General features: G+C 42.7%; 56 protein-coding genes, 18 tRNA genes, 1 riboswitch and 1 other annotated feature (1 of these 76 running past the window's edge). Of the genes, 28 read left to right on the top strand and 46 right to left on the bottom strand.

Going from position 1 to position 56921, the window contains the following annotated elements:
• A protein-coding gene (gltB, locus tag AC1DVK_RS07990; RefSeq protein WP_477626199.1) for a glutamate synthase large subunit crosses the window boundary here: on the bottom strand, nucleotides 1-1173 show its beginning. The gene continues 3378 nt to the left of window position 1, outside the view; 1173 of the gene's 4551 nt are visible here — the first part of the coding sequence; it begins with the start codon at nucleotides 1171-1173; its stop codon lies off the left edge, out of view.
• A gap of 134 nt (nucleotides 1174-1307) precedes the next feature.
• Here gltB and gltC point away from each other — a divergent pair, with 134 nt between their 5' ends.
• From gltC to AC1DVK_RS07965, 5 genes are all read left to right on the top strand, one after another.
• A complete protein-coding gene (gene gltC / locus AC1DVK_RS07985; RefSeq protein WP_061465298.1) occupies nucleotides 1308-2210 on the top strand; it encodes a glutamate biosynthesis transcriptional regulator GltC in 903 nt (300 codons plus the stop codon).
• Between the two features lie 230 nt (nucleotides 2211-2440).
• Nucleotides 2441-2716, top strand: coding sequence for a spore coat protein (locus AC1DVK_RS07980; protein WP_477626198.1), 276 nt, complete (start codon nucleotides 2441-2443; stop codon nucleotides 2714-2716).
• A gap of 116 nt (nucleotides 2717-2832) precedes the next feature.
• Nucleotides 2833-3432, top strand: coding sequence for a hypothetical protein (locus AC1DVK_RS07975; protein WP_477626197.1), 600 nt, complete (start codon nucleotides 2833-2835; stop codon nucleotides 3430-3432).
• Between the two features lie 464 nt (nucleotides 3433-3896).
• Nucleotides 3897-4079 carry a hypothetical protein gene (locus tag AC1DVK_RS07970; RefSeq protein ID WP_477626196.1) on the top strand — a complete coding sequence of 61 codons (183 nt, stop codon included), beginning with the start codon at nucleotides 3897-3899 and terminating at the stop codon, nucleotides 4077-4079.
• A gap of 318 nt (nucleotides 4080-4397) precedes the next feature.
• Nucleotides 4398-4655: a hypothetical protein gene (locus AC1DVK_RS07965; RefSeq protein ID WP_477626195.1), complete on the top strand. Its 258-nt coding sequence runs from the start codon at nucleotides 4398-4400 to the stop codon at nucleotides 4653-4655.
• A gap of 32 nt (nucleotides 4656-4687) precedes the next feature.
• Here the strand turns inward: AC1DVK_RS07965 and AC1DVK_RS07960 are convergent, their stop codons facing one another.
• The 4 genes from AC1DVK_RS07960 to AC1DVK_RS07945 all read right to left on the bottom strand — a co-directional run bounded on the left by AC1DVK_RS07960 (nucleotide 4688) and on the right by AC1DVK_RS07945 (nucleotide 11947).
• Nucleotides 4688-7855: a S8 family peptidase gene (locus AC1DVK_RS07960; RefSeq protein ID WP_477626194.1), complete on the bottom strand. Its 3168-nt coding sequence runs from the start codon at nucleotides 7853-7855 to the stop codon at nucleotides 4688-4690.
• A 338-nt stretch (nucleotides 7856-8193) separates the two neighbouring features.
• Nucleotides 8194-10608, bottom strand: a complete 2415-nt coding sequence (leuS, locus tag AC1DVK_RS07955; protein ID WP_289319484.1) for a leucine--tRNA ligase — start codon at nucleotides 10606-10608, stop codon at nucleotides 8194-8196.
• Nucleotides 10609-10662: 54 nt separating this feature from the next.
• Nucleotides 10663-10898, bottom strand: a binding site (T-box leader).
• Nucleotides 10899-11051: 153 nt separating this feature from the next.
• Nucleotides 11052-11315 (bottom strand): DUF2524 family protein, encoded by a 264-nt coding sequence (locus AC1DVK_RS07950; protein WP_061465304.1) that lies wholly within the window; start codon nucleotides 11313-11315, stop codon nucleotides 11052-11054.
• A 95-nt stretch (nucleotides 11316-11410) separates the two neighbouring features.
• On the bottom strand, nucleotides 11411-11947 hold the full coding sequence (locus AC1DVK_RS07945) for an SMI1/KNR4 family protein (RefSeq protein WP_081108933.1): 537 nt from the start codon (nucleotides 11945-11947) through the stop codon (nucleotides 11411-11413).
• Nucleotides 11948-12088: 141 nt separating this feature from the next.
• Here AC1DVK_RS07945 and mnmL point away from each other — a divergent pair, with 141 nt between their 5' ends.
• The 3 genes from mnmL to AC1DVK_RS07930 all read left to right on the top strand — a co-directional run bounded on the left by mnmL (nucleotide 12089) and on the right by AC1DVK_RS07930 (nucleotide 14171).
• Nucleotides 12089-13057, top strand: a complete 969-nt coding sequence (gene mnmL / locus AC1DVK_RS07940) for a tRNA modification radical SAM protein MnmL/YtqA (protein ID WP_410862831.1) — start codon at nucleotides 12089-12091, stop codon at nucleotides 13055-13057.
• A complete protein-coding gene (mnmM, locus tag AC1DVK_RS07935) occupies nucleotides 13047-13619 on the top strand; it encodes a tRNA 5-(aminomethyl)-2-thiouridylate-methyltransferase MnmM (protein ID WP_477626193.1) in 573 nt (190 codons plus the stop codon). The genes mnmL and mnmM overlap by 11 nt, the downstream gene beginning before the upstream one ends.
• Nucleotides 13620-13775: 156 nt before the next feature.
• On the top strand, nucleotides 13776-14171 hold the full coding sequence (locus tag AC1DVK_RS07930; protein WP_089362669.1) for a hypothetical protein: 396 nt from the start codon (nucleotides 13776-13778) through the stop codon (nucleotides 14169-14171).
• A 74-nt stretch (nucleotides 14172-14245) separates the two neighbouring features.
• Here AC1DVK_RS07930 and AC1DVK_RS07925 read toward each other — a convergent pair whose 3' ends face one another.
• Nucleotides 14246-15049, bottom strand: coding sequence for a lysophospholipase (locus AC1DVK_RS07925; RefSeq protein WP_477626192.1), 804 nt, complete (start codon nucleotides 15047-15049; stop codon nucleotides 14246-14248).
• A 210-nt stretch (nucleotides 15050-15259) separates the two neighbouring features.
• Between AC1DVK_RS07925 and AC1DVK_RS07920 the strand changes: the two genes are divergently transcribed.
• On the top strand, nucleotides 15260-15778 hold the full coding sequence (locus tag AC1DVK_RS07920; RefSeq protein WP_061466260.1) for a gamma carbonic anhydrase: 519 nt from the start codon (nucleotides 15260-15262) through the stop codon (nucleotides 15776-15778).
• Between the two features lie 295 nt (nucleotides 15779-16073).
• Here AC1DVK_RS07920 and AC1DVK_RS07915 read toward each other — a convergent pair whose 3' ends face one another.
• Together AC1DVK_RS07915 and metK are read right to left on the bottom strand one after the other, a co-directional pair.
• A complete protein-coding gene (locus AC1DVK_RS07915; RefSeq protein WP_477626191.1) occupies nucleotides 16074-16250 on the bottom strand; it encodes a hypothetical protein in 177 nt (58 codons plus the stop codon).
• A 46-nt stretch (nucleotides 16251-16296) separates the two neighbouring features.
• Entirely contained in the window at nucleotides 16297-17490 is a 1194-nt protein-coding gene (gene metK, locus AC1DVK_RS07910; RefSeq protein ID WP_061465310.1) for a methionine adenosyltransferase, read from the bottom strand.
• Nucleotides 17491-17654: 164 nt separating this feature from the next.
• Nucleotides 17655-17818: riboswitch (SAM riboswitch) on the bottom strand.
• 399 nt (nucleotides 17819-18217) lie between these two features.
• Between metK and pckA the strand changes: the two genes are divergently transcribed.
• Nucleotides 18218-19804 (top strand): phosphoenolpyruvate carboxykinase (ATP), encoded by a 1587-nt coding sequence (gene pckA, locus AC1DVK_RS07905; RefSeq protein WP_410862837.1) that lies wholly within the window; start codon nucleotides 18218-18220, stop codon nucleotides 19802-19804.
• Nucleotides 19805-20361: 557 nt separating this feature from the next.
• Here the strand turns inward: pckA and AC1DVK_RS07900 are convergent.
• The 3 genes from AC1DVK_RS07900 to AC1DVK_RS07890 are packed head-to-tail and all read right to left on the bottom strand — an operon-like array spanning nucleotide 20362 to nucleotide 24261.
• Nucleotides 20362-21663 carry a nucleotide sugar dehydrogenase gene (locus AC1DVK_RS07900; RefSeq protein WP_477626190.1) on the bottom strand — a complete coding sequence of 434 codons (1302 nt, stop codon included), beginning with the start codon at nucleotides 21661-21663 and terminating at the stop codon, nucleotides 20362-20364.
• A gap of 44 nt (nucleotides 21664-21707) precedes the next feature.
• Nucleotides 21708-23024 carry a glycosyltransferase gene (locus tag AC1DVK_RS07895; RefSeq protein WP_284469440.1) on the bottom strand — a complete coding sequence of 439 codons (1317 nt, stop codon included), beginning with the start codon at nucleotides 23022-23024 and terminating at the stop codon, nucleotides 21708-21710.
• A gap of 28 nt (nucleotides 23025-23052) precedes the next feature.
• Complete coding sequence (locus AC1DVK_RS07890) at nucleotides 23053-24261, bottom strand: glycosyltransferase family 4 protein (RefSeq protein ID WP_477626189.1); 1209 nt, start codon at nucleotides 24259-24261, stop codon at nucleotides 23053-23055.
• 191 nt (nucleotides 24262-24452) lie between these two features.
• Between AC1DVK_RS07890 and wecB the strand changes: the two genes are divergently transcribed.
• From wecB to AC1DVK_RS07875, 3 genes are all read left to right on the top strand, one after another.
• Nucleotides 24453-25589, top strand: coding sequence for a non-hydrolyzing UDP-N-acetylglucosamine 2-epimerase (wecB, locus tag AC1DVK_RS07885; RefSeq protein WP_477626188.1), 1137 nt, complete (start codon nucleotides 24453-24455; stop codon nucleotides 25587-25589).
• Nucleotides 25590-26004: 415 nt separating this feature from the next.
• The gene (locus AC1DVK_RS07880; RefSeq protein WP_284469438.1) at nucleotides 26005-26205 is read left to right on the top strand and encodes a hypothetical protein; all 201 of its coding nucleotides are present in this window, start codon (nucleotides 26005-26007) and stop codon (nucleotides 26203-26205) included.
• Between the two features lie 221 nt (nucleotides 26206-26426).
• Nucleotides 26427-26669, top strand: coding sequence for a hypothetical protein (locus tag AC1DVK_RS07875; protein WP_477626187.1), 243 nt, complete (start codon nucleotides 26427-26429; stop codon nucleotides 26667-26669).
• On the opposite strand, the gene AC1DVK_RS07870 is transcribed toward AC1DVK_RS07875, so the two are convergent.
• Nucleotides 26639-28000: an erythromycin esterase family protein gene (locus AC1DVK_RS07870; protein ID WP_477626186.1), complete on the bottom strand. Its 1362-nt coding sequence runs from the start codon at nucleotides 27998-28000 to the stop codon at nucleotides 26639-26641. The two genes, AC1DVK_RS07875 and AC1DVK_RS07870, sit on opposite strands and share 31 nt — an antisense overlap.
• Before the next feature lie 483 nt (nucleotides 28001-28483).
• Here AC1DVK_RS07870 and AC1DVK_RS07865 point away from each other — a divergent pair, with 483 nt between their 5' ends.
• The gene (locus AC1DVK_RS07865) at nucleotides 28484-29062 is read left to right on the top strand and encodes a sensor domain-containing protein (RefSeq protein ID WP_410863760.1); all 579 of its coding nucleotides are present in this window, start codon (nucleotides 28484-28486) and stop codon (nucleotides 29060-29062) included.
• Nucleotides 29063-29181: 119 nt separating this feature from the next.
• Nucleotides 29182-30975, top strand: coding sequence for a response regulator (locus AC1DVK_RS07860; RefSeq protein WP_477626185.1), 1794 nt, complete (start codon nucleotides 29182-29184; stop codon nucleotides 30973-30975).
• Between the two features lie 128 nt (nucleotides 30976-31103).
• Here the strand turns inward: AC1DVK_RS07860 and AC1DVK_RS07855 are convergent, their stop codons facing one another.
• From AC1DVK_RS07855 to AC1DVK_RS07840, 4 genes are all read right to left on the bottom strand, one after another.
• Nucleotides 31104-31877 carry a sulfite exporter TauE/SafE family protein gene (locus AC1DVK_RS07855; RefSeq protein ID WP_410863753.1) on the bottom strand — a complete coding sequence of 258 codons (774 nt, stop codon included), beginning with the start codon at nucleotides 31875-31877 and terminating at the stop codon, nucleotides 31104-31106.
• 42 nt (nucleotides 31878-31919) lie between these two features.
• Nucleotides 31920-32384, bottom strand: a complete 465-nt coding sequence (locus AC1DVK_RS07850) for a 2-thiouracil desulfurase family protein (protein WP_061466262.1) — start codon at nucleotides 32382-32384, stop codon at nucleotides 31920-31922.
• A gap of 210 nt (nucleotides 32385-32594) precedes the next feature.
• The gene (locus AC1DVK_RS07845) at nucleotides 32595-32837 is read right to left on the bottom strand and encodes a DUF2584 domain-containing protein (protein WP_089362659.1); all 243 of its coding nucleotides are present in this window, start codon (nucleotides 32835-32837) and stop codon (nucleotides 32595-32597) included.
• Between the two features lie 50 nt (nucleotides 32838-32887).
• Complete coding sequence (locus tag AC1DVK_RS07840; RefSeq protein ID WP_477626184.1) at nucleotides 32888-33676, bottom strand: alpha/beta hydrolase family protein; 789 nt, start codon at nucleotides 33674-33676, stop codon at nucleotides 32888-32890.
• 181 nt (nucleotides 33677-33857) lie between these two features.
• Between AC1DVK_RS07840 and AC1DVK_RS07835 the strand changes: the two genes are divergently transcribed.
• The 5 genes from AC1DVK_RS07835 to AC1DVK_RS07815 all read left to right on the top strand — a co-directional run bounded on the left by AC1DVK_RS07835 (nucleotide 33858) and on the right by AC1DVK_RS07815 (nucleotide 36878).
• Nucleotides 33858-34814, top strand: coding sequence for an ABC transporter substrate-binding protein (locus AC1DVK_RS07835; RefSeq protein ID WP_477626235.1), 957 nt, complete (start codon nucleotides 33858-33860; stop codon nucleotides 34812-34814).
• A gap of 27 nt (nucleotides 34815-34841) precedes the next feature.
• The gene (locus tag AC1DVK_RS07830) at nucleotides 34842-35612 is read left to right on the top strand and encodes an ABC transporter ATP-binding protein (RefSeq protein WP_477626183.1); all 771 of its coding nucleotides are present in this window, start codon (nucleotides 34842-34844) and stop codon (nucleotides 35610-35612) included.
• Complete coding sequence (locus tag AC1DVK_RS07825) at nucleotides 35602-36393, top strand: ABC transporter permease (protein ID WP_250211718.1); 792 nt, start codon at nucleotides 35602-35604, stop codon at nucleotides 36391-36393. Before AC1DVK_RS07830 ends, AC1DVK_RS07825 begins: the two co-directional genes overlap by 11 nt.
• Nucleotides 36394-36462: 69 nt before the next feature.
• The gene (locus AC1DVK_RS07820; protein WP_477626182.1) at nucleotides 36463-36588 is read left to right on the top strand and encodes a hypothetical protein; all 126 of its coding nucleotides are present in this window, start codon (nucleotides 36463-36465) and stop codon (nucleotides 36586-36588) included.
• A 23-nt stretch (nucleotides 36589-36611) separates the two neighbouring features.
• Nucleotides 36612-36878: a hypothetical protein gene (locus AC1DVK_RS07815; protein WP_477626181.1), complete on the top strand. Its 267-nt coding sequence runs from the start codon at nucleotides 36612-36614 to the stop codon at nucleotides 36876-36878.
• Between the two features lie 83 nt (nucleotides 36879-36961).
• Here AC1DVK_RS07815 and ytkD read toward each other — a convergent pair whose 3' ends face one another.
• Nucleotides 36962-37423, bottom strand: a complete 462-nt coding sequence (gene ytkD, locus AC1DVK_RS07810) for an RNA deprotection pyrophosphohydrolase (RefSeq protein WP_477626180.1) — start codon at nucleotides 37421-37423, stop codon at nucleotides 36962-36964.
• A 123-nt stretch (nucleotides 37424-37546) separates the two neighbouring features.
• Complete coding sequence (locus AC1DVK_RS07805) at nucleotides 37547-37897, bottom strand: hypothetical protein (protein WP_061465327.1); 351 nt, start codon at nucleotides 37895-37897, stop codon at nucleotides 37547-37549.
• Nucleotides 37898-38132: 235 nt separating this feature from the next.
• Between AC1DVK_RS07805 and AC1DVK_RS07800 the strand changes: the two genes are divergently transcribed.
• Nucleotides 38133-38390 carry a DUF6154 family protein gene (locus AC1DVK_RS07800; protein WP_061465328.1) on the top strand — a complete coding sequence of 86 codons (258 nt, stop codon included), beginning with the start codon at nucleotides 38133-38135 and terminating at the stop codon, nucleotides 38388-38390.
• Between the two features lie 105 nt (nucleotides 38391-38495).
• Here the strand turns inward: AC1DVK_RS07800 and AC1DVK_RS07795 are convergent, their stop codons facing one another.
• Nucleotides 38496-38936, bottom strand: coding sequence for a Dps family protein (locus AC1DVK_RS07795; protein ID WP_377386732.1), 441 nt, complete (start codon nucleotides 38934-38936; stop codon nucleotides 38496-38498).
• 124 nt (nucleotides 38937-39060) lie between these two features.
• Here AC1DVK_RS07795 and ytzI point away from each other — a divergent pair, with 124 nt between their 5' ends.
• Entirely contained in the window at nucleotides 39061-39216 is a 156-nt protein-coding gene (ytzI, locus tag AC1DVK_RS07790; protein ID WP_477626179.1) for a YtzI protein, read from the top strand.
• A gap of 39 nt (nucleotides 39217-39255) precedes the next feature.
• On the opposite strand, the gene AC1DVK_RS07785 is transcribed toward ytzI, so the two are convergent.
• The gene (locus AC1DVK_RS07785; protein WP_061465330.1) at nucleotides 39256-39729 is read right to left on the bottom strand and encodes an S-ribosylhomocysteine lyase; all 474 of its coding nucleotides are present in this window, start codon (nucleotides 39727-39729) and stop codon (nucleotides 39256-39258) included.
• Between the two features lie 208 nt (nucleotides 39730-39937).
• On the opposite strand from AC1DVK_RS07785, the gene yidD reads away from it, so the two are divergent.
• Both yidD and AC1DVK_RS07775 read left to right on the top strand, forming a co-directional pair.
• The gene (gene yidD, locus AC1DVK_RS07780; protein WP_477626234.1) at nucleotides 39938-40159 is read left to right on the top strand and encodes a membrane protein insertion efficiency factor YidD; all 222 of its coding nucleotides are present in this window, start codon (nucleotides 39938-39940) and stop codon (nucleotides 40157-40159) included.
• 114 nt (nucleotides 40160-40273) lie between these two features.
• Nucleotides 40274-41236, top strand: a complete 963-nt coding sequence (locus tag AC1DVK_RS07775) for a metal ABC transporter solute-binding protein, Zn/Mn family (protein WP_410863744.1) — start codon at nucleotides 40274-40276, stop codon at nucleotides 41234-41236.
• Nucleotides 41237-41325: 89 nt separating this feature from the next.
• Here the strand turns inward: AC1DVK_RS07775 and AC1DVK_RS07770 are convergent, their stop codons facing one another.
• Nucleotides 41326-42390: a DctP family TRAP transporter solute-binding subunit gene (locus AC1DVK_RS07770; RefSeq protein WP_477626178.1), complete on the bottom strand. Its 1065-nt coding sequence runs from the start codon at nucleotides 42388-42390 to the stop codon at nucleotides 41326-41328.
• A 142-nt stretch (nucleotides 42391-42532) separates the two neighbouring features.
• On the opposite strand from AC1DVK_RS07770, the gene AC1DVK_RS07765 reads away from it, so the two are divergent.
• Together AC1DVK_RS07765 and AC1DVK_RS07760 are read left to right on the top strand one after the other, a co-directional pair.
• A complete protein-coding gene (locus tag AC1DVK_RS07765) occupies nucleotides 42533-44143 on the top strand; it encodes an ATP-binding protein (protein ID WP_477626177.1) in 1611 nt (536 codons plus the stop codon).
• Complete coding sequence (locus tag AC1DVK_RS07760; RefSeq protein ID WP_089362649.1) at nucleotides 44136-44831, top strand: response regulator; 696 nt, start codon at nucleotides 44136-44138, stop codon at nucleotides 44829-44831. The genes AC1DVK_RS07765 and AC1DVK_RS07760 overlap by 8 nt, the downstream gene beginning before the upstream one ends.
• 53 nt (nucleotides 44832-44884) lie before the next feature.
• On the opposite strand, the gene AC1DVK_RS07755 is transcribed toward AC1DVK_RS07760, so the two are convergent.
• From AC1DVK_RS07755 to AC1DVK_RS07725, 7 genes are all read right to left on the bottom strand, one after another.
• Entirely contained in the window at nucleotides 44885-45031 is a 147-nt protein-coding gene (locus tag AC1DVK_RS07755) for a hypothetical protein (RefSeq protein WP_155727454.1), read from the bottom strand.
• A 569-nt stretch (nucleotides 45032-45600) separates the two neighbouring features.
• On the bottom strand, nucleotides 45601-46704 hold the full coding sequence (gene menC / locus AC1DVK_RS07750) for an o-succinylbenzoate synthase (protein ID WP_477626176.1): 1104 nt from the start codon (nucleotides 46702-46704) through the stop codon (nucleotides 45601-45603).
• Nucleotides 46701-48182 (bottom strand): o-succinylbenzoate--CoA ligase, encoded by a 1482-nt coding sequence (locus AC1DVK_RS07745; protein WP_477626175.1) that lies wholly within the window; start codon nucleotides 48180-48182, stop codon nucleotides 46701-46703. The genes menC and AC1DVK_RS07745 overlap by 4 nt, the downstream gene beginning before the upstream one ends.
• An 85-nt stretch (nucleotides 48183-48267) precedes the next feature.
• A complete protein-coding gene (menB, locus tag AC1DVK_RS07740; protein WP_061465337.1) occupies nucleotides 48268-49086 on the bottom strand; it encodes a 1,4-dihydroxy-2-naphthoyl-CoA synthase in 819 nt (272 codons plus the stop codon).
• 1 nt (nucleotide 49087) lies between these two features.
• Nucleotides 49088-49909 carry a 2-succinyl-6-hydroxy-2,4-cyclohexadiene-1-carboxylate synthase gene (menH, locus tag AC1DVK_RS07735; protein ID WP_477626174.1) on the bottom strand — a complete coding sequence of 274 codons (822 nt, stop codon included), beginning with the start codon at nucleotides 49907-49909 and terminating at the stop codon, nucleotides 49088-49090.
• Complete coding sequence (gene menD, locus AC1DVK_RS07730; RefSeq protein ID WP_089362645.1) at nucleotides 49906-51657, bottom strand: 2-succinyl-5-enolpyruvyl-6-hydroxy-3-cyclohexene-1-carboxylic-acid synthase; 1752 nt, start codon at nucleotides 51655-51657, stop codon at nucleotides 49906-49908. Before menD ends, menH begins: the two co-directional genes overlap by 4 nt.
• Nucleotides 51650-53059 (bottom strand): isochorismate synthase, encoded by a 1410-nt coding sequence (locus AC1DVK_RS07725; protein WP_284469425.1) that lies wholly within the window; start codon nucleotides 53057-53059, stop codon nucleotides 51650-51652. The genes menD and AC1DVK_RS07725 overlap by 8 nt, the downstream gene beginning before the upstream one ends.
• A gap of 298 nt (nucleotides 53060-53357) precedes the next feature.
• On the opposite strand from AC1DVK_RS07725, the gene AC1DVK_RS07720 reads away from it, so the two are divergent.
• Together AC1DVK_RS07720 and AC1DVK_RS07715 are read left to right on the top strand one after the other, a co-directional pair.
• Complete coding sequence (locus tag AC1DVK_RS07720; protein ID WP_477626173.1) at nucleotides 53358-54278, top strand: 1,4-dihydroxy-2-naphthoate polyprenyltransferase; 921 nt, start codon at nucleotides 53358-53360, stop codon at nucleotides 54276-54278.
• Between the two features lie 143 nt (nucleotides 54279-54421).
• A complete protein-coding gene (locus tag AC1DVK_RS07715) occupies nucleotides 54422-55168 on the top strand; it encodes a TraR/DksA C4-type zinc finger protein (RefSeq protein WP_477626172.1) in 747 nt (248 codons plus the stop codon).
• 41 nt (nucleotides 55169-55209) lie between these two features.
• Here AC1DVK_RS07715 and AC1DVK_RS07710 read toward each other — a convergent pair.
• The 18 genes from AC1DVK_RS07710 to AC1DVK_RS07625 form a co-directional block, all read right to left on the bottom strand.
• A tRNA-Glu gene (locus AC1DVK_RS07710) sits at nucleotides 55210-55281 on the bottom strand.
• A 3-nt stretch (nucleotides 55282-55284) separates the two neighbouring features.
• Nucleotides 55285-55375: transfer RNA gene (locus AC1DVK_RS07705), tRNA-Ser, on the bottom strand.
• A gap of 1 nt (nucleotide 55376) precedes the next feature.
• Nucleotides 55377-55451, bottom strand: a tRNA-Asn gene (locus tag AC1DVK_RS07700).
• A gap of 12 nt (nucleotides 55452-55463) precedes the next feature.
• Nucleotides 55464-55540 (bottom strand) — tRNA-Ile (locus AC1DVK_RS07695).
• A 5-nt stretch (nucleotides 55541-55545) separates the two neighbouring features.
• Nucleotides 55546-55619, bottom strand: a tRNA-Gly gene (locus AC1DVK_RS07690).
• A 4-nt stretch (nucleotides 55620-55623) separates the two neighbouring features.
• Nucleotides 55624-55699 (bottom strand) — tRNA-His (locus tag AC1DVK_RS07685).
• 15 nt (nucleotides 55700-55714) lie between these two features.
• Nucleotides 55715-55790: transfer RNA gene (locus tag AC1DVK_RS07680), tRNA-Phe, on the bottom strand.
• A gap of 22 nt (nucleotides 55791-55812) precedes the next feature.
• Nucleotides 55813-55888, bottom strand: a tRNA-Asp gene (locus AC1DVK_RS07675).
• Between the two features lie 6 nt (nucleotides 55889-55894).
• Nucleotides 55895-55968: transfer RNA gene (locus AC1DVK_RS07670), tRNA-Met, on the bottom strand.
• Between the two features lie 100 nt (nucleotides 55969-56068).
• Nucleotides 56069-56161, bottom strand: a tRNA-Ser gene (locus AC1DVK_RS07665).
• A 20-nt stretch (nucleotides 56162-56181) separates the two neighbouring features.
• Nucleotides 56182-56258 (bottom strand) — tRNA-Ile (locus AC1DVK_RS07660).
• Between the two features lie 10 nt (nucleotides 56259-56268).
• Nucleotides 56269-56345 (bottom strand) — tRNA-Met (locus AC1DVK_RS07655).
• A gap of 28 nt (nucleotides 56346-56373) precedes the next feature.
• Nucleotides 56374-56449, bottom strand: a tRNA-Ala gene (locus tag AC1DVK_RS07650).
• A 17-nt stretch (nucleotides 56450-56466) separates the two neighbouring features.
• Nucleotides 56467-56543 (bottom strand) — tRNA-Pro (locus AC1DVK_RS07645).
• A gap of 10 nt (nucleotides 56544-56553) precedes the next feature.
• Nucleotides 56554-56630, bottom strand: a tRNA-Arg gene (locus tag AC1DVK_RS07640).
• Between the two features lie 9 nt (nucleotides 56631-56639).
• Nucleotides 56640-56728, bottom strand: a tRNA-Leu gene (locus tag AC1DVK_RS07635).
• Nucleotides 56729-56740: 12 nt separating this feature from the next.
• Nucleotides 56741-56815, bottom strand: a tRNA-Gly gene (locus AC1DVK_RS07630).
• An 8-nt stretch (nucleotides 56816-56823) separates the two neighbouring features.
• Nucleotides 56824-56905, bottom strand: a tRNA-Leu gene (locus tag AC1DVK_RS07625).
• Between the last annotated feature and the right edge of the window lie 16 nt (nucleotides 56906-56921).

Below are 56921 nucleotides of genomic sequence, written 5' to 3'. Positions count from 1 at the left end.
GATCACGCCGACTTCGGATGAGAAAATGATGTAATCATCTTTTGTCACATAATACCTTGCCGGCCTTAAACCATTTCGATCAAGGATGGCCCCGATTTGCTTGCCATTCGTAAAGGATATGGCCGTCGGACCATCCCATGGCTCCATGAGCATGCTATGATATTCATAAAATGCCTTCTTTTCCTTCGTCATATGTGGGTTTTCGGTCCACGGTTCAGGAATGAGCATCATGGCCGCGTGTGCCGGCTTACGCCCTGCAAGCACGAAGAATTCAAGTGCATTATCAAGAATCGAGGAATCACTGCCGTCTATATCCAAAATAGGCAGGACCTTTTGCAGGTCATCCCCGAATGCTTCTGAAACAAACTGCTGCTCACGTGCTTTCATCCAATTCACATTACCTCTAAGCGTATTGATTTCGCCATTATGGATCAGGTAACGGTTTGGATGTGCCCGTTCCCAACTAGGAAAAGTATTCGTGCTGAAGCGTGAATGCACTAAAGCGAAAGCAGAAACGAAATCCTCCTGTTGAAGGTCAAGATAAAAGGCATCCACCTGCTCTGGTGTCAACAATCCTTTGTACACGATCGTAGCACTTGAAAGGCTGGCAAAATAAAAACGATTGCCGCGTTCACGAGCCCAGTTTTCAGCTTGTTTTCTGATAATGAACAATTTACGCTCAAAAGCTAAATCATCTGTCAGCCCATCGCTTGCCCCGATGAATACTTGGCGGATCGTCGGACATGTCTCCTTGCCGACCTCCCCGATTTTCGTTGCATCAACAGGAACCGTTCTCCAGCCTAATAGCGTTTGGCCCTCTTGTTCGATAAATGCATTCAAACGAGCTTCGATTTCATTCCGTTCATCATCGTTGTTAGAGAAAAAGAGCATGCCTACTCCATAGCGTCCTTTTGCCGGCAAGTTCATCTCCGGGCATGCCAGCCTGAAATATCTATCAGGAATCTGCACCATTAATCCTGCACCATCTCCTGTAAGGGGATCGCTGCCTTGTCCGCCGCGATGATCTAATTGGCACAGCATTTTCAGTCCTTGTTTGACGATGTCATGTGTAGCAAGCCCTTTTAAATGAGCATATAACCCGATCCCACATGCATCATGTTCAAATTCAGGATGGTAGAGCCCTTGTGCTTTTGGTATTTGATTGTATGTCATATTAATCGCCCCCATCGTATTCTTACACCGGTATGTCACTTACATTTTATTCTAGGTTTTCAAATCGATATAAACAATATATAATTCTAATAGAATCTATCTCAATTTGAGATGGATGGTAGGAGGATGAATAAATGGAACTACGTCAATTACGTTATTTTGTTGAAGTTGCCGAGAGAGAACACGTCTCTGAAGCCGCAGTGCACCTGCATATTGCACAATCAGCAGTCAGCCGGCAAATCTCCAAATTGGAAGATGAGCTTGGGGTTCTTTTATTTGAAAAAACCGGCCGAAATATCCAGTTAACTCCAATTGGTAAAATATTTCTATTTCATGCAAAAACGGCTATACAAGCGATAGAATATGCCAAATATCAAATTGAGGAATTTTTGGACCCTGAACACGGAACCATTAAAATCGGGTTCCCGACCAGCCTCTCCACCCATTTGCTGCCTACCGTCATTTCCGCTTTTAAAGATGAGCAGCCGAATATCGGGTTCCACTTAAGACAGGGATCTTATTCCTCTTTAAAGGAAGCCGTCAAAAATCGCGAAATCGGATTAGCCTTTCTTGGACCAATCCCGATAAACGATCCAGATATCGAAGGTCATATCCTGTTCACGGAAAACATTTCCGCTTTGCTGCCCATAACCCACCCATTGGCGGAAAGGAAGAGTCTGCGCCTAAGTGATTTACGAAATGATCCATTCGTTTTGTTTCCCAAAGGATACATCCTTCACAGTATCGCTATCGAAGCATGCAAAGCAGCCGGTTTCGCACCGAACATCACCTCGGAAGGTGAAGACATGGATTCCATAAAAGGGCTCGTATCAGCCGGAATTGGGGTCAGTCTGCTCCCTGACAGCACCTTTTATGAAGTCACTCCAAGACTGACTGTCAAAATCCCGATCGACACCCCTGAAGTCAAACGGACTGTTGGCATCATCACACCAAAAAACAGGGAATTGGCACCATCGGAAGAACTTTTCTACCAATTTGCCAAAAAGTTTTTCTCTGTTCTCGAGCAATACCAATAAATCATGGTTTTAGAATGTTCCATTCATCTTTCATGCATTCAGCACCATCAGCATTAATACGGTAAAGCCGCCCCTCTTTCCGGAAAAAGCGTATGGAAGCCAGGGGCGCAATCCTTTTAAACTATGAATGTGAGCGAAGGGCCTTTTCCATAAATGATTTCATTAGACAACTTACCTATAGCCAACTGTTCGAATAACGTATCAAGATTATTTGTACAGGAGGAATTGATATGACACCCACCCATTCACATCTTGCTTGGCATGAAACACTGGAACTTCTGGGGCTTGCCAAAACATCCATCAAAAATTATGCAGGTGCCATTTCTGAAACAGCCACCCCCTCCCTTCGAAAGGTATTTATTAAACATTTAAATGGAGCCATCGATATCCATTTCAAGATTTTCAACTACCTTTATGAAAGAAATCTCTATCCTGCTTACAACTTAAACCAATTGCTTCAAAATGACGTGGATGTTGCCAATAATGCTCTTTCACAGCCATTCTAAATGCAAAAAAGGTAAGCGCACCGATCGCTTGCCTTTTGCCCCGTTCCGACTCTTAAATGTTATAATATTTAATAATTGGGTTTAATTAGGTTGATATTATCAAGGGGGTGAAATACATGAAAAAGATCCTATTATCCATCATCATATCCCTGCTCTCATTTTCTTTAGCCGCCTGTAAGGCTTATGATCCAAAACCCGAGAATACCCTTTCAGTTCCTGAGTTATCAGCAAGGGAAAAAGCCATCCTTGAGAATACAAGTGAACATTTCTTTCTTGTCGATTTCAATGTTGATGATACATACAAGAAGATGGCCGTCTGGGTCGAAAAATATGAATTTGGTAAACTTGTCGCACCTGAAATGGGACGCATGACAACTGCCGTCAAAGATAATGGGACAATCATCTTTACGACTTCCAAAACGGTTGATGGCCAAAATCTATCGATGTTCAACATCAGCATTCAAAACGACGATGGTACGGATACAGCCACTTATCCTGAGACCATTGCTGAAAAGGGTTCCAGCGTTTGGGGCAGTCCTAGTAAATTCAATATAAACAACACAAAAAAGCTTGCGTTGGCGAGTATTTGTTATTCAAGCCGAGATGAAGGAATACATACACTTTCCAATGGTTTTTTCAATGACATGGATCGTCATATGGAAGAGTTAAAGGAATACGATGTCGTCTACCTTCTGAGAAGTGAATTTACTAAATGAGCTTACAAGTGCAGGAGACAAGTTGAATCGAACTTGCCCTGCACAGTTTGTTTTTCATTCAAATTAAACGCAAAACTAAATTAAACGAATTAAAGAGAACACGATGAAATCTCCAATTGAGTTCTATAATGATTACTGTTGACTATTACTCTAGGTATTACTTTTGGTTTTACACTTCAAATCAGTGGAAAGCCATTATTTTTTAAATATGAAATATGAAAAGGATTGATTAAAATTAGAGCGATTAATGCTAGATTTAAAAGATTAATGAGATTGAAAAATCCCGAATTTTTTCAAGTAGACTTGTCGATGAAGAACAAAATGCATTTTTACTAATACATGATAAAAATAAAAATCTAAAGAATGTAGAAGATAAGTTTATAGATGTCTATCTTTTATCAAATTTCGAATTATCTGACTTATCTCATCAAGACGTACTAAGCTACAGTGAAGATCTTTTAGGGATGAAACATCAGTGCTCTTATCATGTACATACTTTAAAAGTAGAAGAAGAGTTTGTTTTTAATATTCCTTTTGACATGATGAGTATTCGAAATTATGTACAAGAAATCTTGATAAAATTAAATATCAAAGAACAACTTCCTACCTTTCAAGAAGCTGACTTTGATTACTTATCTCAAGATTAAAAAACAAATGAACAAAAACTATGTAAAAATCATTTTAAGTTTATCTCTCTATTAATCATAGCTATATTTTCTTCAATAGAACTGACGAACATCAAAAATGGACACTTTAAACCTGATGAAAGAAACAATCAAACAGAGTGGGGATCATCTATAGCTAATGAAACACATATATCAGGATATAAAGAATGGATTAAACAATGAAGATGGGTACAGTTATGAAGGGGAAATTAGGTTTATAGGTGAAATTAAATAACTCTAAGTGACAATCTATATTCACATGTCCCTTTTCTTAATGAAAGGCTCTTTTCGTAAAGATTGTTGTTTTTAAAACGAAACTATTTAAGGTTGATTGGAGCGGAAGTACGAGACTCCTGCGGGAGCAGCGGGACARGTGAGACCCCACAGGCGTTTACGCCGAGGAGGCTCACCGCCCGCACCAAGGAAAGCGAGCATCTGGAGGGGAAATCAACCACAACTCACTACCTGGTGAATAGCAACAAAGTATGTGAAAACAGCCTAATGAAAAGATCAACATTAAGATTTAAAGGGCCATATACAAAAAAAAAGGCCGTTTAACATGTAAGTTAAACGGCCTTCACCTCTAATTATTATTTAGATTTTTTAACCGTTACTTTTGCTGCTTTTCCTGTATTGCCAGCTTTATCTTTTGCTGAGACGTATAATGCGGAACCTGCTTTTTTCTTGCTGATTTTAACAGAGAATTTTCCGTTTTTATCAGCTTTTGCCGTTCCGATGTTTTTATTGCTATACTTCACGGTTACGGTTGAACCGATTTCCGCTTTACCTGTTACTTTTGTTGCTTTGTCGTTTACTTCATTCACTTTCGGTGCACCTGGAGCTGTTTTATCTTTAACCGTTACTTTTGCTGCTTTTCCTGTATTGCCAGCTTTGTCTTTTGCAGAGGCATATAATACGGACCCTGCTTTTTTCTTGCTGATTTTAATGGAGAAGTTCCCCTTTTTATCAGCTGTTGCCGTTCCGATGTTTTTATTGTTGTACTTCACGGTTACGATTGAACCGATTTCCGCTTTACCAGTTACTGAGGTAGCTTTATCGCTTACTTCATTCACTTTTGGCGCACCTGGAGCTGTTTTATCGATAACAGTCACGGTTGCCGCCTTGCTTTCACGTTTTGCTAAGTCTGTAGCTGTGACCGAAAGTTTAGTGCCAGCCTTTTGCTTGCTGATTTTCACTTTGAAATTCCCTTTGCTGTCCGTGTTACCTGAACCAATCACTTTTTTTGCGTTATTTTTGATCGTGATTTTCATGTCCGCTTGTGATTGACCCGTTACATACGTATCTTTGTCACTTAGAGCTTTAACAGTTGGCTTGTTAGGGGTTGCACCCTTATTCACGAATACTTTGATTGAAGATACGGCTAGTTTGGAAGAATCAGAGATATTCACAGTAAGCTGCTGCTCAGCTTTTTGGACAGGAATAGTAACGGTGAACGCTCCGTTAGCTGCCGCCGTTGCTTTACCGAGTGTTTTCTTCCCGTTTTTCACTTCGATTACTGAACCTTTTTTAGCTGAACCAGTCAGTTTTGTTTGGGTATCCATCACAGGATTGACTTTAGCTTGCAATTCCACTGTACTAAGTGCACTATATGCATTCAATCTACCAAATCCTGATACTAAATCTTTTCCGACAGGCAGTTCTTCTTCTGGTATTATGATTTCTCCATCTTCTGGTTCATAGTCCTCATAAGGGTCTACATTATCTTCTTCTTCAAAAGCAACATATTCCGATGTCTCATGAAGGATTTCCCTTACCTCATTCACTTTCAGCCCAGGATTTCCGGATAATAACAAGGCTGTGGCTGCCGCAACATGAGGAGTTGCCATTGATGTACCATCCATGTAAGTAACATTTCCATTAGGTAAAAGGCTCGGGATGCCTGTCCCTGGAGCGACCATGTCCAATTTCGATCCATAATTGGAATAATCGGATACTAAATCAAGGGCATTGGTTGCACCGACGGATATGGCGTATTTAGATGATGCAGGATAAGATAGACCCTCCATCCCATCATTACCGCTTGCTACGACAACCATTACATTCTTGGCTGCGGCATGTTTCAAGGCATATTCAATCGTTCTGCTATATTCTCCGCCCAAGCTAAGGTTTATGACCTTTGCTCCATGATCCACGGCATATTTAATGCCTAGTGCAACTTTCTCCATGTCTCCAGATCCTGAAGAATCCAAGACCTTCACAGGCATGATTTTAGCTACTGGATTGATTCCTTGCATCGAATACCCATTATCCGCTTTGGCAGCGATAATTCCTGATACATGTGTACCATGACCATTGTCATCGATGGCATTTTCTTTCTTATCAATGAAATTCTTACCTAACTCCATGCGAACCGTATCTTTCAAATCCGCCAGTGAATCATCGACACCCGTGTCGACAACCGCTACCATTGTATCCTTTAAATTACGTTTCTTGATAAGGTTCTGCAGTTTTTCGTTATCGATGTCCGCTCCCTTTATGCCCTCTTCACCACCGGCGTTATTTAAAGACCATTGGTACGGTGACTGAATATCGGCTGAAAGTGCTTTGTACGTTTTTACCGCTTCGATGTATTCCACTTCTGGAAGTTTCTCGATATTCGATAGAGCTGCTGTGCTCATTTTAGCTTGATTGTTTAACTCTACAACGTACATATCATCATACAGAACCTCTTGTTGCTTAGGTGCCGCCGATAATGTTCCATATCCTTTTCCGCTTACCTTGGATTGGACAGCGCTTAATGACTTCCCAGGTTTAAGTTTGACAATATATTTGTTCTTTATATTCTTCGAAGCTGGAAGTTCAATTCCCGCTTTGCTTGCGATATCGACGATTCTCTCACCTGCAAGCTTATCAAGGTTGACCTTCTTTGCTATGCTGTTCATTTCTTTTTTCAATCCAGCAGGTGCGACGTCAGCCGACTTATTGAATAATGCTTTAATCGCTTCTTGCTGCTTGTTGCTAATGACTGCCGTACTGCTTACTCCATTCTCATTAAGATCCTCAATAAGGGGCTTAATGACGACTAAGTGATTATAGACAGCTTCCCTGGCCGTTTTATTAACAGCCAGATGCATGGCCAGAAATGGGGAAGCCTTATAGTATAAAGAAGAAAGAGAGCGTCCCTCAGATGACTTCGTGAGAACTTCATCTCTAAACACGCGGAGTGTTTTCAACATCGATTCTCCCGTTTTCTTATCGTTTACACTCAATTCAACCGGGCATGCTTCGAGTTCCTCTTCGTCCCCAGAAGATGGCGGCAATGTTACTGAATGGGCATTGATGGAGTATTCAGCGACATTTTTAGCATCGGGGATGGGATTTCCCTCATCATCCGTATCGCCGAAATATTCAACTTTAACATAATATGTGCCTTCCCAAGCATACGGGAAATCGACTACAGCTTTTTCATCAGGATAAGAAGAGACAAGATAATTGCTCTCATCTTTTTCTGCTTTTTCTTTATTTTGATATACGGAAATATTCAAGATTTTGTCCGAATTGACTTCGAACTCAGCATGGGAGAATTTTTTTATTTCTTCTTTTGTAGGGGTGATTTGATACCATTGAACATCCGGTTTTTCAAACTTCCCGTCTAAAGTGTCCCCATTTTTAATCGTTTTTACATTTTCAATAGGTGTTGCAGTTGCAGCTTGAGAATTTAGTGGAACCATCAAGCTGATAATCAGTGCAAAAATAAGTACAAACGCCGTAAATCGACTCACATTCTTAAATTTCACAGTTTCCCCTCCAATAATTGGTTAAAAAATTACAGTACTATACCAAACTATCACACTGTAAAATTTTATCAACCAATTTTTTACCTTTTTTATGGCAAATACTTGATATATTGGGCCTTCAAGCCGAAAAATGATTCTCACGTACCAATTAAGCAAGATATTTAGGTTCCAATGCATTACTACCGCTTGTTGATTCCAAAATTTGATAGACTCATCGCAAATAGATTTTAATCGGGGGAAATCCTAACCATGACCTAATTCCTATGTTCAGCCGATGCCCACGCAAAAAAAAGCTGTCCCAGCATTAAAACATGCGGAACAGCCCTCAATCGATTTAGTTAGTTTGCGACGATATTGACTAATTTGCCTGGTACGGCAATAACTTTACGGATGGTTTTCCCATCGATTTGTTCTTTGATGGAGTTATCCCCCATCGCAATTTCTTCCAGTTTTTCTTTTGTAGTGTCAGTCGGCACCATTAATTTCGCTTTGACTTTTCCATTGATTTGGATGACGATTTCGACTTCGTTATCCACTAACTTCGCTTCGTCGAACGCAGGCCATGTTCCGTATGTGATGCTCTCGGAGTGACCTAGTTTAGACCAAAGCTCCTCGGCGATATGCGGTGCAACTGGTGCAAGCAATTTGACGAAGCCTTCGATATATACCTTAGGAAGCGAATCCGCTTTATAGGCATCATTAATGAATACCATCAATTGTGAAATCGCCGTATTGAATTTCAATTCTTCATAGTTCTCGGTCACTTTTTTAACCGTTTGATGATAGACTTTTTCAAGCTTGCCCGTGTCATCCGTTTCGGTCACCTTATCTGTGATCGTATTGTCTTCGTTGACCAATAAACGCCAGATACGGTCAAGGAATCTGCGGGAGCCGTCCAATCCGTTTGTAGACCAGGCAATCGAAGCATCCAATGGTCCCATGAACATTTCGTACATTCGAAGCGTATCGGCACCATGGCTTTCAACGATATCATCCGGGTTCACGACATTCCCTTTGGATTTACTCATTTTTTCATTATTCTCGCCAAGGATCATTCCTTGGTTAAATAGGTTTTGGAAAGGTTCCTTCGTTGGCACGACACCGATATCGTACAGGAATTTATGCCAGAAACGAGCGTAAAGCAAGTGAAGCACCGCATGCTCAGCGCCGCCAATATAAATGTCGACCGGCATCCATTCTTTTAATTTTTCAGGATCTGCAAGTGCCTCCTTGTTGTCCGGATCGATATAACGAAGGAAGTACCAGCTGCTGCCTGCCCATTGTGGCATGGTGTTTGTCTCACGGCGCCCTTTTCGTCCGTTTTCATCCGTTACGTTCACCCATTCCGTAATGTTTGCAAGAGGTGATTCGCCTGTACCTGAAGGCTTGATGTCTGTCGCTTTCGGTAAAATCAATGGAAGTTCTTCTTCCTTCACTGCAGACATCGTGCCGTCTTCCCAATGTATGATTGGAATCGGTTCACCCCAGTAACGCTGACGGCTGAATAACCAGTCGCGAAGACGGTATGTTATTTTCTTCGTACCGATTTCTTTTTCTTCCAGCCATTTGATCATGGTTGAAATGCCTTCTTCTTTATTCAAGCCATCAAGGAATTCCGAATTCACATGTAGTCCATCGCCTGTATATGCTTCACTTGTCACATCTCCGCCAGCTACGACTTCCTTGATTGGCAATTCGAACTTGACTGCAAATTCATAATCACGCTCATCATGTGCAGGAACGGCCATGATCGCACCTGTTCCGTAGCTGATCAACACGTAATCAGCAATCCAGATCGGCATTTTTTCGCCGTTTACCGGATTAATGGCATAGGCCCCCGTAAACACGCCTGACTTATCCTTTGCCAAGTCTGTTCTTTCCAGGTCGCTTTTATGTTTCACTTCATCTAAATATGCGTCAACCGCTTTCCTTTGATCAGCCGTCGTAATTTTATCGACAAATGGATGTTCAGGTGCCAATACGGCATATGTTGCACCGAATAACGTATCCGGACGAGTCGTGAACACCGTGAATGTATCATCAAAGCCATCGATATTGAATGTAACCTCCGCGCCCTCGGAACGGCCAATCCAGTTACGTTGCATATCCTTGATGTTTTCCGGCCAATCGACATCATTCAAATCGTCGATTAAGCGGTCCGCATAAGCCGTGATTCGAAGCATCCACTGTTTCATCGGGCGGCGCTCAACCGGATGGCCCCCACGCTCACTTTTTCCATCGATGACTTCTTCGTTCGCCAATACCGTGCCAAGGGCTGGACACCAGTTAACGGCCACTTCATCAATATATGCAAGGCCCTTTTCATATAATTTCAAGAAGATCCATTGCGTCCATTTGTAATAGTCAGGGTCTGTCGTGTTAATTTCACGATCCCAGTCATAAGAAAAACCAAGGGCTTTGATTTGGCGGCGGAACGTGTTGATGTTGTGCTCCGTGAATTCAGCTGGATCATTTCCCGTATCGATCGCATATTGCTCTGCCGGAAGTCCAAAAGCGTCCCAGCCGATCGGATGCAAAACATTATACCCCTGCGCCCGTTTCATCCGTGCCAGGATGTCGCTTGCCGTATAACCTTCCGGGTGACCCACATGAAGACCGGCCCCTGAAGGATATGGGAACATATCCAGCGCGTAGAATTTGCGTTTGCCGCTTTCTTCACCCGTTTTGAATGTCTTGTTGCCTTCCCAATACTGCTGCCATTTCGTTTCTATGCTTCTATGGTCAAAACTCATATTATTTCCTCCTAATTTCCGTATAAAAAAACAATAAAAAACCCCTCATCCCAAAATAGGGACGAGAGGATTATGTATATCTTCCCGCGGTACCACCCACATTGGCGATAGCTAAAATCCGCCCAGCTTAAAACATCATCCGTAACATGGATTAAAACGCCAGGCATTACTTTTTACCTTCACACCTGGAACTCCAAGGCGAGTTCACGACCATCCCAGGTTGACTTGCACCACCCGTCAACTCTCTTTACTGAAATAAAATCGCTACTGTTCCTCATCATAGTCTTTATGAGAATATTTGATTATATTACATTCTAGTCAATTTTACCGATAATTGCAATAGCCGTACATAAACATTATCGACAGGTTTTTCATTATATATGCGAATTCAAGGAAAAACGTGCAAAAAAAAGGGAGCTATGCATCCTAGCTCCCTTGCTCCTTTAATGTCGCAGTAATATCATTTCATTTTTCAATTCATTCAATTGCTGCCGCATCCGCGAAAGCATATCCCGTTGCTGGGCATTCGAACTGGCATACAATCGTTCCATATCAGTCAAAGCCTCTTCGATATACCTTTGCGAATTTTGAAATTGTTCATCATCATAATGCTCCTGCCGAGAGGCCTCGTTAAATTCAAACTCTGCAAAATGGAGAGCCCCTTCACATTGCTCTAAAAAATGATCGACGGATTGTCTGGTTGCCATTTCAAACCCTCTCCTTCGCGTCTCATTTGGATGACTCAGTATCATCTTGTTTAGTTTGAGCAAATAACGAGCGGATTATCATTTTTTTTGAGGAATCATCCTTTATCCCAAAACTTCTCCCCTTGATGGGAAATGAACCGCTCGATCCATTCGGCAAAGCCCATATGGAGTTTCTCGCCTTCTTCAAAATCATCGATATGGCCTTTTACCATTAAATAATCCTTATCACCTTTTGCGACGGCCTCCCCATCGATCACGATATTATCTTGATAAATGCAGGCCACTTTAAAGCATCCTTCGTAAGAACTTTCATATGTGTAATTAACAATATCATCCAGGCTATACAAATCATTTCCCTGACCAGATTCTACGCTATCGAACAGACGGCATCCATTCGTTATTTTCAAAAACTCTTTATAATCATCGGGCAGAAGCAATCCGGTTTTCTTTTCAAAGGAATGAATTTGTTCATCCGAAGCAGGTGAATTGAAGGTGCAAGTGGCTTTGTATATGAACCCATCCTCATTTACTTCAATCACCTGATTATTTTCGGCTAATTTCTTTTTCATTTGATTAATCGCTTCTTCAACTTGACCGGTCATGTCCATCAGCTCCCGATTGGATATAGTCATTCACTAGAGATACTAGAAAAAGCAGCTAATTGTTTAGCCTTCAAGTATACAGTATACGCTTATTTTTCAAAAAAAGACCTAGCTGCCCGAATGTTGTATAATATATGTTGCGCTTTATTTTTTACTTAGGAGGTTGCTGATTTGAATCAAGCAAACCCGTTTATATATGCAACGGATAACAAACGATATCATACATGGAATTACCACTTGAGAAATCATTTTGGACATAAGGTTTTTAAAGTTGCCCTTGATGGCGGTTTTGACTGTCCGAACCGTGATGGGACAGTCGCACATGGAGGCTGTACCTTCTGCAGTGCCTCAGGCTCGGGTGACTTTGCCGGCAGCAGGGTCGAACCGCTCGACGTCCAGTTCAAGCAAATCAGCGAACGTATGCATCATAAATGGAAAGACGGTAAGTATATGGCCTATTTCCAAGCGTTCACGAATACGCATGCACCCGTGGCAGAGCTTCGCGAGAAATATGAAAGTGTATTGACCCAGGAAGGTGTCGTCGGACTCTCCATTGCAACGCGTCCGGATTGCCTTCCGGATGATGTAGTCGAGTATTTAGCGGAATTGAACGAACGCACTTATCTATGGGTTGAACTTGGTCTTCAAACGGTTCATGAAAAGACCGCGACGATGATCAACCGTGCCCATGACTTCGATTGCTACAAAGAAGGGGTCGATAAACTGCGCAAACACGGCATCCGCGTATGCTCCCATATCATTAATGGCCTTCCTCAGGAAGATTACGACATGATGATGGAAACAGCCCGGGAAGTCGCCAAACTTGATGTGCAGGGCATAAAGATCCATTTACTTCATCTATTAAAAGGGACCCCTATGGTCAAACAATATGAAAAAGGCCTGCTTGAATTCCTTGACCGTGACGATTATGTCAGCCTGGTATGTGATCAACTGGAAATAATCCCTCCGGAAATGATCGTTCACCGCATAACGGGTGACGGCCCAATCGATTTGATGATCGGGCCAATGTGGAGCGTCAATAAATGGGATGTTTTGAATGCCATTGATGCCGAATTGCAGCGCCGCAACAGCTGGCAGGGGAAAAATCATCAGACGGGGGTACAATCAGATGAAGCTTGACCGAATTTTGCCATTCGCCAGGATCCTGCTTGAAAAAGCGGTCCAGCCCGGGGATATTACCATTGATGGCACGATGGGCAACGGTTTTGATACTGTCTTCCTGGCAGGACTAACCGGAGAAAACGGACATGTCTATAGTTTTGACATTCAGAAAGAAGCACTCCAAATCACAGCGGCCAAACTGATGTCCGAGAATTTACAGGAACACTGCACCCTCATTCACGATGGGCATGAACAACTCAGCAAATATATCAGAAAAGAACATTCCGGAAAGATCACAGGTGCCATATTCAACCTAGGCTACCTTCCTGGCGGTGACAAATCAATCATCACCCAAGCAGATACGACGATATCAGCTATTGAACAGCTGTTCGAGATGCTTGCACCTGAAGGCATCATCATCCTCGTCATTTACCATGGACATCCAGGAGGATCGGCTGAACGGGATGCATTGATGGATTATGTACAGGACTTCCCTCAACAAAAAGCGCATATCCTGAAATACGGCTTCATCAACCCAGCCAACAATCCGCCATTCATTGTGGCGATTGAAAAGAGATGATCGCTCCTGACACCGTTCTTTCGGAACGGTGTTTTTTCATTTGAAGGAAATGGCTACCCCTCAAATGATCGGCAGCAAATTTCCAATCATAACTTTTTGAATTTTTTGTCTATAATAATTATAATTAAAGAAAATAGATAAGAGGGTGTAGAAAAAATGGAACAGTTGCCTATTTCATTACTGACCGATATATTGACAGAAAGAATCAAAAGGGATTCGAGTGAAGAGTACGGGAATTTTGTCAGATCGCTTAATTCATTGACAGAAAAACAAAAAAACATGGAAGACCTCAAACAATTTGAAAATCATTTTGATAAGTTCCTGCCACAGCTCGATTTAGTGATTTCCACACAAAACCATGATGAAATCATGAATATGAAAGCGACGCTTTTAGATTTATTCGCTAATGACTTGAGCTTTAAATCCATCTATCTCCTATCCACCGCCTTATCCAATAAAAATGAACTTACACATTTGAGCCAATTTATGTATCCGGTTACTTTTTGGGCACCGGTCATCAAATCGTACGAATTGCTTACAAAAGCAGGTTGATCCATTTCAAATAAAAAAAGCTGCTGAATGTCTCACTTCAGCAGCTTTTTCAATTATCCCGCAGGATTTACCGATCAAACGACATACCCTAATATCTTTAAACGATTTTCAACAAAACTCAGCGCATATTGGAATACATCATCACGCTCAGGTTCGTTGAAGATTTCATGATAAAGCTTCGGCCATTCCTTATATTGCTTTTCACTGGCCAGGTTATAATTAAACCACTCACGAACCGCCTTCTTATTCACGATTCGGTCATCTCCGCCCTGCATGACCAAAAGCGGCACATCCTGAAATTCGGGAATCTCTTCAAAAGCATCCTTCATCGCCTGTGCAAGCTCGCGATACCAGCGAATCGAAACCTTCGTGATATATAATGTATCGTTTCTATCGGATTCACGAATTTCCGCACTTCTCGTCGCCATTTCAGGTGTCAATCCGGAATCTACCCTTAACTGAGGCATCATGATGTTCAAACCATGCGAGATGGTTGTCAGGAACCTCCGCGGCTTCGTCACGAGGCCTAAACATGGAGAAGAAAGAATCACCCCTGCAATGTCCCATTCCTCTTCCTGAAGAAGGCGTATCGAAATCAAACCGCCCATGCTATGTCCAAGTAAAAAGACCGGCAACGAATATTCGTAAGCCTCTTCTATCCAGCTTTTCACTTCGTCTAAATATTCATCAAAGGAATCGATATGTCCCCGGTAGGCGCGAGTTGTCATACCCTGCCCAGGAAGGTCGCCCATGACGACATGGTATCCAGCTGAAAGCCACATTTGTGTTAACCACTTATAACGGCCGTGATGTTCCATCGCCCCATGAATGATGACAATGACGCCTTTTGCGTCTCCTTCTGTCTCCCATTTCCACATTCGAAATCCCCCTTTCACTTTTCACTTGTTGTATACGATCCATGATAGTTAAAATAATATATATAAATTATAACCATATTCGTGATTTTCGCCAAAAAAGAAACCTAACAAGTTGTACATTTATATTATAAATAGCCAAGTGTATTTGCATACGGTATATTAAAATAATACATAAAAACATTCACTTCGGAAAGGAAATGATTGAAAATGATTATTTATCCGTTTAAAGGTAAAGAACCTGATATCGCTGAAAGCGCTTATATTGCTGAAAATGCTGTCGTGACAGGTGATGTGAAAATTGGTGAAGAATCGTCAATTTGGTTCAATTCCGTCATACGCGGCGATGTATCCCCAACCATCATTGGGAACAAAGTCAGTATACAGGATAACAGCGTTCTGCACCAAAGCCCAAATAATCCATTGATCATCGAGGATGAAGTAACCATTGGCCATCAGGTCATTTTACATAGCTGTAAAATCCGAAAAGGAGCTTTGATCGGCATGGGCTCGATTGTGCTTGATGCAGCGGAAATCGGCGAAGGGGCTTTTATAGGTGCAGGCAGTCTCGTTCCCCAAGGCAAAGTCATTCCACCGAACATGTTGGCATTCGGACGCCCAGCTAAGGTCATTCGTGAAATCAACGAAGAAGACCGTCAGGATATGGAACGTATCGTACGCGAATATGCTGAAAAAGGGCAATACTACAAAACGGCAGAACGTATAAAATAAACTGAATATAGCGGGAACTTATAGGACGCACCAAACTTACGAACTCACGAGTATATGAGCCAAATTCACGAGTAAATGAACCAAACTCACGAGTAAACGAGCCAAATTCACGAGTAAATGAACCAAACTCACGAGTATTCGCACCAAACTCACGAGTATTCGCCCAATCTCACGAGTATTCGCACTAATCTCACGAGTATTCGCACCAATCTCACGAGTATATGCACCAACCTCACGAGTATTCGCACCAATCTCACGAGTATTCGCACCAAACTCACGAGTATTCGCACCAAACTCACGAGTATTCGCCCAAACTCACGAGTATTCGAGCCAAATTCACGAGTAAATGAACCAAACTCACGAGTAAACGCCCAATCTCACGAGTAAATGAGCCAATCTCACGGGTATATGCACGTGAGTGGATTTCTATGGGATTTCTTGAATTATTCCCTCTGACGGCAAAATAAATCAATAAAAAAAGGTGTCCGCTATAAGCGGGACACCTTTTCATTTATTGATTATGCTTGTGCTTTTAATGTTTCTGCTTTATCTGTGCGTTCCCATGGAAGATCGACATCTGTACGGCCAAAGTGTCCGTATGCAGCTGTTTGTTTGTAAATCGGGCGACGAAGATCAAGCATTTTGATGATACCGGCTGGACGAAGGTCGAAGTTAGCGCGAACTAGGTCAACAAGGACTTCTTCGCTAACAGTACCAGTTCCGAACGTATCAATCGAGATCGATACAGGCTCTGCCACACCAATTGCGTATGCCAATTGAACTTCCGCTTTGTCAGCAAGGCCAGCTGCCACGATGTTTTTCGCAACGTAACGAGCAGCATATGCCGCAGAACGGTCAACTTTAGTAGCATCCTTACCAGAGAATGCACCGCCGCCGTGACGAGCGTATCCGCCATACGTATCAACGATGATTTTACGTCCAGTAAGACCAGCATCCCCTTGAGGTCCGCCAATTACGAAACGGCCAGTCGGGTTGATGAAGTACTTAGTTTCAGCATCGATCAATTCAGCTGGAACAACTGCTTTGATTACATGTTCTTTTAAATCTGCTTGAATTTGTTCAAGCGTAATTTCTGCATCATGCTGTGTAGAGATAACGATCGTATCAACACGTACAGGACGGTTATTCTCATCATACTCCACAGTTACCTGTGTTTTACCATCAGGGCGTAAGTAAGCAAGCGTTTCATCTTTACGAACTTGAGCCAGTCGGAATGAAAGTTTATGTGCCAATGAGATCGGAAGCGGCATAAGCTCTTCAGTTTCATTACAGGCAAATCCGAACATAAGACCTTGGTCCCCTGCACCGATTGCATCGATTTCTTCCTCTGACATGTGTCCTTCACGAGCTTCCAATGCTTTATCGACGCCAGCTGCGATATCGGCAGACTGCTCATCAATTGAACTCAATACAGCACAAGTTTCAGCATCGAAACCGTATTTCGCACGTGTGTAGCCAATTCCTGCAATCGTATCACGAACGATACGCGGAATATCCACGTAAGCGGATGTTGTAATTTCTCCAGCAACAAGCACAAGACCTGTTGTTACACTTGTTTCGCACGCAACACGTGCATTTGCATCCTTAGCAAGGATAGCATCTAAAATGGAATCTGAAATCTGATCACAAATCTTGTCCGGATGGCCCTCTGTAACAGATTCAGAAGTAAATAGACGTTTCTTTGACATCATATTTCCTCCTTGGAAGTTAGTATGTTGTAGGCATAAGCCTGATTTTTTACGGAACTCGTTTCCCTCATTAGTTTCAACTATAGACACAGAATTACTTATTAAAAACACAAAAACCTTCCCTGGCAAATGAGGAAAGGTTTAAAATTCTGTCTTCTATCCTTTCACTCTTATCGTTCAAGGGTTTTTTACCTTGCTCAGGTTAGCACCATCACCACTATTCCTTGAAGAACCATCGCTTTATTTTCGGCGATCGATCTTGGAGTCAAGTTCAATATGGCAGGTTGCTGGGTTTCAAAGGGCCTGTCCCTCCACCAACTCGGGATAAGAGAATCCGTACAATTTAAGATATTATCGTATCTGGTTGGAATTTGTCAATGCTTTTCTAAAAAAGAACATTTCCCCCAGAATGGCGTTCACGTGAAAATACGTGTTGGTTCAACGTCTTTAAAGGGTTTCCAAGCCAGGGCGAATAGAAATAATGAAAATTGCCATTAATAATAGAACATTGAGAACAAGAATTGGAAAGGCATCATGATTTACCATTCAAAATTAAGATGCTTCCATGAAAGTATATGCGATCATCCTGACTCGGTTCCTTCCCATTTAAATTGATTAATGCGGCCAGTTGAAAATTATCACAAAAAAAAATAAATAGTATAGACTATTTAAATGAATGTGTTATACTAATTGTAATATAAAAACTTAAACAAAGGAAGGTACCTCATATATGAATTCTGTAGATGTTTCTAATGAGTTACACCAATTATTAACAGGAAACAATGTTCAAACTCAACTTTCAGTTCCTCAATTGGTTGAAAAGGTATTGAGCAGAAACGAAGGCGTTTTAACATCAACTGGCGCAGTAAAAGCTGAAACCGGCAAATATACTGGTCGTTCACCTAAAGATAAATATATCGTGGAAGAAGCATCTGTTAAAGATAAAGTCGATTGGGGTTCAGTGAACCGGCCAATTTCCGAAGATGTGTTCAATAAACTATATAATAAAGTAGTTGACTACCTAAAAGCAAAAGAAGAGATTTTTGTTTTCAAAGGTTTCGCTGGTGCAGACGAATCATCACGCCTTCCTATCCAAGTTGTTAATGAATATGCTTGGCATAATCTTTTCGCCCATACTTTGTTCATCCGTCCAAACGAAGAGGAACTAAGAGGTCACGAATCAGAATTCACAATACTTTCGGCACCTAATTTCAAAGCAGATCCAGAAGTGGACGGAACTTCTTCTGAAACTTTCATCATCGTTTCATTTGAACGCCGCACCATCCTTATCGGCGGAACGGAATATGCAGGAGAAATGAAAAAATCGATCTTCTCGATCATGAACTACTTACTTCCAGAGGCTGGAATCCTTCCAATGCATTGCTCTGCTAACGTAGGACGTGAAGGGGACGTCGCTTTATTCTTCGGACTGTCCGGTACAGGTAAAACAACGTTATCCGCAGACACTAATCGTAAACTGATTGGCGATGACGAGCACGGCTGGTCTTCTAACGGTGTTTTCAACATCGAAGGCGGCTGTTATGCGAAAACGATCAACCTTTCACGCGAAAAAGAACCACAAATTTTCGATGCGATCCGTTTCGGTGCCGTATTGGAAAACGTAGTTGTTGATCCTGAAACACGTGAAGCGAACTATGATGATAGTTCATTAACAGAAAACACTCGTGCTGCATACCAAATGCAAGCGATCGATAACATCGTGAGCCCAAGTATCGCAGGACACCCAAATACAATCATTTTCTTAACAGCTGATGCTTCAGGCGTACTGCCTCCAATCAGCAAGCTTTCCAAGGAACAGGCAATGTTCCATTTCCTAAGTGGGTACACAAGTAAATTGGCTGGTACTGAAAGAGGAGTAACTTCACCGGAAGCTACATTTTCAACATGTTTCGGTTCACCATTCTTACCGCTTCCGGCTACACGCTATGCTGAAATGCTTGGAGATAAAATTGACGAGCACAACGCAAAGGTATACCTTGTCAACACTGGATGGACTGGCGGTGCATACGGAACTGGAAGCCGTATGAAACTTGCTTACACTCGCGCGATGGTACAAGCGGCACTTGAAGGCGAATTGGCAAATATCGAGACAATTAAAGACGATATCTTTGGTTTGGATATTCCACTTCATGTTCCTGGTGTTCCTGACGAAGTGCTTCAACCAATCAAGACTTGGGAAGATTCTGCTGCATATACACAAGCAGCAACAGCTCTTGCTGCCCAATTCCGTGAAAACTTTAAAAAATTCGGAAGCGTTCCAAGTGAAATCGAAGAACTTGGCGGCCCGACAGCATAATAAATTGTACCCAAAAGGACCAAGCCCTTGCTTGGTCCTTTCTTTATAAACTGACTAAGCTGAGCAAAAAATCAACCATTACAATCTCACTGCTGTAAAAGCCACATTAGCCTGAAGCGCCAGGCAAACCAAATCTGCTCTTCACATGTCCGCATAGGAAGTCATATTTACAGAACATATCGTATTATCCAATCTATACTTTTGAATTAAAAACAGCCAAGAAACTGTCTCCTATGTTCCAGCTAGTGGCTATCATTCCATTTGTTCAGAAAGCCCGGGGAAAGGTCTCCTGGACCAATCCTATACATCTTGCTGGCCATATAATAAACGAGAAAGTTCGTCATCCTTTTTCCATACTATAAAACCACTCCTCTTGCCCGCCCCACCTCCTCCTAACTAATATAGACTTCGCTGCAAATAAAAAATTACAGGTTCATCCTATTATTATTTCAAATGATTTTTTAACATGTTGCAAAACTTAAAGGGTGCTGACTGAGTCAACACCCTTTATTCTCTATCCTATCCATTTCCGGCCTTGCAGTAGAATCAGTTGTTTATTAGATAATCATTTTGTTCCTTACTTCTTTCAAATGCTCTGTTTTATATTCGAATACATTGCCTAAGTTGACAATTTGGATGTTATGTTTATTTGCATCAATGCAATTTCGAGTATCCAAAATTATTTTATGAGCCATCTTATTCGAAAGTTTGTCATAATCCATTTCTTTAAATTCATTATGATCGGTTAAGACAAGAATCAGGTCGGCATCCCTTACAGCGTCCTCGACAGAAACGACTGGCATTTTTCCAGATTGGACATGTGGGTCATGCAAGGATACTTCCACCTGATCCATGCTCATCAGGATATTTACAACATCAATGGCCGGGCTTTCACGGATATCATCTACATTTCCTTTGTAGGCAAGTCCAAAAACCGCTACCTTTGGTTTACGGATACCTTCAAGTAACATCCTGACACAATTGACGATATAATACGGCATAGAAACGTTCGTGTCGCGGGCTAATTTGATGATTCTAGCTGTCTCAGGAGCTTTAGCGACAATGAAATAAGGATCGACCGCGAGACAATGTCCACCTACCCCTGGTCCTGGTTGATGAATATTTACACGTGGATGCTTATTTGCCATTGATATGACATCCAATACATTGATATCCAATTGGAAGCAAACTTTAGCCAACTCATTCGCAAGAGCAATATTCACATCACGGAAGGTATTTTCCATCAACTTGGACATTTCAGCCGTTTTCGCATCCGTACGAATGATTTCCCCTTTAACGAAAGTTTCATAGACAAGGCTTCCTTTGTAGGAGCAGGCTTCTGTAATGCCGCCGACGATTCGGTTATTATGCACCAATTCTTCTAGTATTCTCCCAGGCAAGACCCGTTCCGGACAATGTACGAGAAAGATATCTTTCCCGATCGTTAGCCCTGACATCTCAATCAATGGCTTGATATGATCATCCATGCTCCTTGGTGCAATCGTCGATTCAATAATGATGACATTTCCCTTCTGAACAAAAGGAAGAATACTTGAAGTTGCTTGTATAACATAGGTAAGATCACACGATTGGTGTTGATCTTCATTGTTTGGAGTTGGGACCGCAATGATGAAAACATCCGCAGGCTCAGGATTCAAGGCAGCACGAAATCTTTTGGCATCTAGCACTTCATTTAACACTTCTTCTAGTCCGGGTTCTTCAATATGGAGCTTTCCATTATTCAATTTATTAATAACATCAGGATGGATATCCACGCCAACAACATCTACTCCATGTTTTGCGAACATTAAAGATGTTGGAAGTCCTATATAACCTAGTCCCATTGTACATAATTTCATAATAACCACTCCTCATCATATTTTCTTCTAGTATTCTAGTTTTGTTAAGCTGATTGATAGATTTGGATGAAGATTTCTTTCTCTTGCTTCCAATTGTATTTTAGGCGGGCTTTCAGACAGTTGCTGCTCATTTCCGCTCTTTTTTCTGGATGCTTTAATAAATAATTGACTCCGTCTGCAATAGAACGGGGATCATGGGAGTCGACGCACATACCAACTTTCTCAGTGTCTACTACCTTTTGAATTTCTGGAAAGCTGCAGGCGATGACAGGAACTCCGCTCATCATATATTCAAACAACTTATTGGAAGAAGCTGAATAATGATTAAAGCAGACATTATTCAATACCTGAAAACCTAAATATGCGTTTTTCGTATAATGAAGCAAATCATCAACAGGCACCTTCGGGATAAATTTCACCCGATGTTCGAGGCCCATTGCCTCTACCTTTTTTATTAATTCAGGCTTGATCTTTCCATCTCCAATGAAAACAAGCGTTCCAGCTTCCATCATCGGCACTGCCTCAACCACTTTCTCTAACCCCCTGCCCGTTTGAATGCCGCCTTGATATAACAATATCGGCTCGTCCTCTGGCAGCTTGAGCAACTCGTGTAAATCCACGACTGTACTTTCCTCAGGCAATGTAGGGATTGGGTAGTTATGGACCACCTTCGGATACAGACCGTATAAGTCTTCATTATATTTAGCACGAGTATGATTTTCGGCAATCATTTCGTCGACAAATTTTAATAGAAACTTTTCCATTATCCCGTAAATCCGGCTATTATAACCGGTTCTGCTCGTTTGAACTTCATGAGAATCATATATGAGCTTTTTACGTCTTAGAAATTTACTGCTGATTGCTCCCTGCATTAACGTATTCAAATCATTCGAATGATAAAAGTCATATTTCTTTTTACGTCCGTAATGAACCATTTGAAAAAAAATATAGCTTCTTGTCAAAAGATTCGGTAGTTTTGTTTTCGTAACAATTGTGGCGATTATTGCAAGAAGCGCCATAACACTCACCAATACGACAGTACTGATCCAGCCCGTAATCAGGTTCATGTTCAACAAGGTATTCCAAACCAATAAAGTGAGAACGGTCAATTCAAACATCTTATTTTTCACTTTTTTCACGATTCTAAGTACTCTATTAAGTCTATCCCAGCGATTATTCACTCGAATGACATTAAATCCATTTTTATGTTTCTCTTTTTTTTGTAATTCTTCATTTTTCCAGTTATGAATGGCAATTAAGTCGACTTCATAACCTTCTTCAGTAAGGGCAGTGCACTCCCTTAGAACCCGTGCATCGTTGGTAAAATGATTCCACACAAACATACATACCTTCTTCGCCATTTTTACCTCCACTTTTCCAGATATGCCGTCAGCTAGATGCTTCCATCACGTTAATGAGCCCTTGAATATTTTTTGACCATAGAAAATTTTGTTTTGCATATCGATGGCCATTTTCACCCAGCTCTTCGCGAAGAGCCTTCTCAGAGGCCATTGTTAAAATATGTTGACTGATTTCATCAACCTTTCTACTATCTGCCACAATCCCGCATTGCGCCTCCGAAATCATTTGCCTGGCGCGCCCGCCGACATCACCGACAATCGGTTTCCCTACACACATATAGTCGATTATTTTCCCAGGCAGCACCTTGTTAAAGACATCCTTCTCAACTAAGCTTACATACGCAATATGGGATGAGGATACTTCATTAAGAGTCACCCTCCTGTTCATCGCTTTGATGACCCTTATATTGGTCAACCCTTTAGAGGATATCTCGTCTTGGACTTCGGACATTCGATAGCCATATCCAATAATCGTGAACTCAATTTGTTTATGTTCTTTCAGTGTTTCAGCAACTGCTATTAACTTTTTAATATCTTGGGCAAGTCCGATATTACCCGTATAAACGACCTTGATCCTATTTTCCGAAATTGGCGGAAGCCTTTTTTTCAAGTTCAGCTCGTCTGCAGTAAGCGAGTTTGGAATGAATTGGATATCATCATCTTTGACTCCTTTTGAAAGGATATAATCCCTAAATCCAGGACTATTGATGATAATTTGGTTAGAGTGTCGATATATTTTTCTTTCAAGGAAAAAAGCCATTTTCAAGATCCACTTATTCGTGAATACGCCTACTCCCTGCAATGATTCGGGCCATAAGTCTCTTACATCGGTTATTAGCTTTGCCTTCATTTTTTTCTTGGCAATCAATGCCGCAAATATCGGGAAAATAGGCGGGGTCGTGACAAACACATAGTCATATTTTTTTTCCAATCGAATGATTGTGTAAATGAAGAGCCACATCGCTTCCAAATAATGAAGCAAGCGTCTCCACATATTGCTTGTATACCTCTTCACTTTATCTGGTTGAATCCTGATGATATCTTTTTCCTCAATATCGACTTCATCCCAAAAATGGGAATCCTGATATAAACTTTGATGAGGATAACTCGGCTTCAAAGTGATGACTGTAACCTCATAGCCGCTTCGCTTCAAATTGAGATATACATTTTTCATCCTGTTTCCTGCGCTCCCAATTTCAGGATAAAAGTTTTGCACAATCATCAGGACACTTTTCATATGAGCCTATCACCTCGATTCTTAATATCGTCCTGCTTTTTATTGTAAATGGACGATATTAAGCGGGGGTTAAAGAAATATAAAGTCCCTATTAAGTTTGTAAATATTCTGTTAATTGTTGCGTTAATAAAATTTTTCTTTAGAACAACTCGTTATAATAGGGAGGAAATAAAGAAAGCGAGGAAATCATAATGCCTAAAAATCGTTTAAAGGTCATGACTGTATTTGGGACAAGACCGGAGGCCATTAAAATGGCACCTGTCGTATTGGAACTGAAAAAACACCAGGAAGAAATCGAAACCATCGTAGTGGTCACCGCCCAGCATCGAGATATGCTTGATCAAGTCCTGCAATGTTTCAAAATAAGACCAGACTACGATTTGAATATGATGAAAGAAAGACAAACATTAGAAGAGATCACAACTCGCGGTATTGGGGAACTGAGCGCTCTTATGAAAGAACTGCAACCAGATATCGTGCTCGTTCATGGAGATACAACGACGACTTTCATCGCCAGCTTAGCCGCTTTTTATAATAAAATTCAAATTGGCCATGTTGAGGCTGGTCTTCGGACGGGTAATAAGTATTCTCCATATCCTGAAGAAATGAATAGACAGCTGACAGGCGTCTTAGCTGATTTGCATTTTGCCCCAACAAATCAGGCAGCAGAGAATCTAATTTTGGAAAATAAAAAGAGTGATTCAATCCATATTACCGGCAATACGGCTATCGATGCTTTGAAAACCACAGTAAGGAAAGACTACGAACATCCAATTCTATCTGGCTTGAATGGAGATCGTATGTTATTGATGACAGCGCACAGACGAGAGAATATCGGTAAACCAATGGAAGAAATATTCCGTTCCGTCAAACGGCTGCTTGAAGATCATACGGATATCCAAGTTGTTTTCCCACTTCATAAAAACCCAGTCGTCCGTGAAATTGCTTACCGGATTTTTTGTGAAACGGAAAGACTTCACTTAATAGAGCCGCTTGAGGTGCTTGATTTTCATAATTTTGCGGCGCACGCCCATCTAATAATGACAGATTCCGGAGGGGTGCAAGAAGAAGCTCCCTCACTTGGTGTTCCTGTCCTTGTATTACGCGATACGACAGAACGGCCAGAAGGGATTGAGGCTGGCACCCTTCTATTGGCAGGAATTGAGGAAGAACGAATTTATCAATTAGCCACAGACTTACTTACAAATGAAGAAACCTATAAAAAAATGGCGACAGCTTCCAACCCATATGGGGACGGGTTTGCTTCAAAGCGGATTGTTGAAATCCTATTAAAGCATTGTGAATTGCAATCGCCCCTTCCATTATGAAAATAGTTCATGAAAGTAAGATAACGGAAAACGCCTGCCACTTTAGCGGCAGGCGTTTTCTCATTGGGTTGGATTTTAAAACGGATCACTTCCACTTTCAGGTTCTAAGCCAATGTCGGCAGTGCTTGTTCTTCAGCAGCACTTATATAGGCGGGTGAAGAGTCTTCTCATGCAATTAAATGCCAACACAATAGCCTGAATGAGACCCAACGTAAATTAAATTGTATGGACCCATAGAGGAGGCCATAAGCATGGAACAAGCCCTTGAAGAGGAAAAAGCTTTTTTAGTAGGATTTCTGGAAGGGTACCGCTTTATTAAAGAGCCCCAGAGATCAGGTGGAGGTCTGACTCTGGTTTAGAACATACAATCCGATATGCTATAAAAATAGAAATTATTTAATTGGAGGTGTCCAAGATGCGATGGGATGAAGTTCAGGAGCGTTTTCCTAATGAATGGGTCGTTCTCGAGGCGACCAAGGCGTATTCCAAGGAAGGTCAACGTTTCATTGAAGAGGTGGCCGTTATTGATTCCTACGAGGACTCCACCAAGGAGCTGAACCTTTACTTGTTAAATCTACAATTCACCGACGCCGAACAATCCCGCCAACGCTTTTAATCCGATAAAAAGTAGACGAAATCGTAGTAATGCCAGAATACACATGGTTTGGTACATCTTTTGAGTAACGTTTGCGTTTGCGTACATACTGATCATAACGTTTGCAAGAATGCACGCCCCCAAGACAATCGAAGAGAACGGCATACAAAACGTAAACAATCCCTCATCCTGGTAACAAGTTAAGGGATTGTCTTTTTTATTGGCTCTTTTCGTAAAGATTGTTGTTTTTAAAACGAAACTATTTAAGGTTGATTGGAGCGGAAGTGCGAGACTCCTGCGGGAGCAGCGGGACAGGTGAGACCCCACAGGCGTTTACGCCAAGGAGGCTCACCGCCCGCCCCGCGGAAAGCGAGCATCTGGAGGGGAAATCAACCACAACTCACTACCTGGTAAATAGCAACAAAGTATGTGAAAACAGCCTTTTTATTTCATATTACTTGATATGCGAAGGGGTCGTTTTTTGAATATGAACCATAATGTCGAATTGCTCTTGAAGGGAAACATCATCATCATATTGTGGTACGTTAGGAATGATCTGTGCACCGCCATCAAAGAATGGCTGCTTTTCTTTTACCCATTGCTGCGCGGCTCCATTCAATTTGCGAAGATCTAACAGGAACTGATCGTAATGAACTTGTCCAAGCATATGATTGGAGCTGTTCTCGTTCTTCTGAATGGTATCCGCTGCAATCTTATTTTCACTTAATGATATAAATGCTGTAAATTTGCCTTCCGTGGTGGTGGAGCCAATTGCTACATATTGATTACCTACACGTTCTTTCAGAAACTCCCCGGCGACTTTAGGATACATCTTCTCAGTGATGACACCTTTAGCTATGTGAATATTGTGCCCCCAAACCATCGTTTTTCCGCCAAAATTTTCTTGAGCCCAAACAGCGTGCTCGGCTAGATACTGATCATGCAGCTTCACCATGCTCGGATAGTCAGCCGGAATCACCATCTTCGTAAAATTCTCTATCACCTTAGTCGTTTCTTTCACCCAAGCTAGCTCGTGTGAATCAGTCTCATTATTCGACTTCGTTTTGTCTTCAAGTAATTTGACTACTTTTTGCGCATTAGCCATATGCTTTTCTTTCACTTCAGTAGTCAGCTTCATATATTCCTGTAGATTACCTGCCACCGATGACAACTCTTTGTAGCTTTGCTCGACTTCCGGCAGCAAATCAGGATGATGCTCCTTTACATAGTTGATCACTTTATCGAAGACACTTTGATCCAGCATTTTTAAGTCGAGTCCGATAAATTGAATTTTCTTTTTATTTACAGGATCAGCGTTGTATTCCCGCATCCATTCTACCATAGCGACGATCTCATCATTTGGGTACAACAGCTTCAAAAACTCCCTAGGGTCGCCCTTTCCCGTTTGGATATACTCGTTCAGCTTTAAACCGTTGCCCCAATCCTCTTCAATCCCAAAATTGGTAAAGCCTAGCTCAGTGACCAAATACTTCACGAGGCGATGCTTCATCATAAAAATCTCCGAGCTTCCGTGAGTAGCCTCTCCTAAACCAACATAATTTGCATTCCCTATCATGTCTTTTAGCGGTTTTAAATCATCCAATGGTTGTTTCGGATCTGACGTCTTCAGTTGCTTCGCCTGCAATTCAAGTGATTTTGCAATACTATTTTGAGATATTTGAGCTGTCTCAACTGGTTGGGTTGTTCCTATTTGATCCGACTTTTCAGCTGGTCTCGTACTGCAACCTGAAGTTAGAATCGCTGCACTTAGCATTACGTCAACTCCACCGTAAATCATTTTTCTTCTTTTGTTCATGGTATTCACCTCATGGATTTTTTTGAAGTACGACTCTTTCTGCATACAAGCATATTGGGTCGTCTTCAGCAGTCCAATTGTCACTCACTCACTATCATTTAAGCTAGTTACAAATCTACACTATTTCATATGACATGACATGCAATGCCCGCTAACGTATTGATCAGCGCCAACATGTCACATAGAAAATGATGACATGTTGTCACTGGTGGAGATGACAGCTGTGCGGTTAGTATGGAGCAGCAGGCAACCGCGCCAACCTATTTTTTAAAGAGGTGCGGATTCACCTATAGAAAACCGTAGTCAAATCGCATTAACAACTTCAGAACAGTGTTTCCGTCTATGGCGTTTACTTTTTTTGCTGAGGTTGAGCAGGTTGGATATATTCCGAAAATGTCACATAACATTTTTACACTGGTGCGGTTGACGGAAGAAGCCAAATCATACAATACCGCTATTACACGGAGAGGAGCGATGGACCTTATGAAATCAGGTTTCATCCAAAATGGTTATTTTTTATTATTAACTTTCGTTACAGGTTTGTTTTACTTTTGCTTTTATATGGTAGCTCTGTCGTTCAGTTTAAGTCTTTCATTTATAGTAATCGGCATTCCACTATTTACACGAGTATTGCGAACTACGACAACCTTCATCCAATTCGAACGTACGCAGACGAAAATTTATACAGATATTACGACAGCACATTACGACAAAAAAATAACAACGGATGCACCGATTTGGGTTCATGCCAAATTAGAACTTACGGATCGTCGCAATTGGCTCGCCGTCTTTTGGTTAATGCAGAAGTTGGTGATCGGACTCGTCAGTCTCGTCAGCGTAGCCGTTCTCTATTTAACACCGCTTGCATTCCTGTTGGCACCCATTTTGTATCGATACATCGATATGAATGTCATTTTCATGCAAGTAGATACTTTTGCGAAATCACTCCTTATCATGGTTCTGGGAGCGGTGCTTGCCGCAATAAGCGTCAAGTTGGGTGACCGGTTGACGAAAACATTCGGAGGTTATACGCGAACCATGATTCAACAGCTAGACCGATAGCTACATTTTTCCGACCTTTATGCAGGTGACGGAGCGTAACAGCCAATTATACACTGCACAAAGGTTTGGTTTATAATACTATAGGAAACAAACAGATAGCTGCTTAGGGGTTGAAAGAATTGTTGGAAATGGTCAAAAAATGGTTTTGGTATGATTGGATTATGCTTGGGCTCCGCCTTATTACTAGCGTTTCGCTCATTCTCACGACGATCAGATTTCAGGAAGGTCTAGCGCTGCCTTTATGGATCGTTATTTTTTGGGAGATTGCCGCTTTCTCCATTCCCTGGATTTGCTTGCTGCTCAACTACAAATATTATTTATTCACAGAGATACTGCTCTTTGGTGGGCTATGCGTACATTTAACCTCGTTGTTTCCGGAAGCATTCCCTTCATTTCTTGTATCAGTCTTTCAGATCGCAGCGAATAGCGCTCGTCTGTCTTATCATTGGACGGCACCGGCAACGGTCTTGGTAATACCCGGAATTTTTTATGTTGTTTCGCCAAATAACAGCTATTGGGTCATGGTCACCTACTACGGACTTGCTTATGTGATGGGATTCGCTTTTCATTTATTGACCGTCAATCATCGGCAAAATGAAACGATCCGCAAGCAAAACGCGGTGCTTGAGCAATATATGTCCCAAATCGAGCGTATTACGCTGGCAGAAGAGCGAAACAGGCTGTCGAGAGAGCTTCACGATACTGTCGGTCATGCTTATACTTCCATCATCATGGGTATGGAAACGTTGCGCCCCGAGCTTGCTAACGAAACGGGTATACAGAGGCTGGATTCCTTGCTTGAGTTGGGCCGCAAAAGTATAGACGAAGTGAGGGGCTACTTGCATCAAATGGAGTCTCCTCAGCAGTCGCTTTCCTTGGTCCAATCCCTGCAAAACCTTGGAGATGAATTTCAGGAGCATGCCCGGGTCGAGGTAAGCTTCCGTGCGTTCGGAGAGGAGCCCCCACTGTCCCGACAAGCGAAAATGGCGTTCATTCGCTGCTTGCAGGAGTCGCTTACGAATGCGGTTCGTCACGGTCAGGCGACGGATATCACCGTTTCTTTGCAATTTGGGCACCAGGATACAAGGTTGGAGGTGCATGACAACGGAAGAGGGATGGAAGAATGGCAGGAGGGCTTCGGCATGAACGCGATGAAGGAGCGGGCCATGAATTTGCAAGGTCAAGTGTTCGTCTATACGAAACCAGGGGACGGTACGCTTGTCACCTGTACGTTGCCGCGACAAGCGGAAATGGAGAACGACCTTATTCAGCTGTTGATCGTCGACGACCAGCCGTTTATTCGGGAAAGTCTGCAGGTGCTGCTCGACAAGTACCAAGACTTGAACGTAGTCGGCTCGGCAGAGGATGGCGAACAAGCCGTCGACCTGTGCAGACGCCTCCAGCCTCACTTAGTGCTAATGGATTTGGATATGCCACGCATGAATGGAGCCGAGGCAACCAAAATGATCAAGCAGCAATGGCCGCATATTCGCGTATTGATTTTCACGACGTTTCAGGATGCGGAGCAAGCGTTGGACTTACTGCGCAGTGGTGCGGACGGCTTCCTGCTAAAATCAGCCGAACCGTTAGAGCTGGCCGATACCATCCGGCTTATTCACAGAGGAGGCACATTAATCGATCGAGGGATGTCCCATAAAATATTCAAGAAGCTCAATAAGAGCGTCGAATCTACGCAATTGAAAGCCACCAACGACTATGATCTGACTAACAGGGAAATAGAAATATTGCAGCTTGTTGCCAAAGGGCTCCGGTACAAGACGATAGCGTCCAAGCTGTATTTGTCGGACGGCACGGTCAGAAACTACGCCTCCTCGGCCTATATTAAGCTAGGAGTACGCAACAAGGAAGAAGCCGTCCAGAAAGCATTGGAGACCGGAATCATCGTTAGCTAGAATTCGAAGGACAAAACTGAAAGAACAGGCAACTGATTCTGAGAGAGCCGTTCAATGGGACTTGAATTTCACAAAATGAATGTAAAAATGGCCGAAAATACGACTTGTATCTCCGGCCATCCTTTATTTCAGCCAAACACATGAAAATAATTCAAGACATTTTTTCCAATCAGCAGAATTGTGACGCAAATGAATAATAAACGCACATATGAAGCACCTTTCTTAATAGCAAAATTCGTTCCAACCAAGGCTCCTGCAACCATTGCAAGCCCCATCGGAATTCCATAGGCAAAATTGACGGTCCCCATTGATAAGAAAATGATAAGTGCGGCTATATTGCTTCCAAAGTTCAATATTCTTGCATTCCCAGCTGCCTGGACAAAATCAAACCCGATGATCAAAAATGAAAATAACAAAAAGGAACCTGTGCCTGGTCCAAGAAAACCATCATAAAAGCCAATGGCAAATATAATGGCAATCAAAAGAATCATTTTCTTCCGTTTCAGTCCTTTATACTTTGCATCTTTACCCCAATCCTTTTTTACCACCGTGTAAATCGCAACAATGACCAATAGGATCAAAATGAGGGGCTTTAAGATCTCTGCGGAAACGAAATGGACAACATATGCTCCTATTGCCGCTCCAGCCACAGTAATCGGAAACAGCTTGATGACGAATTTGAAATTGACTTTTCCAGCCCGAATGAATGAAATCGTACTCGTTAAAGAGCCCATTGTACCCGCCAGCTTATTGGTGGCAAGTGCCGCTGAAGGCGAAATCCCCGTGAACAATAAAGCCGGAATCGAAATTAACCCGCCTCCGCCAACAACGGAATCAATGAATGCGGCAATAAAACCTGCCAGTATTAAAAATAGCAAAGTATAGAGATTGATATCCTCCATATATTCCCCTTCTTTCATAAACACTCGCTAAAACGCCATTACTCATTTTTCAACCAGATGGTCGAATAACCTTTCCTCTGAAGTCACCGTAAACCCATGCCGTTTAAGCAAAGCCGCGGTCACTCCATTCCCTACCTTCTTGTTCCCCATGAAATCACCATTATAAATCGTCGCACTTCCACAGGATGGACTATTTTCTTTTAATACGACAAGCGTGGCTCCGACTTCCTTGGCTTTCAATAATGTAAGATTGGCTCCTTTTATGTACCATTCCGTTACATCCCGGCCAGACTTTTCGATTATCTTCGCTTTTCCATCAAGGACATCCTCACCTTCACCGCCAATTATCTCAGCAGGTTCCCTAGGCGTCGAAAAACCCCCAAGCAACTCAGGGCAAACCGATATAGCCTTTTTCTCCCTCATTAATTCCAGAATCCTATCATCCAGGCTGTGTGTACCGTTGTATCTCACCTCAAGACCTGCTAAACAAGAACTCACCAAAATCATCAAATCACCCCAGCTCATGCTTTTTACACCATTTTACCATTCTTTTTGCATCTTCATTTCGAATATTGACCATCAACCAGAACTTTGCGGTGACGGAAGATAAGTCGTTGGTCGATTTAGCGCGTAGGTCATTAATGCTAAAATTCCGCCAACCAAATCAACAAAAAAAAGCGCTTGCAGCGAAATGAATTCTCTGCAAGCACTTATCTATTAGTTAGTCGAGTTCAATGATAGTAGTTGGTACGTAATGATGGTTTTTCCACTGGTCCATTCAACTTTTTGGATAACGGCTGTTCCGCTTGAATCAGATTGAATCGTTTTGCGGACATCGATTGGGATATCGATCGGGTATAACCGGTAACCTTCTTTCGACAGCCGAAAAATATTTTCTTCTTCACGGGTTTCGTTTCCTTTTGTAACGATCATGGTATTGAGTTCCATAGGCATGCCCATGTGTATTTCCTCCTCTTGCAAATATACTTTGAATATACTTCATTCTATCATCATTCGGTTTTGTTTTTCATCCAAGATGTTAAATCTTCGACAACTTTTCTGTTAACGGCCGGCGGGAAGAAATGTGTGAATTGAGGGAAATACCAGCTTTCGACCTCTTTGTCGTGCATTTTCAACCATTTCTCCAACCTGTACGCGTGTTCAATGGCGACATTGTCATCTTTTTCACCATGAATGATCAGAACGGGCACATTCAAATCTTCAATTGCAAACAATGGTGTACGGTATTCATATTGTTCCGGGCATTTTTTTGGTGTTCCGCCGATGACCCGCTTCATCATCCGACGCATATCGACACGCTCGACGTAGGTTAAAAACATATCCGATACACCACCCCATGTGACGATTGACGCTGCATTCCTGCAGTATATCCCCGTCCAAAGCGCCATGATGCCGCCTCGGGAAAATCCGAGGATATGAATGTGATCCTTGTTCACTCGGGGGTGCTGTTCAAGAAGATTGAATCCTGATATCGCGTCGAACCTATCTTCGCCTCCAAAATCCTCATCTCCCTCTCCGCCTTGATTTCCAMGGTAAAAAGGGGCAAAAACGATGAAACCTTCCACGGCATACTGCACAATCCTTGCTGGCCTCACCTTGCCGACATTTTTAATCCCCCCGCGTAAATATAAGAAGGCATCATGAATTTCGCCATCAACCGGTTCAGCTAGTAACCCCTTCACTTTCAGGCCTTGTGATATGTATGTAACTGAATAAAGATGGATTTGTGGATGCGGTGATGGAAACCGCCTTTTTGAAATAATCGTTCCGTTCTCCAATTTTCCACTCTCCTTTCTCTTTAATCTTATTGTAAAACATCCGCTTGTTTTTATCCCCTGGGAGGCATTCACATTTTTTTCTTCCATTCATACGATAATGTAGGCAAAATACCTATTTATCAAGGAGGAAGGAATTTTGAAAAAATGGTGTAAAGCAGGTGTCGTATTTATACTTCTGTGCATGCTGGTGATCCCGCTCGGAGCATGTGGCAACAAGGACAAGGAAACAACGAAGGTGAGGGTGGCCGAAGTAACCCGCTCCCTTTTCTATACACCGCAATATGTAGCGATCGAAAAGGGATTTTTTAAAGACGAGGGCCTAAGCATTGATTTGAAAACGACGGCAGGCGGCGACAAGACGATGACCACATTACTGTCCGATGGAGCGGATATTGCTCTAGTTGGGTCTGAAACATCGATCTACGTTCAAGCCCAAGGTTCTAATGACCCCGTCATCAACTTCGCTCAATTAACACAGACGGATGGAACGTTTCTTGTTTCACGTGAAAAAATTGATAACTTCAGATGGGATATGCTGAAAAACTCTACATTCCTAGGCCAGCGAAAAGGCGGGATGCCGCAGATGGCCGGCGAGTTCGTATTGAAAAAACATAACATAGACCCGAAAAAAGATTTGAACCTCATCCAAAATATTGATTTTGCGAATGTCGCAACTGCCTTCGCTTCCGGAACCGGCGATTTTGTTCAACTGTTCGAACCAACTGCCAGTGTGTTTGAAAAAGAAGGAAAAGGCTATATCGTCGCTTCTTTCGGCACCGAATCCGGGCATCTTCCCTATACGGTTTATATGGCTAAGGAAAGCTATTTGAAAGAAGACAAAGAGACTGTCGAAAAATTCACGAGGGCATTGAAGAAAGCACAGGATTGGGTTCAGGAAAACGATGCTTCGGAAGTCGCCAAAGTCATTCAGCCGTATTTTGAAGATACCAATATCGAGACCATGGAAACAGTTATCAACCGCTACAAAGAACAAGGTTCATTTGCCACCGACCCCATTCTTGATGAAGAAGAATGGAACAATCTGCAAAACATCATGGATGAAGCAGACGAGCTGCCTTCACGTATAAGCCATGATGAGCTGGTCAATACCGATTTTGCTGAAGAAGTCATAAAATAGCATAACTAAAGGTAAGGAGGATGTCCGATGAGCTTTTTAAAAATCCAAGACATTCACCATACTTATTTTTCAAATCAGACGGCAGCGACCGCACTCGCGGACATTTCCCTCGACATTGAAAAAGGTGAATTCGTCTCCTTTCTAGGTCCGAGCGGCTGCGGAAAGACTACCCTGCTTTCCATCATCGCTGGACTATTTTCGCCCACCTCGGGAAAGATCCTGCTCGAAAACAAACCGCTGAAGGCCAACAGTGACCTTTCAATTGGCTATATGCTGCAGCAGGATTATCTATTTCCATGGAAGACGATAGAAGAAAATGTTTTATTAGGATTGAAACTGATTAAAAAGGATGAAGGCCTTGAGAGAATAAAGACGCTGAAACTATTAAGTGACGTTGGATTGGGAGGCACCGGAAAATTATATCCGCGCGAACTCTCAGGCGGAATGAGGCAAAGGGCTGCACTGGCACGGACACTGGCGGTCGACCCAAAAATCCTTTTGCTTGATGAACCCTTCTCGGCCCTTGATTACCAAACGAAGTTGAAGCTGGAAGACCTTGTTTTTGAAACCTTGAAATCGTTCGGAAAGACAGCCGTGCTCGTCACCCATGATATCGGTGAAGCCATCGCAATGAGTGACCGCATCTATCTGTTTTCCGCGAACCCGGGAACCGTGCACAAAACATTCGAGGTGCCCGATGAACTGCGTGAACTGACGCCTTTCCATGCCCGCAACCATCCACAGTATCCAGTGCTATTCCAAACGATCTGGAAGGAGCTTGAAAGCCTTGAATATTGAACAGCTTCATAACCAATATAAAACCAAGTTAAAAAAGGAAAACAGGCTCATTCGCTTTTATCAGATCCTGATTTTCATCGTTTTTTTCAGCAGTTGGGAACTTTTTTCCCGGATGGAATGGATAGATCCGCTCATCTTCAGCTCCCCAACCAAAGTGTGGCATCTTTTCATACAAAAATTGGGTGATGGAACACTGCTTTCCCATTCCGGAGTGACGTTATTCGAGACGGTTCTCGGCTTTATCATAGGGACACTGCTTGGAACGATCCTGGCATCCCTGCTTTGGTGGTCGCCAAGATTATCAAAAACGCTTGACCCCTATCTCGTCATTTTAAATGCCATGCCGAAAGTGGCACTCGGCCCCATCATCATCGTAGCATTCGGCCCTGGCTTTCCATCCATCATCTCGATGGGGGCGATCATCTCCATCATCATCACCACCATCGTTGTCTACACCGCATTTCGCGAAGTGGACCCGAACTACCTAAAGGTACTCCAAACTTTTGGCGCCACAAGAACACAAGCCTTTCGGGAAGCCATATTACCCGCCTCCTTCCCAACGATCATCTCGACATTGAAAGTAAATGTCGGACTCTCCTGGGTCGGCGTCATCGTCGGGGAATTCCTTGTCTCGGCGAAAGGACTCGGTTACCTAATCATTTATGGCTTTCAAGTCTTCAACTTCACCCTCGTCATGCTCGCCTTGATGATCATCGCCGTCTTTGCCACCATCATGTATCAACTTGTCGAACTGCTTGAACGAAAATTAATCAAAGACTAACCTACTGCCGAAAACCCTCGGCAGTTTTTCATTTATGCTCGGATAACTCTGAGTTTGGGCGCTTTACTCGTGAGTTTAGGTAATTTACTCGTGAATTTGGGCTTTACTCGTAAATTTTGGCGCTTTACTCATGAGTTTGGGCAATTTACTCGTGAATTTGGGCGTTTTACTCGTGAATTTGAGCTTTACTCGTAAATTTAGGCTTTACTCGTAAATTTGTGCACTTTACTCGTAAATTTGGGCGCTTTACTCGTGAGTTTAGGCACTTTACTCGTGAATTTGGGCTTTTTACTCGTGAGTTTGGGCTTTTTACTCGTGAGTTTAGGCACTTTACTCGTGAGTTTAGGCGCTTTACTCGTGAATTTGGGCTTTTTACTCGTGAGTTTAGGCAATTTACTCGTGAGTTTGGGCGCTTTACTCGTGAGTTTGGGCGCTTTACTCGTGAGTTTGGGCACTTTACTCGTAAATTTGGGCTTTACTCGTGAGTTTAGGCGTTTTACTCGTGAGTTTGGGCACTTTACTCGTGAGTTCCAGGCTTTACTCGTGAGTTTGTCCCATTTACTCTTTTTTAGAGAGAATTACTGCTAACCAGCTTTGATATGCTCAACGGCACAATCTCATCTTTCATGATGAAACTAAACTCTTCACCCAGTACAGCCGGCAATGCTTCCAAAAAGATCGGGCCGTCCGTTTCCAGGTAATCTTCTTTCTTTTTCACCTCACGCAAATTAGCATAGAATATCGATTTAACGATTGGCTTCACTGGATCATGTACTTTATATTGTCCCAGAAATTGAAGCTGCCCCACCAAGCCCCCTGTTTCTTCATACACTTCCCGTATGGCTGTTTCTTCAATCGACTCCCCTGCTTCCCGCTTACCTCCCGGGAACTCCAACCCCCGCTCTCTATGTTTGGTCAATACCCACCTTCCCTTGTACCTGCTGAGTACAAAAACATGCCAAGACTCTCCAAAAACAGGATCCTCGGAGAATTCCACCTTGTATCCGTTCGTATCAAAAAAACGTTTCATTTTTCCCCTTCTCTCCATATAAGAAATAATGCTTTATTTCATTGGACTCGTCTTTCATTATATGGATAAAAAAAACCACAATCCAGCAAGAATCTCCATTACATCAAAAAAACGATGGCCCCCTCAATATTCAAGGCCATCGTCTGTTGGTTTTGCCTGTAAAATCCCCATACTTTCTATATGCCGTCTTCCTTCTTCTGTACCTAGTGCATAAATCATCTCATAAATTTTTTGGAGAGTGATATCCTGTTTATCATTTTCCCGGTCAAAATGATATTGAAGGTATGGGACATGTGCCCTGTAAAAGTTTTCTTCCCCTATCGAATAATTATAATCAAATAACTCACGTAACTGGATGATTTCATTATCGGTCGCCTCGATCTCAAAATTCCATGGAGAACTTTCTCTATCCTGTGTTATCTGCCCGTTCGGAAGCCAAATGTAATACTTTTTCCTGTTTTCAGACACATTCATCCACCCTTTCCATAAATCCTACGCTTATTTTTTCACCTAATTCCCTACTTCATACAATGGAAAATTTTGTTTACAGAAGTACAAAGATGTTAAATAATAGATTAAAGTATCTTTCAAAGGGTAAAACATATAATAAGCCCAAGCATCCCTTCAGATTTTTATATGCACCCAGAGGTTTTTTTGATAACCTACATATAAAGAGATAACGATTTCTAATAAATGTGAGGTGAAAGTTTTGAAGTTAATTGAAGAATTATACAATATGTACCGTAATAAGATGACTGGTGATGAAGAAGATATTGATATGCTTACTTTTGCGGTTCTGGAGCAATTGGACCGTAAGGAGATTTTCGAATTGCTTCAAGAGATGGATGATCAAGAACTAACCAATCTAATGGGCCTTTACATTATTGAAACGTTAAAAGGGAAGTTCGCTCAAAATAGCATGAACGACACGAAACCTACACACTTTCCGCCACGGAATATTCATTAATACATACCTGTCTGGTGTCCCTCCTTTGATGGATGCCTTTTTTATTGTTTTAATTTTTCCTCCATTAAAAAAAAAGCCCTACCGAAGTAGAGCTTTCCCTAAACCTTAATGTCCTAAATACGCACGCAGCATCCAAGCATGTTTGTTTAAGCTTTTCTTCATGCCTGTCAGCATATCGGCCGTAACCGGATCTTCTTCTTCGGCCACTTCGATAATTTCTAAGAATTCTCCGGAAAGCTTCTCAAAATCACTGATGACGCTTTGAACCATGTCTTCAGTATTTTCGTTACCTGTCGCTTCTTCGATCGTAGTCAATTCCAAGTACTCTTTAAGGGTAGCGACCGGTTTTTCCCCAATGGCCAATAGTCTTTCAGCCAATTCATCATAATTAGCTGTCACTTCTATATATAGTTCTTCCAATTTTTGATGAAGTTCAAAGAAGTGCGGTCCATTCACGAACCAGTGGTAATTATGAATTTTCGTATAAAGAACACTGAAATTTGCAATTTCCTTATTCACTAATATTCCTAATTTTTTCTGAGCCATAAATATCTACCTCCGTAAGTTGGTTATACCTTTATAATTCCCTCTATTCTAAAATTGAAACATTATCCGCTCCGGTTCTTATGCTAAAATGAATCTAAATTGTGAACGTTAGGAGCTGTAAAGAATGATTACGGTTTTAGTTATCTCCATTATTGTGATTCTGATTGTTTTGGCATTATCCGTCCTGACAATCGGAAAAGGTTACAGCTATAAGCATACAGTGGATCCCATTAACCCTTTGCCAGAGGATGAGGGGAAAAAGGAAGAACCCGAAAAATGAAAAAAAGTTCCTGTCACAAACTGACAGGAACTTTTTTTATTAACCGAAAACTTTATGAAGGTCTTCTTTATCTTGAGCAAGCCAGAAATTCATTAATTTCTTTGCTCCTTCAAGATCATGCAATTTTGCTTGGCCGCATTGTTTTTCATTTGCAGCTGGAATTTCCGTAATTTGAACAGCATCCTTGAATGTATCTTCAAGTACATCGATTATTTCCGTTACTGACGGTTCGCCGCTGACCACAAGGTAATATCCTGTTTGACATCCCATTGGCGAAATATCGATAATATCAAAATGATCGTAGCGCTCAGAATGCTTACGGATATTGAAAGCAAGCAAATGTTCCAATGTATGGATCGTATCCGGCTTCATCGCTTGTTTATTAGGCTGGCAAAAACGGATATCAAATTTATTAACAACACCATCTGTTCCTACCTTATGGACACCGCAATGTCTAACATATGGGGCTTTAACAGCGTTATGATCTAATTCAAAGCTTTCAACTGAAGGCATTTAATTCACTCCTTAATTGTATGTATCTCTATTCTACCTTGAATAACAATAAATTTCATCCATTAAAAATAATTCTTATTAAATTCATCGGATTACCCATATTACCCTTCCTTTTTTACCCTTATTGGAAATTTAGAAAATATGCTATAATTGAGGGTAGTGAATTTACTCGAAAAGAGATGAAAGCATCGTGTTTAAAAAAATATTAATGGGATTCATCCGTTTTTACCAAGTTGCCATTTCACCATTAAAACCGCCTACTTGCCGTTTTTACCCAACTTGTTCCCATTATGGTTTGGAAGCGATCAACCGTTTTGGCCCTATAAAAGGAAGCTGGTTAGCCATCGTCCGGATTCTTAAATGTCATCCGTTTCATCCAGGAGGCATTGACCTTGTTCCAGAAAAAAAGAAAAAAGGTGAAGACCATTAGAAAAAAACCTTGCTTTCTTTTATAATCTTTTGTATTATACAGAAGTCAAATCGTAATCATTTCGTTTTTATAGATCAAATCGTAATCAATACGAAATATAAGGAGCATTTCCATATGAAAAATCGAGCATTGCTCTCACTTTTCCTTGTCACTGTGCTGTTTTTGTCAGCCTGCGGCAACTCAAAGGGAGATTCCACTAAGGAAGCCAAGGATACCTTAGATATTTATACGACGGTGTACCCATTACAATACTTCACGGAAGCCATTGGCGGGGAGTATGTGAACGTCAAAACGGTTTATCCACCCGGAACGGATGAACACTCTTTTGAACCCTCTCAAAAGGATATTGTAAAAATGGCGGAGTCAGACCTGTTTTTCTATATTGGCTATAATCTTGAAGGCTTCGTGACGAAGGCTCAACCAATTTTAAGCAAAGAAGGCGTCAGAACAGTCGCAGTAGGCGAAACGGTTCATCTTGATGAAGGTGAGCATGCATACAAAGACGAAGACGGAGACGAGCATGAACACGAAAACGAAGACAGTCATGACCATGGGGGCGTTAATCCCCATTTGTGGTTAGATCCCATCTATTCCATTGACATGGCTAAAACCATCAAGGACGAATTAACGAAGAAAATGCCTGAACATGAAGACTATTTCAACAGCCACTTCAACGAGCTTTCCAAAAAACTGAAGGCACTTGATAAAAAACTCGCGACGACAATCGAGTCGGGCCGCACCAAAAAGATCATCGTTTCCCATTCCGCATATGGTTATTGGGAGGAACGCTACGGACTTGAACAGATTGGAGTTACAGGACTAACGTCTTCAAACGAACCCTCTCAAAAGGAACTTGCGAAAATCGTAACCATGGCCGATAAAGAAGACTTAAACTATGTCATCTTTGAGCAGAATATCAGTTCTAAACTAACAGAGATCATCCAAAAGGAAATGGGAGCGAAATCGCTTAAGCTCCATAACCTATCCGTGTTGACGGATAAAGATATCGAAGCGGGCGAAGATTACTTCAGTTTAATGGAAAATAATATAAAGACACTGCAAACTGCGCTGCAATAGTCAAAAAAGGTGGGTCCTGACGGGTCCGCCTTTTTTGTCCCCCAATAAAAAAATGGACTCAAAAGTCGAAGCTCTTGAGCCCATTTTCATTATTCATTTAAATGCTTCTCGCGGATTTTTTCCATTTTCGTCATCAATTCCGTGCCAATCGTGGATTCGAATTCCGGATAGATGACCGTCATTTCATCCATCCACTCTTTCTTTTCATCATCTGACAATGTATAGATGTCGATATTCGATTTTTGCTTGATTTCCAGAAGCTGTTTCTGATTCAATTCATTTGATTTGATCCATAACCATTTCGTCGTATCATCCATCGCCCGTTTGATTTGCTGCTGAATATCCAACGGGAGATTGTCCCAAAACGGCTTGTTTATCATGACGACATACCCTAAATACCCGTGATCACTGATCGTTAAATATTTTTGCACCTCATATAATTTCTTGGAATAGATATTCGAGATCGTATTTTCCTGGCTGTCCGTTTTATTGATTTCAAGGCTTTTAAACGTTTCATTAAACTCCAGCTCCGATGTTGTCGCCCCAAAATGCCTGAATTGGCTTGCCAGGACTGCACTTGGCATGATTCTAAAACTCTTTCCCGCAAAATCGCTTGGATGCCGTATCGGTTTATTGCTTGTAATCTGTTTATAGTTATTCGACCAAAATGCGAGTCCCTCGATATCCATGGAATTCAGCTGCTTAAGCAGCTCTTCCCCCACTTCTCCATTCAAAGCTTCCTTTAGCGCAGTGTCCGTTGGAAAGACGTAAGGGAGGTCCAATAACATCCATTTTTTTGATATACTCGTAATCTTAGATGTAGTTGGAGCAATCATCTGCACCTTGTTTTCTTGTAACGCATTAATTTCTTCATGATCACTATATAATGATTGATTAGGGTAAACTTCAATTTTGACACGATGATCTGTATATTCATCGACAAGTTTGGCAAATCGGTTCGCAGCTAGCCCCTTAGGCGTATTTTCGGCAACGACATGACTGAACTTAATCACGATTTGATCCTTCATCCCCACCTGCTCCTCATCCTTTGGCAAATTGAAACCGAAGCTTGTAAAGAACGATTGAAACGATATATAAACTGCTATCAACAGCCCCATGCCAATTAAAACGAAATACCCCCATAATGCACGCATATCGACAACTCCCTACCGCTCACTTCACATTATCACTATTCTATCACAGCCTTTTTGCTGTCGTAATACAATGCGGGAAAAAGTAGCGAAAATAGATAGAACTTCTGTTACTATTAAGTATAGAAGTAATGGAGGAACAACAATGGATAAATCCTTTCATATGCCCATTCAATTTAAAATCACCCTGCTATCATTCGTAATCGTCGCTTTTTCGATACTTATAGGCGGGATTTTTATATTTGGAAATATCGTTTCAGTCAGGGAAGATGAAATCGGCAAACGTTCCATGATCACTGCACACACCATTGCCGAACTCCCTGAAGTACAAAGATTGGTCCGTGAGCCTGAAGGATGGACGCAACTCAATCCGATGATTGAAAACTTAAGGAAAATCCATCAAGCGGATTATATTGTTGTGCTCAACAATCAGCATATACGCTATTCCCACCCGGTGTTCAGACAATTGGGGACCCCATCTAGCAGCAATGACGAAAGCCCTGCGTTCGCTGAACATGAATACCTTTCAAAGGCGGCTGGCGAACTCGGCATTTCCGTTCGCGCCTTTGTCCCGATCCTTGATAAGGATAACGAGCAAATCGGCGTTGTACTGGTTGGGAACATCCTGCCGACGATACCGGAATTAATAAAGGATTTGAAAAGTGAAATCGCGATTATCCTTATCCTTACACTCCTATTCGGTGTATGCGGCTCATGGCTCTTGGCCAGACGGATAAAAAAAGAGACCTTCCAACTTGAACCGCATGAAATATCACGGATGTTGGTTGAAAGGACCGCTGCCTTCAATGCCATGCATGAAGGGGTCATCGCCATAGATAATAATCAAAAAATCACGATTTTCAATGAAAAGGCTAAGCAAATGCTCAATATCAACGGTCCAGTCATTGGCAAGAATATCAATGATATAATAAATGATACCCGGCTGCCAGAAGTGCTCGACCGGACATCCCCCATCTTCAATCAGGAAATATCCGTTCAAAACAGGAATATTGTAAGCAACCGGGTACCAATAAAGATTGCGGATAAAACGATAGGCGCCGTGGCCATTTTCCAGGATCGCACCGATGTGACGAAGCTAGCTGAAGAGTTGACCAGTGTCAAAGCATTCGTTGAAGCCCTGCGCGTTCAGAACCATGAACATATGAACAAACTCCATACGATAGCAGGATTGATCCAGCTAGGTAATCTGGACGAAGCACTGCATTATATTTTTCAAATCACGGAAGAGCAAGAGGAACTGACCAGGTTTTTAACGAAGCACATTCACGATGATAATTTAGTGGGGCTTATATTAAGTAAGATCTCCTTGGGAAGGGAACTCGGAATCGAACTCATCATGGACAAGCACACGAAATTGGACCAATTCCCAGCTGATATGGATCATCACGATTTTGTTTTGATAATCGGAAACTTGATCGAAAATTCGTTCGCTTCCCTAAAGCATTGTGCAGAAGAAACAAAACAGGTTTATCTATCCATTTACCAAGATGAACGGCATTGTCAAATCGTGCTTGAGGATAATGGACCTGGTATTCCCGAGGACATTCATAAAGATATATTCGAATATGGTTTTACAACAAAAGGTGCGGAAGGATCAGGAATTGGTCTTTATTTAATAGACCAAATTGTTAAAAAGGCGAACGGCGAAATAAAATTCACGACACGCCCTAACGAAGGGACAAGCTTTTTTATTTCTTTTCCCATGCACGATATAGAGGAGAACCAAAATGACTAAAGAATTTCGTGTACTTTTAATTGAGGACGACCCAATGGTCCAAGAGGTTAACAAACAGTTCATCGAGCGCCTGCCCGCCTTTAAAGTCGTTGATACAGCTTCAAATGGGCTTGAAGGTTTGGTGAAAATCAGGAAGATTAAACCCGATCTTGTCATTTTGGATATCTTCATGCCCTCTTTAAACGGGGTCGATACACTTTATCAAATCAGAAAAGAGCAAATTGATGTGGATGTCATCATCATTTCGGCGGCCAATGACCAGAAAACGATCCGAAAAATGATACAGAACGGGGCTTTTGACTATTTAATCAAACCATTTAAATTCGAAAGGCTAAAACATACACTTGAACAATATTTTGCTTTTCGGATGGAGGTTGAACCTGACCATCAAATCTCTCAAAATCAGCTCGACCGAATTCTCTTTCAAAATAAGACTCCTTCTGAAACGAGTCCGAAATATGATGTTCCTAAAGGATTGAATGGAGCTACTCTTGAGCAAGTGACGAGATTCATAAAAACTCAGCCTGGATCTTTATCGGCAGAAGAAGTGGCTGATGGAATAGGAATCGCCAGAGTTACAGCAAGGCGCTATCTTGAATACTTGCACGGCGAAGAAGTCCTTCAGCTTGACGTCCAGTATGGCAGCATCGGCCGTCCAGTTAATAGGTACCGGCTTAGAAAAACTTAAATCGCATGGGGACCGGCCAGAACCGAAAACGGTTCCCTTTAACTTTCATTCATTCACGCTCCCGTCTTTCGATCATATATGCCCCACTTTCTCTTCAAAAGAAACAGCTCACACTCCGCCAACGCCGTCACTTCTTTAATGACATAGTCCGGCATGCCTCTTCTTAATAGAATTTCCGCAATAAGGTACGGTCTTTTCATATACTCTCCCCTCCCTATCCCTTAGTTGCCATCCTTTTATTTCATTATACAAAATAATCCAATAAAGAAAAAATAGTCAAAGCCCCATTTTCCAAAAAAATATCTGACTGATCGGGCCATTTAAATGATTTCCCTTCACTAAAATCCCGTTTTATAAAAGGAATGCTGGAGATGCAAAATATTTGCAGAATGTAGACAAATTAAAAAAGCTCCAGTGATTTCAGAAACCCGCTCCCCTTCCATAGACTGTCTGCCATGCCTCATCAAAGCAAGCGCCTGCGGGGTCCCGTAGCCAGTTATTCGGCAGGAGTAACCAAGTTTTCTTAACACCATGATTCGGGGTGTGACCTATCAAACCTGCTTTTGTCCACAAACTGATATTTGTAAGTATTCTATTAAAATCATTTTCTAAAAGGGTGGGATTTCCGTCCAAAATGTATTAAATGGGTTTTTTAGAAGGCATGCAGCGAATAATATATTACTGCGAGCTAGGGGGATTATTATAAAACGGGGGGGAATCTGCAATATGGATTCAAAAGAGGCGGGCCAAGCACCTCCTTTGATTTTTTTCACCTGTAAAGTTTACTATATGTAGTCAAATCCTTTAGCCGCTTTTCATTGATGGCAAAACCGATTCCCGCTTTATTAGGAACCTGGATCATACCATTTTTGACAATGACTTCCGGATCGATTATATCCCCTTCCCAATAGCGGGATGAGGATGATATATCCCCGGGAATCGTGAATCCTTTTAATGTGGCAAGAGCGATATTATGTGCACGCGATATGCCAAATTCAATCATCCCCCCGCACCAAACGGGCACATCATTTCCCAAGCATAGATCATGGATCTTGACAGCTTCTGTCCAGCCGCCGACTTTTGCCATCTTAATGTTGATCACCCCACAGCTCTCGAGTGACAGCGCACTTTTGGCATCATGAAATGAGTTTATGCTTTCATCAAGGCAAATGGGTGTCTGCAGCTGTTTCTGCAAAATGGAATGTTCAACAATATCGTCATGTCCCAGCGGCTGCTCAATCATCATCAGCTTAAACCCATCAAGCTTCTGCAGATGTGGGATGTCATCGAGCGTGTACGCTGAATTGGCATCTGCCATTAGCGGGATATCTGGATAGGCCCGACGGATTTCCGATAAAAACTCCAGATCATTATGAGGATTGATTTTTATTTTATATCGCTGATAACCAGATTTTGAAAAATCCTCAATCTGGTGCATCGCGTCTTCAATATCATTGGATGCAACGACAACACCAGCGGCCACTTCACTTCGTTCGCCGCCAAAAAGCCGTCCGAGATAGACGCCATTCTGCTTCGCATATAGATCAAGTATTGCCTGTTCCAAACCTGACTTCGCCATCGCATTCCGTCTGATTCCGCTCCATAAATTAGGCAGCTCATCAGGATGCCTAATCCGGCCTGCCAATGTCAACGGTATTAAGAAGTCATCCAACATATGAAAGCATGTTTTGATCGTTTCCTCGGTATACCAAGGACTTGCAAAAGGCACCGCTTCCCCGTATCCAATCAATCCATCTTCATCCATGGCTTCGACAATTATCACTTCCCGGTCGGATACCGTTTCGAGATGCGTCTTAAATGGCCGCTTCAACGGGGCCTTAACGAGCTTTAGTGAAATGGAGGATAACTTCATTGCCATTCCCCCATTCTCTTCTTCAGTTCCCTTCTCAGTAGCTTGCTCGCTCCATTACGGGGAAGCTCCTGACAAAAAATCACGTTCCGGGGAATTTTATAGGCCGCCAAATATTCTCTGCAATACTCCAGCAGTTCACTCTCATTAGTCTCAGCGCCTTGATGCAAGACGACAAAAGCGAGTGGAACCTGTCCCCATTTTTCATCGTCAATCCCCGTCACACCCGCTTCGAAAATATCAGGGTGCTTACAAAGGACATTTTCAACCTCAGCCGGATAGACATTCTCACCGCCGGATATGATTAAATCCGAGCGTCGGTCTAGCACATACAAAAAGCCTTCTTCATCCAGATAACCAAGGTCCCCTGTATATAGCCATCCATCGGTAATAGCCTGCAGTGTAGCGTCCATTCGATTAAAATAGCCTTTCGTCACATTCGGACCTGAAACCACGATTTCCCCCACTGCACCCGGTTCACAAATATTGCCGTCTTTCTCTATCCGTAACTGCGAAGGGAACAAAGGTTTTCCCGCTGATCCGATTTTTGCCATGCTATATTCCGGTGCAAGTGTCACAATCTGTGAGGACGTTTCTGTCATCCCATACGTCTGATAGACTGGAATCCCTTTTTCCTTACATACTTCAAGTAAATGAACGGGTGCTGGGCCGCCGCCTAACAGCATACAGCGAAAAGCTTCCGGATAGCTTGTTCCTTTCAAATCCTGTAACATCCTATTCACCATCGCCGTCACGACCGAAATGATCGTCACGCCATTTTCCTGGATGCTCAGGTTTGCTTCCCGTTCGTCGAACCGTTCAGCCAAAACGACCTTCATGCCATAAATCACATTTTTCATCAGGATGGATAAGCCGCTAATATGAAAGATCGGAACTGCACAATACCAAGAATCCCCTTCATGCAATCCAAGGTTCAGCACCGACCCGACAGCACTCCACCAATGGTTGCCGAAGGTTTGGATCACCCCTTTTGGATTGCCTGTCGTACCTGAGGTATACATGATCGTAGCCGTATCCTCAAGATAAAACTCTTGAAGAATCTCTGCCGCTCCTTCATCCGGCAATTCTTCCATTAAGTGAAGGTGTAAATTCGGGAGAATACAACCAATTTCCGAGAGTTTTTCGGAAAAGGAACCTTCTGAAACAAGATAGGAAGTCTCACTATCCTCAATCTGCCAGGCCAACTCTTTTGCCGTTAACTTATTATTCAGCATCACAATTTTCACACCGAGATAAAATAGTGCGTGGATAACGACAACACCATCAATATGGTTACGGAGTAAAACCGCGCATGAATCGCCAGCCCTCAGACCAATGCTTGCCAGCTTGCCAGCCATCTTCTCCGATAATGTATGCAGTTCAAGAAAGCTATACGTATGGCCTTCAAATTCAATTGCCGGGCGATCTGGTGAAAGATGCGCCCGATTTTTCAGCCAGTTCGGCAACTTTTCTTCTGCCATGATTGCTTATCCTCCTCCATTTGATATAGAAAACAGCCCGGCGATTATCCGCCAAGCTGTCAGTCTCATCATTTCACGCGTTTCATCAAGGGAAACGAGGGAATTGCCCAAAGTCCGGATTGCGTTTTTCTTTGAATGCATCGCGGCCTTCTTTTGCTTCTTCAGTTGTATAGTATAAAAGTGTAGCGTCACCAGCCAATTGTTGAAGACCTGCAAGGCCATCAGTATCAGCGTTCATCGCCGCCTTCAAGAAACGAAGTGCAGTTGGGCTCTTCTCAAGCATTTCTTCACACCATTTAACGGTTTCCGCTTCTAATTGGTCTAAAGGTACCACCGTGTTTACCAATCCCATATCCAATGCTTCCTGGGCATTGTATTGACGGCATAGGTACCAGATTTCACGTGCCTTTTTATGGCCCACGATACGTGCCAGGTAGCCAGAGCCATAACCGGCATCAAAGCTCCCCACATTAGGTCCAGTTTGTCCAAATACTGCATTGTCAGCAGCGATCGTCAAGTCACACACCACATTCAGAACATTACCGCCACCAATTGCATATCCTGCAACCATCGCTACGACCGGTTTTGGAATTACACGAATCAAACGCTGCAAATCAAGAACGTTTAGACGTGGAATGTTATCTTCACCTACATATCCGCCATTCCCGCGTACTTTCTGGTCTCCGCCTGAACAGAATGCTTTGCCGCCTACACCAGTTAAAATTATGACACCTATGCTAGAATCATCACGCGCCCTTGCGAATGCATCAATCATTTCAGCAGTCGTTTTTGGCGTGAATGCATTATGTACATGCGGTCGGTTGATGGACACTTTCGCAATCCCGTTATATTTTTCATATAAAATTTCGTCATACTCACGTATTGTTTCCCATTGTACCGTCATTTTAATTCCTCCTCCGATTTCGCTTCAAAAACTCACTTATTATTTTACCAAACTTTTCTCCATCTTCCACATGAATCGCATGTCCGGCATCATTTATTATTTTCCATTCAGCCTGCTTCAGCTTTTTTTTCATCGAGTCCGCAATTTCACAAAACTTAGGATCGAGTTCACCGGTTACAAGAAGCACAGGGAAATCAAGGTTTTTCAGGTCTTCCCAGTAAGAAGCCTGACTGCCGGTCCCCATACCAAGGAGGCTATTGTAAAGGCCGGCTGGGACATTTGCCTTCCTCTGCTCCCGAATGGCTGACCTGGTTTTGGCCGGCAACCGTTTTTGACTTTCAAACAGCGGGATGTTTTCCCATTGATCCACAAAAGCTTCCATGCCCTTTTCAAGAATCCTTTCAGCAAGCTTCCTATCATTTTGCCTTCGGATTTCCCGCTCCTCTTCTGTTAAAAGGCCTGGTGAAGCGCTTTCCAATATCAATGTATCAACATACTCAGGATACAAACAGGCAAATCCCAATCCAAGCCTGCCGCCCATCGAGTATCCAAGGATATGGGCTTTCGGGAAATGTAACTCATCCAAAATGTACTTGATATCTTCAGCCACCCGCTCCATCCCATACCTTCGATGATCGGCCGGTGACGCAGACATGCCATGACCGATGATATCGACCATGATCATTGTATACCTATCACACAATAGCGGAATGAGGAAATTCCATGTATCCCGATTTCCCATAAATCCATGCAAAAGTACAAGAGGTTCTCCATTTCCCGTTATTTCAACAGCATAAGTGACATCCTTGCTGACAATATTCATGATATTTCCCTGTCTAACACCATTTTTATTTCCTGGGAAACAAAACTCCACAAATTTCGATGCTTTTGTAAATTGGACTCCCTTTCGGTCGGCACCTCAATGATTTTCAGACCTTGAATTCCAAATGACTCTGTAAATACCTTCTTTAACTCATCCCAATTTTGCACCTTGTTGTATTTACCGCCATACAGCTTTGCAGTATGGGAAAAATCAAGCCCATGAGGGGTGCCGAATAGCATTTCGAAATGTTCTTTCTCATTCGCCTGTGGCAAGAAGGAGAAAATGCCGCCCCCATCATTATTAATCAGCAATATGGTGATATTTTGTTTTTGAAGTTTTGCTGCAAGCAAGCCATTCATATCATGGAAAAAGCTTAAATCCCCGATTGCCAGTACTGTATTTTTCGAAACCGTACTTACTCCAAGAGCAGTGGAAACGACCCCATCGATGCCATTCGCCCCACGGTTTGCAAAGGTTTTGATTCCTTTTCCATTATTCAAAAAGAATGTATCCAAATCTCGTATGGGCATACTATTCCCGACAAATAAGGTGGATTCCAATGGCAACATATCAGCAAGCAGGGAGAACAGCTTGCCTTCACTTAATTCCTCTTCATCCCTGATGGAAGCTAAGGCATTCTTCGTTGCTACGTTGACAGTTTGCCATAAGCCAAGCCATTTATCATCTGAGGCATCAGTAACTTTTTCACAAACACGCTGGCAGAAATCTTTCTCTTCGCTGTAAATCATGTTCGATGCCAATCCGGCTGGTTCTCGCCAGCCCGCTCCGCCATCGACGACCAAAGTGATTGCTTGTTTTTGTTTTTTCATGAATAACAATAAGGGTTTAGAAACAGGCATTGTCCCAAAACGTAAAATCACGTCCGGCCTGAAAGCCGCTTTTGCCGCTTCATCGCGTAGAAACGTATCATACGCATCAATAATGATGGCTTTGTCGTGGCTCCCACTCCTTAACTGGGAAAGAGGGTCAGCCAATACCGGAAAAGCAAGTTTATCCGCTAATGCTTTGATTGCTTCCTTCATCCCTGGATGCGGTAATTCGCCACATACAATCATACCTTGCTTAGCTTGTGACAAAGTAGTTGCAACAGCATCTATTTGTGATGCGGACAGTGACCGTTCTCCACTATCAATCAACACTGCAGGCGTCATTTTATTTTGCCTATATCCCTTTGCTTGCTCCAGATCCGGAATCAATGGTTCTCGAAGCGGGAAATTCAAATGTACTGGCCCTGCAGGTTCAGTTGCCGCTGTAGCCACTGCCCTTGCACCGATCATCCTTGCATACCGCATCATCTCATCTGTACTTTCAGGAAGTGCCATTTCGACAAACCATTTTACTTGTCTCCCGTACAGATGAATTTGATCGATTGCCTGTGGGGCACCGACATCACGCAATTCATGCGGACGATCAGCGGTCAGCACTATTAGCGGCACTCTTGAATAGTAAGCCTCGATGACGGCAGGGTAAAAGTTTGCAGCCGCTGTACCGGATGTACAAAGAAGTCCGACAGGTTCTTTTAAGGCCTTAGCCAAACCCAGGGCAAAAAAAGAAGCCGAACGCTCATCCACATTAATATGAATTTCGATATCAGGATGTTCCACTAACAACAAAGCTAGGGGAGTGGATCGCGAACCTGGGCTCACAACCACATGCTTCATCCCATTTTGTGCCAGCTCATCGACAAATGAAGCAGCATACGCTGTCAATGCATCTCGGTCATTCATTAAGATTTCCTCCTAAAGCACTTAGCATCGGATTGAATTTAATCCCCGTTTCCCGGAACTCACTTTCGGGAGCCGAATCTTCAACTACGCCGCACCCCGCAAAGAGCGATGCCTCATTGTTCTGTATTAGGGCAGAACGTATCCCTACGGCGAATTCCCCATTTCCATACGTATCCACCCAGCCTAATGGTCCCGCATAAAAGCCGCGCTCAAGACCTTCCATTTCCCGAATCCGGACAACGGCCTTTTCTTTTGGAAGTCCGCCCATGGCGGGTGTAGGATGGAGATTCTCGACGAATTCAAAAATCGTGACACCTTCCTTGGATATACCGCGGACCGGTGTATACAAATGCTGGATATGACGGTTTTTCATAAGTTTCGGTTCGGCCGGGACCATTACCTTTTTACATACAGAATCAAAGGCATTTGATATCATCGACACGACATATTGGTGCTCTTGTAAATTCTTTTGGTCATGAAGCAATTCTTCACCAAGACAAACATCTTCTTGCTCATCTTTCCCTCGCCCCATCGATCCAGCAAGACAGGTAGAGAAAACTTCATTTCCCTGTTTCTTAATTAAACGTTCGGGAGTGGCACCGACAAAACAGTCACCACCAGCTTCCAAACTGAAAATATAGCTTAATGGCTGCTCAGCAATCAATTGCTCAAGCACTTTCCCTGAATCGATGGAACGCTCGAAAACAACTCGAAGCTCCCTTGCCAAAACAATCTTGTCGAGATCTGTCGTCTTGATTTCCTGAACAGCCTCTGCGACCGTCCGCTTCCATTCCTCAGGTTTGACTTCCTTCTGCAAAACCAAGGCATTAGGAACCAATCCAGTGCCGTCCAGGCTTTTGAAAAGGAAGGCTTCCCGTTCATTTATCATATCTATGAAGAGTTTTTCTGAATCATCAGGCGAACAAAGTAAGTTTGTCGTTAAGTAAGCTTGTTTCCCCACTTTTGAAAGCATGAAGGCAGGTATATAAAACAGGTTGTCCCCGAATTGATTCCAAAGGAGCGTACTGTTAGTTTCATAATCAAAAGAAAAGCCCCCAAACAGTAAAGGACCGGTCGCTTCTACATCGGTCAATCCCGTTTTGACAGCAGTATTCTGCAGTTTGATCCAGCTCTTTTCGACTTCTCTATAACGTTCGGCATTCGATGCCGCTTTGAGTTTCTTAACAGTGCCTAAACCGGTGATGGTTATTTCCTTTGCAGGGTCCTCCCAGAAAAAGCGTTCACCCGCGTACCGTTCTCTTCCAGCTTGATAAAATGAAAGGGGGTTGTTGCAATTAACTTTCTTAATATGACTGAATAGAACTTGATCATTCAAGTCCTTCGCCTTTTGTATAGCTGAAGCCAGTCCCTGAAACTGTTCAGTTTCTTCTGAGATAGCCAAGAAAATCCCCCCAAATGTACATTTTAAAAGCTTTTTAACCTATTTAAAGATACACCTCCCTTCAACCTCATGTCAATAAAACGCCCCTTTACCGAACGATTCATGCCTGCTTTTTTCCTTATTATATGAATCTTAGCGAATGAAGAGAAATATCCTTGATTTTGGAAGAGAATCTTCATGAAATCCAATTGACACACTTCCCCAGTTTTCCTACACTTATTAGGATAACCTTTTGTGCAACATTTCAATATTTGTTATAATTTCGAAAGAACCAATAATGATTTTGAGGAGAGAAATAATGCAAACAGAATACGACGGACTTCCCCTTAAACGGACCTGGAAGATTTGGTGGGAGTTAATTCGTCCACATACACTAACCGCAGCTTTTGTCCCAGTCTTACTTGGAACTGTGATTGCACTCTTGGAAGATGGAGTGAATTGGTTACTATTCGCTGCCATGATGATTGCAAGTATCCTGATTCAAGCTGCAACTAATTTATTCAATGAATACTATGATTTCAAGAGAGGCTTGGATACGGAGGAATCCGTAGGCATCGGTGGCGGGATCGTGCGTCATGGGATGACCCCAAAACTCATTATGACCTTGGCACTTGGCATGTATGCCATCGCCCTGATACTTGGAATCTATATCTGTGCCGCATCATCTTGGTGGCTTGCAGCAGTAGGACTGGTTTGCATGCTTGTTGGCTACCTTTATACAGGCGGTCCACTACCCATTTCATATACACCATTCGGGGAACTATTTTCTGGTTTGTTCATGGGCTTTTTGATCATCCTGATTGCCTTTTTCATCCAAACCGGTTATGTATCTTCAACAGCCATCTTAATTGCCATCCCTAGTGGAATATTGGTCGGGTTAATCAACTTATCCAATAACCTCCGTGACCACGATGGAGATAAGGCACATGGCCGCAAAACGATGCCTGTAGTGATGGGCAGGAAAAACGCCCTGACATTCATGGCAATCATGTTTGCCTTCTCTTATCTATGGCTGGTTGGATTAGTCCTTACTGGAAATGTAACAGCGTGGATTCTCCTAGCCTTCCTTAGCATCCCGAAAGCCATCGCCGCAGTCAAAGGATTCGTTGGTAAAACACAGCCGATCACGATGGTACCGGCAATGAAAGCAACGGCCCAAACGAACACCTTCTTTGGCTTACTTATGGCCATTGGTTTATTCATCAGCTATCTTATATAATTTTCAAGGACCGAGCTACCCGCTCAGTCCTTTTTTTATCTTCCGTTCCATTTTGTTTTCCTATACTCCGATTCGGGTAATAGATAATACAACCATCATAAAAATATAAAATGAGATATGGACTTTAGAAGGAGTGAATGGATATGGCAACGAAACAGCAAATGCATAAATTCAGAAAAGTACTGCTTCAAGAAAAAGCTGAACTTGGAAATAGGATTCAAAATGATGAACGATCCGTTCTTGATAAAAGCCAGACGGAATCTGTTGGGGAATTATCATCTTATGATAATCATCCTGCTGACCTTGGAACCGAATTATTCGAGATGGAACGGAACCAAGCACTTGATGAGCATGCACAATCTGAAATGGATAAAATAGAAGAAGCATTGAATGCCATAGAAGAGGGTTCGTATGGCCATTGTAAAACCTGCAATATAGAAATCCCTATCGATAGACTTGAAGCGATTCCAAGCACTCTCTACTGTGTCGAGCATGCCCCGGAACGACCAATTGCACAAGACCGACCGGTGGAAGAAGATATACTGATCCCATCCAAGGGTGATGATTTTGAAAATCGTCATGGAAATGAAATAGTTGATAAAGAAGATAGCTTTGGTGAAGTCGCCAAATTCGGTACATCCGAAACGCCATCTGATTACACAGGTGATCATGACAATTATAGTGGTCTTTATAAAACCGAAGGTGATACGAATGGATTTCCTGAAGACTATGAAGGATTTGCCGCAAATGATATCGAAGGGGAAAATAGGGTGAATATGCCGAACAAAAAGCAAAAGCTATATGAAAATACACTAGATGAAGGGAATGATTCCCGTCTTGGAGACATTCCCTATAATCAAAAGGATAATTATATCAACGAAAAAAAATGAAAAAAAGAAGCATACATGTATGTATGCTTCCCTTTTTGTTATGACCCGTACGGGATTCGAACCCGTGTTACCGCCGTGAAAGGGCGGTGTCTTAACCGCTTGACCAACGGGCCAAATGGCGGAGAAGGAGGGATTTGAACCCTCGCGCCGCTCGCGCGACCTACACCCTTAGCAGGGGCGCCTCTTCAGCCTCTTGAGTACTTCCCCATGGCTCCGCAGGTAGGACTCGAACCTACGACCGTTCGGTTAACAGCCGAATGCTCTACCACTGAGCTACTGCGGAACAATATGAATATGGTGGGCCTAAATGGACTCGAACCATCGACCTCACGCTTATCAGGCGTGCGCTCTAACCAGCTGAGCTATAGGCCCATATTTGGAGCGGGTGAAGGGAATCGAACCCTCATCATCAGCTTGGAAGGCTGAGGTTTTACCACTAAACTACACCCGCGAAATGGGGCGACTGATGGGAATCGAACCCACGAATGCCTGAACCACAATCAGGTGCGTTAACCACTTCGCCACAACCGCCGTAATATTAAAATATGGTGGCTCAGGACGGAATCGAACCGCCGACACAAGGATTTTCAGTCCTTTGCTCTACCGACTGAGCTACTGAGCCACAAATGTACTAAATTTAAAAATGGCGGTCCCGACGGGAATCGAACCCGCGATCTCCTGCGTGACAGGCAGGCATGTTAACCGCTACACCACGGGACCTAATAATTGCGGGGACAGGATTTGAACCTGCGACCTTCGGGTTATGAGCCCGACGAGCTACCGGACTGCTCCACCCCGCGACGGTAATAATGAAACGATTTGCATCAAGTTTTCGTGTATATCGTTTCTTCGCTTCCTTATGTAAGGTTGTTTCAAAACAACTTGCTGCTTTTGAAAAAATGGAGGAGGTAGAGGGATTCGAACCCCCGCGGGATTTGACTCCCCTGTCGGTTTTCAAGACCGATCCCTTCAGCCGAACTTGGGTATACCTCCACGGCTTTTAAAAATGCATATGGTGGACCTTGTAGGACTCGAACCTACGACCGGACGGTTATGAGCCGTCTGCTCTAACCAGCTGAGCTAAAGGTCCTTATATTTATTGGTAGCGGCGGAGGGGATCGAACCCCCGACCTCACGGGTATGAACCGTACGCTCTAGCCAGCTGAGCTACACCGCCAATATAATATAAGTATCTGATTGAAAAATGGTGGAGCCTAGCGGGATCGAACCGCTGACCTCCTGCGTGCAAGGCAGGCGCTCTCCCAGCTGAGCTAAGGCCCCATTCATTAAAAATCACGTGGTCGGGAAGACAGGATTCGAACCTGCGACCCCTTGGTCCCAAACCAAGTGCTCTACCAAGCTGAGCTACTTCCCGCAAAAAAACATGGTGCGCCCGGCGGGAGTCGAACCTACAACCTTCTGATTCGTAGTCAGATGCTCTATCCAATTGAGCTACGGGCGCATATTAAGATGGTGCCGAGGACCGGAATCGAACCGGTACGGTAGTCACCTACCGCAGGATTTTAAGTCCTGTGCGTCTGCCAGTTCCGCCACCCCGGCACATACGAAAAGTGGAGCGGAAGACGGGATTCGAACCCGCGACCCCAACCTTGGCAAGGTTGTATTCTACCACTGAACTACTTCCGCATGAAAGATGCGGGTGAAGGGACTTGAACCCCCACGCCTTGCGGCGCCAGATCCTAAGTCTGGTGCGTCTGCCAATTCCGCCACACCCGCATATAAAATGGTGAGC

Source organism: Peribacillus sp. P4_B1 (genome assembly GCF_056402395.1).
Note: the sequence above shows the minus strand (reverse complement) of the source record. Positions and strands in the feature narration are given on the sequence as shown.

Bases quoted from the DNA above. Each gene is read 5' to 3' on its own strand.
- gltC (WP_061465298.1), top strand. From the start codon at position 1,308: ATGGAACTACGTCAATTACGTTATTTTGTTGAAGTTGCCGAGAGAGAA.
- AC1DVK_RS07980 (WP_477626198.1), top strand. From the start codon at position 2,441: ATGACACCCACCCATTCACATCTTGCTTGGCATGAAACACTGGAACTT.
- AC1DVK_RS07975 (WP_477626197.1), top strand. From the start codon at position 2,833: ATGAAAAAGATCCTATTATCCATCATCATATCCCTGCTCTCATTTTCT.
- AC1DVK_RS07970 (WP_477626196.1), top strand. From the start codon at position 3,897: ATGAAACATCAGTGCTCTTATCATGTACATACTTTAAAAGTAGAAGAA.
- leuS (WP_289319484.1), bottom strand. From the start codon at position 10,608: ATGAGTTTTGACCATAGAAGCATAGAAACGAAATGGCAGCAGTATTGG.
- AC1DVK_RS07950 (WP_061465304.1), bottom strand. From the start codon at position 11,315: ATGGCAACCAGACAATCCGTCGATCATTTTTTAGAGCAATGTGAAGGG.
- AC1DVK_RS07945 (WP_081108933.1), bottom strand. From the start codon at position 11,947: ATGACTATATCCAATCGGGAGCTGATGGACATGACCGGTCAAGTTGAA.
- mnmM (WP_477626193.1), top strand. From the start codon at position 13,047: ATGAAGCTTGACCGAATTTTGCCATTCGCCAGGATCCTGCTTGAAAAA.
- AC1DVK_RS07930 (WP_089362669.1), top strand. From the start codon at position 13,776: ATGGAACAGTTGCCTATTTCATTACTGACCGATATATTGACAGAAAGA.
- AC1DVK_RS07925 (WP_477626192.1), bottom strand. From the start codon at position 15,049: ATGTGGAAATGGGAGACAGAAGGAGACGCAAAAGGCGTCATTGTCATC.
- metK (WP_061465310.1), bottom strand. From the start codon at position 17,490: ATGATGTCAAAGAAACGTCTATTTACTTCTGAATCTGTTACAGAGGGC.
- pckA (WP_410862837.1), top strand. From the start codon at position 18,218: ATGAATTCTGTAGATGTTTCTAATGAGTTACACCAATTATTAACAGGA.
- AC1DVK_RS07900 (WP_477626190.1), bottom strand. From the start codon at position 21,663: ATGAAATTATGTACAATGGGACTAGGTTATATAGGACTTCCAACATCT.
- AC1DVK_RS07895 (WP_284469440.1), bottom strand. From the start codon at position 23,024: ATGGCGAAGAAGGTATGTATGTTTGTGTGGAATCATTTTACCAACGAT.
- AC1DVK_RS07890 (WP_477626189.1), bottom strand. From the start codon at position 24,261: ATGAAAAGTGTCCTGATGATTGTGCAAAACTTTTATCCTGAAATTGGG.
- wecB (WP_477626188.1), top strand. From the start codon at position 24,453: ATGCCTAAAAATCGTTTAAAGGTCATGACTGTATTTGGGACAAGACCG.
- AC1DVK_RS07880 (WP_284469438.1), top strand. From the start codon at position 26,005: ATGCGATGGGATGAAGTTCAGGAGCGTTTTCCTAATGAATGGGTCGTT.
- AC1DVK_RS07870 (WP_477626186.1), bottom strand. From the start codon at position 28,000: ATGAACAAAAGAAGAAAAATGATTTACGGTGGAGTTGACGTAATGCTA.
- AC1DVK_RS07865 (WP_410863760.1), top strand. From the start codon at position 28,484: ATGAAATCAGGTTTCATCCAAAATGGTTATTTTTTATTATTAACTTTC.
- AC1DVK_RS07855 (WP_410863753.1), bottom strand. From the start codon at position 31,877: ATGGAGGATATCAATCTCTATACTTTGCTATTTTTAATACTGGCAGGT.
- AC1DVK_RS07850 (WP_061466262.1), bottom strand. From the start codon at position 32,384: ATGATTTTGGTGAGTTCTTGTTTAGCAGGTCTTGAGGTGAGATACAAC.
- AC1DVK_RS07845 (WP_089362659.1), bottom strand. From the start codon at position 32,837: ATGGGCATGCCTATGGAACTCAATACCATGATCGTTACAAAAGGAAAC.
- AC1DVK_RS07835 (WP_477626235.1), top strand. From the start codon at position 33,858: ATGCTGGTGATCCCGCTCGGAGCATGTGGCAACAAGGACAAGGAAACA.
- AC1DVK_RS07830 (WP_477626183.1), top strand. From the start codon at position 34,842: ATGAGCTTTTTAAAAATCCAAGACATTCACCATACTTATTTTTCAAAT.
- ytkD (WP_477626180.1), bottom strand. From the start codon at position 37,423: ATGAAACGTTTTTTTGATACGAACGGATACAAGGTGGAATTCTCCGAG.
- AC1DVK_RS07805 (WP_061465327.1), bottom strand. From the start codon at position 37,897: ATGAATGTGTCTGAAAACAGGAAAAAGTATTACATTTGGCTTCCGAAC.
- AC1DVK_RS07795 (WP_377386732.1), bottom strand. From the start codon at position 38,936: ATGGCTCAGAAAAAATTAGGAATATTAGTGAATAAGGAAATTGCAAAT.
- ytzI (WP_477626179.1), top strand. From the start codon at position 39,061: ATGATTACGGTTTTAGTTATCTCCATTATTGTGATTCTGATTGTTTTG.
- AC1DVK_RS07785 (WP_061465330.1), bottom strand. From the start codon at position 39,729: ATGCCTTCAGTTGAAAGCTTTGAATTAGATCATAACGCTGTTAAAGCC.
- yidD (WP_477626234.1), top strand. From the start codon at position 39,938: ATGGGATTCATCCGTTTTTACCAAGTTGCCATTTCACCATTAAAACCG.
- AC1DVK_RS07775 (WP_410863744.1), top strand. From the start codon at position 40,274: ATGAAAAATCGAGCATTGCTCTCACTTTTCCTTGTCACTGTGCTGTTT.
- AC1DVK_RS07770 (WP_477626178.1), bottom strand. From the start codon at position 42,390: ATGCGTGCATTATGGGGGTATTTCGTTTTAATTGGCATGGGGCTGTTG.
- AC1DVK_RS07765 (WP_477626177.1), top strand. From the start codon at position 42,533: ATGGATAAATCCTTTCATATGCCCATTCAATTTAAAATCACCCTGCTA.
- AC1DVK_RS07760 (WP_089362649.1), top strand. From the start codon at position 44,136: ATGACTAAAGAATTTCGTGTACTTTTAATTGAGGACGACCCAATGGTC.
- AC1DVK_RS07755 (WP_155727454.1), bottom strand. From the start codon at position 45,031: ATGAAAAGACCGTACCTTATTGCGGAAATTCTATTAAGAAGAGGCATG.
- menC (WP_477626176.1), bottom strand. From the start codon at position 46,704: ATGAAGTTATCCTCCATTTCACTAAAGCTCGTTAAGGCCCCGTTGAAG.
- AC1DVK_RS07745 (WP_477626175.1), bottom strand. From the start codon at position 48,182: ATGGCAGAAGAAAAGTTGCCGAACTGGCTGAAAAATCGGGCGCATCTT.
- menB (WP_061465337.1), bottom strand. From the start codon at position 49,086: ATGACGGTACAATGGGAAACAATACGTGAGTATGACGAAATTTTATAT.
- menH (WP_477626174.1), bottom strand. From the start codon at position 49,909: ATGAATATTGTCAGCAAGGATGTCACTTATGCTGTTGAAATAACGGGA.
- menD (WP_089362645.1), bottom strand. From the start codon at position 51,657: ATGAATGACCGAGATGCATTGACAGCGTATGCTGCTTCATTTGTCGAT.
- AC1DVK_RS07720 (WP_477626173.1), top strand. From the start codon at position 53,358: ATGCAAACAGAATACGACGGACTTCCCCTTAAACGGACCTGGAAGATT.
- AC1DVK_RS07715 (WP_477626172.1), top strand. From the start codon at position 54,422: ATGGCAACGAAACAGCAAATGCATAAATTCAGAAAAGTACTGCTTCAA.